A 57,671-nucleotide genomic window follows, 5' to 3' on the forward strand; every position below is an offset into this window, starting at 1 on the left:
CGCGCACGCCGCGTCGAAAGCGTACGTGCTCTCGTTCACACAGGCGCTCTGGGCGGAAATGCAGCACGCGAACGTTCGCGTGGTCGCGGTCAGTCCCGGCCCGACTCAGACTCCGATGAACCCATCGGTCGGCGGGGGAAGCGACAGCCGGCTGATGTCGCCGAGACTGTTCTCGCGGCGATCGACGGGTCTGGCCCGACGGTCGTCGACGGTCTGCGGAACAGGATGACAGCAGCTGTGATCCGTCTCCTCCCGGCACACAACCGCGTTCGACCCAGTCGAGCTCACGCTTGCTCTCGACGTCATCTCTCCGGAACTCGTTGGGGCTATCGCACGGTTCGCGGTGAAGCGCAGATACTTAGATCGCTTCCCCACAGAGGGAGGCCACGAGGCGGTTGTGATGCACGCGGAGAAGATGAAGCTCGACGCCGAGATGAAGGAAGATCTCGCGCGCGCGATCACGACCGCCGTCAAGGCCGATACTCGACAAGACACGACGCGGGAGTACTACGGCCGCGTAGCTACCGACCCGGCGCTCACGCTCATCACTCTCTGTGACTTGGCGCACTTCATCATCGACGATCCAGATCGACTTCTCGACGGCACCTTCACGGTCCTGGGCAAAGTCATCGCGCCCGTCGAGATGGATGTGCCCACGTTCTCCCGGAACAAGATTCTTCGCAACCTGGCCCCAGGTGCGCTCGATGGCGGCATCCAAAAGCTAGCCGAGCTGATGGAGGAGGTCCCACAGGTAGGCGAGAAGCCCCTCTCGGAATACATCGACCTAAAGATGGCCTCACGCGTAGAGGGAGCTTCGATGCGAGTCATGCCCCTCGCCATCTACTCCTGAGCCCGGGACCCTCACCACCCGGAGCCCAGCTGGGCCTCAACGGTCGGCCACCCTGACCACCGCACCCGAGCCCACCGGGGCCGGCTGCGGGCGCATGAATCGCAGCAGGCGGCGCGCGCTGGCCACGACGGCTGCGCTGGCGCCGATCACCCTGGTCGTCGTGGCGTGCTCGGGTCAGGGCTCGGTCGAAGCACCCGACGTTCGCACCGCCGCCACCGCGTTCGTCCGCACAGCCTCCGCCGACCCGGGTTCCGCCTGCGCGCTGCTGGCGCCGGTCACCGCCCGCGAGGTCGCCGACGACGCGCCGTGCGCCGCCGGGCTGGCCGACGCCGGGCTACCGCCAGCAGGTGAGATACGCAGCGTGCAGGTGACCGTACGGGTACGGGGTCGAGCGGGTGATCATCTCCTCGACCCGGGTCGATCGGGTGCTGGTCTCTAGAGTCCGGCCGGTCCTGCCCGTCCTGGAGCTCGCCGGGACGCGCCACGACACCGATCGGCTCGCCCAGGAGGCTCGGGCAGCGAGCCGACGATGGCGGGAGCAGATCGGTCGCGCCGCAGGAATCAACCACCAGTCCACCGAGTGCTGGAACCAATGAGTCGGGGCGGTCCGCGACTCGGCTCAGTGACCCCTTGGGCCGACGTTTTCGGACAGTCCGGGAGGTTGGCAGCTCGATGCCAACCCGTGCGGCGGTGGCTACTGCGCACGGTTTCTGTTGCTGACCTGCGTGAATCCTGCGGGTCAGGGCACTGACGGTGCTGGTGCGGTGTGCTGGGTGGTGCTGGTGCGCCAGATGGTGAGCAGCCCGGCGATGGTGACCGCGGCCAGGACGAGGAGGACTGCGCCGTGCAGGCCTTGGAACAGGGCTCCGGCGACGATGGGTCCGAGGATCCACCCGACGTCGGAGGCGAGCCCGAACCAGCCGAAGGCGGTCCCCTCGTTGCCTTCGGTGAGCTGGGTGACGGAGGTGCGTAGCGCGACGTACACGACGGGTTGGACTGCCATGACGATAAAGAAGGCGGCGACGAAGACGCCGGTCATGCCGGCGGCGGCACCGCCGAGCAGGGCCAGGGTCTGCACGATGAATGCTGCGGCAGCACTGTTGCGGGCGCCCCAGCGTTCGACCAGGGTGCCGGCGAAGAAGGAGCCGATGGCGAAGATGCCGAGCCCGCAGAAGAACGTGACCTCGATGGTGGTCTGGCTGGCGTGCAGGATCTCCTTCAGGTGCAGGGGGTAGATCGGTTCGAGGGCGGCATAGATGAAGTTGTTGAACAGGTCGGCCGCGCCAAGCATTAGCGCGGCCACCAGCAGCTGGCGGCTGCTCAGACCGGCGTTGCGGGCGAGTTCCTCACCTCCGGTCGCGGCGGACCCCGTATCGGTGTGGGTGCCGGCGAGGTCAGCGCGTTCGGTCAGGATCAGCGCAGCGCTGAGATAGGTCATGGCGGCGCCGATGATGAACGCCGTCCTGAAGGTGATGGTGCCGGAGAACGCGGCGACCAGGCCCGGTCCGGCGGTCATGCCGATGACCGCGGCGGCACCAAACCGGCCGAGGGCCTTGGCGCGGCCGATGGAGGAGCGTTGCCCGAGCTGGCTGGTCAGCTGATACAGGCCGGGCATGGCGAACCCTTCACCGACGCCCCACAGGACACGAAAGGCCACGATCGAGGTGGCGTTGGTGGAGGTGGCCAACGCCAGGGTGGCGGTGGCCGCGACGCAGAGGCCACCGAACGCCACCGGCAGGCCGCCCCAGCGGTCGACCAAGCGGCCGCCGAAGGGTTGGACCACGGCCTTGGCGGCGGCGAACCCGCCGAACGCGATCCCGATCTGCAGCGGGCTCATGTCGAACCGGTCGGCCAGTAGCGGCACGAACGGGACGAGCACGGTGTAGGCCATGTTCGCCAGGGCCACCGCGAACAGCAGCCGGGGTAGGGCGGTGCGGCGCACCCGGGTCCGGGTGGCTGGCTGTGCGCTCACGCCGGCTGACCGAGCATCTGCGCGATGGTGGTGTCCATCTTCACCAGCTCACTCTCGATGCGAGGGTCTTCGGCGGTAACGAAGACGGGCGTCCACTGGTCGGTGGCGGTGAAGCCGCGACGTTGCTTGAAGGTGACGTTGCCGCGGCCGAAGTCCAGCACGGTGATCGCTGATCCGCAGATCGACTGGATCGTCTCGTGCAGCAAGAAGGTGTAGGCGTGGTGCTCCTCCATGCCATGCTGCTCGACACCGGCCGCCCACAGCACCATCACGTTGTCGTGGACGAACGCCAGGGTGCCGGCCAGGACCTCACCGCCGGACTCAGCGGTGAGGAGCGCAGCCATCGGTGTGCGGGCCATCGTCAGCAGTGACGCGGTGTCGTACAGCGCCGGGATGCCGTGCCGGGTCGCGGACTGGGTGGTGAGGTCGGCGAACCGGTGGATCTTCGCCTCCAGCTGTTCCTCGTCGTGGCGGTAGCGGTGGAAGGTGACGCCGGCTTCTTGGGCGCGCCGGTGCTCGCGGCGCATGCCGCTGCGGCCGGACTTGGACAGGCCGGCCAGGTAGTCCTCGATGCTGGCGGGTACCTGTAGCCGGCTGATGACGTCCAGGCGCATGAGGAGCGCGTTCTGCGCGGCGCGGGCGACCTGGACCAGGTCGGGGCGTTCCAGGCCGGGGATCACCAGCGCCTGAGCCTGCCAGGTTCGTGTCTGCTCCAGGGCGGCTGCGACCACGTGAGTGAACTGCTCGATCGTCAGTGTGTTCAGCGGACTGGTGCTGGCGTACAGGGTGCCGAGGTAGGCGACGTTGCCTGACCAGATGGCAGGGGCGTCACCGTCGGCCTCATACCCGGTCCAGAACGGGCTGTCAGAGATCAGCCGGAGCCGCTGCCCGTCGGCAACGGCATGGCCGTTGCCGACGGGCAGCGAGGTCTCCGCCAGGCAGGACTCGATAGAGGTGGCAGACCAGGCGTTCTGCCACTGCCGCTGGTTGAACAGCGCCCCGCAGTCGGTGACCAACTGTGCCCCTGCGCTCACCTGGGTACCTTCCCGTTGGTGTGGAGCGGGCACTGCTCCAGCAGCCGGGTGTTCTGGTCCGGTAGCGCGTACTGGCGCCACTCCCGCATCGTCGGATCACCGTAGGCCAGATCGACCAGCTGCGGGTGGGGCGGCACGGCGTCCCAGTCCTCGACCCGGGCGTAGATGTCCTCACGGATGCGTTCACCGCCGGGGTCGCCACGGTCGACGCCGAAGAAGATCCGGCGCGGCTGGAAGCACATCAGGAAGTGCTCTCCCATCCGGCGGCTGCGGCGGTGCTGGTAGGCGGGGATGCAGGGGAAGGCGAACATTGGGTCGCCGGCGCGCTGGAGCGCCTCGAGCTGCATGGCGGCGTCTTGCTCAAGGGTGCTCACTCGCGCGTATCCCCACTGGGTCACGACCGCCGCCCTTCACCAAATGTTCGAAAGTACCGAAACTGACCGGTTGAACTCGCCACCGTTTACGCACCCTGAGATGGCGATCATGCGTGGCTGACTGTGCGACGCTTCGCCTTTTCTCTAGTTCCGCACCCGCGCATTGAGCACCATCGACGGCTGTTGTTCTTGCTGTGGTCGAGGTAGAACCATCCGCACAACTCGGCGGCGCACAGGCGTGTGCGTGCCATGAGCCTTGGGTCGGTGAGAAGGCTCGCCGCTTCAAGCGCAACGTGGTAGCGCACGTTCTCTAAGCAGGGGCGGTCCCATGCCCAAGTCAACGACGGCGGGCCCCCGATGAGCCTGCGATGGGTACACGCTTCGACGCATGTATCGGAAACGACCTGCATCGCCATGTAGGAAGGCGCATGACCATTGTCGAAGGCAACCAAGATCGCGTGAACACTCTCGCGCAGGTGCACAACACGCCCGAGTTCATCGCGCGGCGAACCCAAGGGTGACTCGGGCGAGACATCCTCGATGCCGACGCGCCGCGCCCAGCGATACAGGTCATCAGGCGTTCGCAGCGTGTCGTCGGGGTGGTGTCCTGTGCGGTCTTCGATGGTGTTCACGAAGTCCAGGGCCACGTGGTCGCCGAGCAGCGCCAGGGCCTCCACATCGAGCATTCACTCACGCTACCTCACACCGATCCCCCAAAACATGTTTTGCTGGGCAGACTCACCACCAAAACGAGTTATGCCGGTGCAACCGGCGAGATCGGGGTACAGGCATGACTGACAACGCCAGCCGAGACAGCGCAGCCAGCGGCCGGTGGCGGCGCGACTTCCGCTTCGTGTGGGCGGCCGAGAGCGCATCACTACTCGGCTCTCAGGTGCTCCAGCTCGCGCTACCGCTCACCGCCGTCGTCACCCTTGACGCGAACGCCAAGCAACTAGGCTTCCTCGGCGCAGCCAGCTACGCCCCCTACTTGCTTTTTGCTATCCCCGCCGGCCTCTTGGTTGACCGGTGGCAACGACGCGGAGTCCTGATTGCATCCAACGCGCTTCAGGCCGTAGCAATCGGGACTATCCCTGTCCTTGCTGCCACACATCGGTTGACCTTCGCATGGCTGCTGGCCATGGCCGGCGTTGCGGGGATCGGCAAGGTTTTCTTCAACATCGCTCATCGTTCGTACCTACCGGCGATCGTTCCGACCGAGCACCTCACGGGTGCGAACTCGCGCCTGACAGCGAGTGAGTCAGTCGCCGAAGTCGGTGGGCCAGGTCTTGCCGGTTTGCTTGTTCAGGTGATCGGTGCACCGTTTGCGCTGCTCGTTGATGCCGTGAGCTACCTCGCTTCAGCCGTGGGTGTTGCGGCAGTACGAACCCGCGAAAAGGCCGCCCTTGTGGACCGCAGTACGCCGCTACGGACCCAGATGGGACAGGGATTCCGCCTCATTTTTCGCAACCCCTACCTGCGGGCGTTTCTTGGGGAGGCGGCCAGCTACAACTTGTGCTGGCAAGTGGTGCAGACAGTCTTGGTGATCTTCGCCGTTCGTACCCTTGGCATGTCGCCGGGCACCCTGGGTTTGATGATGTCGATCGGCGCGATCGGCGCGCTGCTCGGAGCCACTGTGACTGGGCGTGCGGCCGCACGATTTGGCCTGGGAAAAACACTCGTAGCCGCCGCCGTGCTCGGAGACCTGGCTCCTCTCATCCTCCCAGCCACTCAGCGAGGGATGTGGGCAGCGCCGATCCTTGCCACAGCCTTCTTCGTGCAAGGTTTCGGCATCACGGCGTGCAACGTCCACGGCATGAGCGTGCGGCAAACCGTCACACCCGATCACTTACTCGGACGCACCAACGCCGCGTACTCGTTCGTCGCGCAAGGAGTCCAAATGCTCGGTGCGCTACTTGGCGGGTGGCTCGGCGCGGCAACCGGCACCCGAGGCGCGCTACTCATCGGAACGCTCGGCCTGCTCAGCACAAGCCTGTTCCTCATCCTCTCCCCACTACGACATGTCCGCACCCTGAAGGACGTGGCTGAACCAGATTCGCGGCTTTGCCAGGCGTAGCAATAACGAAACCGTTTCTGCTACAAGGGTTTTTGCCCCACCGCGAAAGAGCCAAGAGCCAGACCTAGTCCTGAGTCTTCGACGTCTCTGGCTTGTAGTAGTCCTGCATGAGTTCGCTCGCCCACTGGGGCTGGTGCACGTCACCGCGGCCCCATGACGCAGCTCCTCATCGGCCAAACCGACGGCTTGGCTCTCGTCGCTGACGCGGGGCGGCGGACGCAGGCGACGGGAGAGTCGGTGAGGACGCCAACGTCGCGGATGCCGTAGTCGTCGACTTGGAAGCACGGCAGCCAGGGGTGGATGTTCATCTGGGCGGTCTGGGCGTGCCCGCCGTAGCTGAGCAGCCTGCCGCAGCCAGGCGGTGAAAGGGGTCATCGCTGGAGGGGCCCAGCAGACGCTCCAGCGGTACGGACGGCGCCCTGGGGACTGCGACTGCGATCGGCACGGTTGGCCCGATCGCAGTCGGGCCCACGTCGCGGGTCATCGGCATCTCCCCATGTCTTTACCGAGCAACGAATCCAGCGACATTCACTTGATTTCCAACCGCAATTTGTCTCTCCTGCTATAGTCTTAGCATGAACGAGGATCCCGCGGCCCGCAGCCACTTGGAGGAGGTCATCCGCCACGCCCGCACGGAAGGCCCCCTCGACGACCTGTGCGCGCTGATCGAGAAGGTGCACGAGACCAACCGGAAGCGGCACGAACCCAAACTGGGTGACGATGCCCTCTCTTTCGGGATCCAGTGCCACCGCAACATCCTTCAACTCGCCCCCGCGCACATCGGGAACATGCAGGAGGTCGAGGTCAGCGGCTCCCAGACCCTGGAGATCAGCTTCGCCAGCAAGGTCTGGCACCTGAGCAAGGTCACCTCACGCACGGCCACATGGAGTCCGCACCAGATCAGCTGGGACAGCAGCGAAGTGCGTCTGCGCGCTGCCCGGGCGAACACCAGGCTCTACTGGCCCAGCGAGGAGACGCTCTTCGCGTCCCTCCCGCCAGATGACCTTTCGCTCTACAACACCAAGCCACAGGCGCTGCATTACCTCCACCTGGCCTGGCAGGGGCTGGACGAGGACGGGATCCGCATCTTCGCCGGCTTCCCGCGGGTGGGCTCCTCGCCGTGGCTCGCGGTGGTCGAGCTCACCACCGGCCGCGGCGGCACCGGTGGTCTACCCCTGCCCGGCGACGTCTCGCCTACGAGCTCGCCCGATCACGACGCCATGGCCGAGCCCACGGTGGCGGTCAAGCGCCGTCGACCCGCCGGGCAGGAGGAAGCGCCGCACTCAGGCGCTGGGTCATGACCGAGATGCTGGACTTCGACGCCGGCCGCCAGCGTGCGGCGCGGCGCCGAGCGCAAGGAGTCATCAGCGACTTCGACCCTAGCCGCCTGGCCCTGGCTCGCCGCCTCGCCGGGCAGCGCCGCACGGTGCTGGCCCAGGCAGCCGGGGTGACTCCGGCGGCGATTACGCAGTACGAGAAAGGTCAGTCGCGACCGACCCTGCCCGTCGTGGAAGCCATGGCCGACGCGCTGAGCGTCGTCCCGGACTTCTTCCGGGCCGGGCACCCGGTAGCCGCACTTGACACCTCAGGGGCGCACTTCCGCAGCCTGCGCTCCACCAGCGCGCTGGAGCGGGACAAGGCATTGGCCTTCGCAGAGCTCACCTTGGCCGTCCTCGAGGCGGTTGAGCGCTACGTGGAGCTACCGCCGGTGGCTTTGCCGGACCTTGCGGTGTCTCCGGAGCTGCGGCTGGCCGAGGTGGCTGAGCTGGCCCGGCAAGCGAGAACGGCACTGGGAGTTGGCGCGGGCCCGGTTTCTCACGTCGTTCGTCTGCTGGAATCCCACGGGGTCGTCGTCGTACAGCTCGATGACGCCACCCGACGGGTAGATGCCTTCTCCCACCAGCAGGGGACACGCCCTCTCGTCCTGCTCAACCCCCACAAGGGCGACAAGGCCCGCAGCCGGTTCGACGCCGCGCATGAACTGGGCCATCTGCTGATGCACCACGACACCGAGCCCGGCTCCCGGGTGGTGGAGGAGCAGGCCCACGCCTTCGCCGCGGAGTTCCTGGCTCCCGCTGACCAGATCACCGACGAGCTGCCACGACGGCTGGACTGGACGACGCTGCATGCACTCAAGAAGCGGTGGGGTCTGAGCCTGAAGGCGCTGCTCGTGCGGGGACACCACCTGGACGTCTTCGGCGAGAGCACCTACAAGCGGGGGCTGCGTCAGCTCAGCTCCTGGGGCCTGCCCGAGCCGGGCCCCTTGGGGCCACCTGAGGGTCCAATCCTGCTGCCACGGGCGGTGGCGCTGCTGGAGGAGGACGAGGACGCGATCGGCCGGCTCGCCGCCGAGACAGGGCTGCCCGCGGCCACAGTAATGCGGGTGCTCGACGCCGCTGGCAGCGAGACGGAACGACCTGTTCTCAGTCTGCGCCGGTAGGTCCGGCGGGCCGCGAGGGTCCTCGCAAGCACTCCCGGGCAATGTTCATGCGGCCCCAATGGGGAACGCGGGCAGCATCTGACGCGAACAGCGCCGCCAAACACCAGGACGAGCGCCTACGGTCGAGCCTAATCGCGCGCCTTCTATTACATGGGATAATGCATGGAATCCCGTGTAATAAGCCGTAGGGTGACCTCATGGCCACGCCGACCGACCCACCCGGAACAACGCCCTCGACGCACTCGGTCGCGGGGACGGTCGCACGGGTGTCAGCGACCACAGATGCGGTACAGCTGCTCGACGACGTACCGCTCACCGAAGCCGAGACCGAGTACGTCGAGGCCGCCCGGGCGGCGAACACACTGCGCGGGTACCGCTCGGACTGGACCGAATTCACCACCTGGTGCGTCCAGCACGACCGAGACCCGTTGCCGGCGGCCGCCTCGACGATCACCGGGTACCTGTCCGACCTGGCCAAAGCCGGCGCGAAGGTCGGCACGATGAGCCGGCGCCTGTCCGCGTTGAAATTCGTCCACCAGTTGCAGGACCTACCCGACCCCACCAGCAACGCCCGGGTGGTCGCGGTCTGGGAAGGGATCCGCCGCACCCACGGCGCACCACCAGATCAAGCCACCCCGTTGATGCCCCCCGAACTGTTCGACGTTCTCGCCGCCTGCCCCACCACCAGGATCTGGAAGACCAAGAACCGGGCACCCGAACCAGACCTGGCCGGGCACCGCGACCGGGCGCTGCTGCTCGTCGGGTTCGTCGGCGCCCTGCGCCGCAGCGAACTCGCCGCCCTCCAGGTCGAGCACGTCGACGAGCACCCCAACGGGCTCGTCCTGACGCTGCCCCGGTCCAAGACCAACCAGCACGGCACCGAAGCCGAACTCGTAGTCCTCCCCCGCTCCGGCAACCCCGACCGGTGTCCCGTCACCGCACTGCGCGCCTGGCTCGAGCTCGCCCAGATCACCACCGGCCCCGTCTTCCAAGGAGTGACCAAGGGAAACAAGGCCACCGGCCGGTCACTGCACCCCGAGTCGATCAACACCCTCGTCCAGCACGCGATCGGCCGCGCCGGGATCGACCCACTCCCCTACTCCGCGCACTCCCTGCGCGCGGGGTTCATCACCTACGCACACCTGCGCGGGGCGACCGACCGCGCGATCGCCCACCAGTCCCGGCACCGGTCCCTGACTACCCTCGGCGGCTACGTCCGCATCCACAACGCCTGGACCGACAACGCCGCCACCAGCCTCGGCCTCTGAGTAGGAACATCGGGGGTGATCGGAGCCCACGTGACAGTTTCCGCGACCCCCCGCCCCCGCAAAGGGCGGTCGGCGACCGGCAGCTGAGATCATGTCAGGTTATTGAATACTCAGAGTATTATATATACTGAGTTCTTGATATGCAGGTTGGTACCCTTGTTGCATGAGCACCCCCCGCTACCGGCAGATCGCCGACGACCTCCGGGCTCGCATCGCCGCCGGCGACTACGTCGTGGGCGACAAGCTGCCCTCGCTGCTCGCGCTGCAGCGTGAGTACGACGTGTCGGGCATCAACACGGTCCGGCACGCACTACAGGTGCTGGCCTCACAGGGCTTGGTCCGCACCGACCGCGGCCGTGGCACGTTCGTCACCGCCACCGACTATCCAGGGGCTGGCCGAGAGGACCTCCTCGCCGCACTTCGCCAAGCGCGCGACGCGGTCGACCAAGCCATCGCCTATGTGCAGGCAGACGAACCACCGCATGTCGACGATCAGGTCGCACCGGAAGCGGTCACATCATCGTCGCGCACCAGCACCCTTAGCACCTCGGCGCAGAGAACACTGTTCGACACCATCGTGGAGGCCATCGGCGCGACCGCTCCCCCAGACCACTGGCCAGACACCGTCGAAGCGCTAGCCACCCACCGCAACCGTGCCGCAGCACTAGTCCGTCGTGGCCTGCACGATGTCGAAGTCTCCCTCATGCGTCGCGGCCGCCGACGCGACGACGGCTACAAAACCGACGCAGTCCAGACCTATTCCGCCGGTGACGCCGCGGCCGCTGTGCGGGACATACGCCGATACCTGACTCCAAGATAGCCCGGACCACCGAATCCTGTTACATATCAAAGGAAATGACGCCAGCCTTGTCGGCACCATGGTCTCCAATTGGAGGATCCGGCGGAGTAGCTCGATAGGTTCTGGGACGCGCTTCAGCGACACGGACCACGCTGCAGTCCCCTTCCTCAGTCGTTTCCGTGCAGGTCGAGGTACAGCAGTTCTCCGAGGAGGGTGAGCATCGACTGTTCGATGGAGCCCTTGTTGTTGAACAGTTCCGCCATGCGTGACTGGGCAGCGTCCGTTGATGCGACCGCGATGAGCAGGTTGTCCTTCAACGTCTTCGACGACAAAAACTGGTCCTGACTGTTCACGACCGCTTGGGCTTTCAGGACCGGGTCGGTCTTCATCTCCTCGATCAACGACAACACCCACGACTGCACCTGGTGCGTGCCGAAGTCCTCCCCCGCGAACTGCTCGTTCAGCTTCGCGATCAGCTCCTGCAGCAGCACCAGTTTCGGGTCGTGCTTCTTCGCCGACCCCGCCGCGGTGACCGGGTTCAGCTTCACCGACTCCCCCGTGGTCAGGTCAAGCTTCTGGGTGGCGTGCTCCTTCTGCTTGATGTTCGCCAGGGTCACCTCGGACAGGTCGATGTGGGTGGACGTTTGCCGGCCCCGGATGTGCGGTGCCAGCAACCGGAAGAAGATCGCGTGCTTCTCCACGTCGGTATCGCCGAAATCGACGATCTGAGACAGAAAGTCGTGCAGCTTCACGAACGTCGACACGTCCTTACGGAACATGTCCAACTCGTCCTGGGTGACCTTGTCCCCGGACTGCACCGCCTGGTTGTACGCGGTGACGAACCGGTGCTTCACCGGCTGCAACGCCCCAGCGATCTTGTTGTTGCCCGCTGTGGTCACGTACGCCGTAACCACAGCGTCGATCTCCTCGAACGTGAAGATCCCCGACTGATCCAGTCTCCCCTGTAGGTCGTGCAGCAGGTTCGGGTCCGTCGTCGCAACGATCTCCGCTTCCTCGTAGTACGGCTTGAACGCCGCCAGGATGTCGTCGGCGTCGTTCACGAAGTCCAGGATCATCGTCGCGTCTTTGCCCGGGTAGGCACGGTTCAACCGGGACAACGTTTGTACCGCGGTCACCCCAGACAGTTGCCGGTCCACGTACATCGCGCACAGCAACGGTTCGTCGAACCCGGTCTGGAACTTGTTCGCGACGATCATCACCCGGTACTCCGGCTTCTTGAACGCTGTCCGCAGATCGCCGGCACTGGGGTTCATCGACGCTTCGGTGAACTTGCCGTCGGTGTTCGTCAGCTTCGACCCGGCCGCCGTTTCCTGGTCATCCACGTCACCGGAGAACGCGACCAGGCTCGTGTAGTCCGTGTACCCCTGCTTGGCGATGTAGGCGTCCATCGCGGTCTTGTACCGGACCGCCGCCACCCTGGAATCGGTGACGACCATCGCTTTCGCGCGGCCGCCGAGCAGACCCTTCACGTTCGCTTCGAAGTGTTCGACGATGATCTGCACCTTCTGGGCAATGTTCGTCGGGTGCAGCTTCACCCACCGCATCAGCCCCTTCGTCGCAGCCGACTCATCGACCAACTCCCCCGCCGCGTCCCGGGTGCTGATCGTCACCTGACCCTTGCCGGCCTTCGTCGCCAGTTCCCACGCCGTCGAATAGGTCGTGTACGACCGCAGCACATCCAGGATGAACCCCTCCTCGATGGCCTGCGCCATCGTGTACAGGTGGAACGGGCGCGGTAACCCGTCCCCGTCCGGGGTGCCGAACATCTCCAACGTCTTCGGTTTCGGGGTCGCAGTGAACGCGACGAACGTGATGTTGCGGGTGTCCGCCTTCGCCTTCGCCTCCGCCGCCAAGATCGCCTCGACGTCGACCCCTCCCCCGTCATCCAACGCTGCGGCTTCCTGGGCGGTGAGGACCTGCTTCAGCTTCGTCGCCGTCTGCCCCGTCTGGGAGGAGTGCGCCTCGTCCGCGATGACCGCGAACCGGCGGCCCTTCAGCGACTGGTTCTCCTGCAACGCCTCCAACACGAACGGGAACGTCTGGATCGTGACCACGATGATTAACTGCCCAGACTCCAGGGTTTTCGCCAGGTACGCCGACTTCGACCCGAACGATGCTTTCGCGGCCTCGTTCGGGGAGATCGTCGCCACCACACCGGACGTGGACTCGATCTGTTTCACAGCCTCCTGCAACTGCGCGTCCAACACGTTCCGGTCCGTCACCACAATGACGGAGTCGAACACCTTGCCGTTGTCGGCGTCGTGCAGGGTGGCGAGCCGGTGCGCCGTCCACGCGATCGACCTCGTTTTCCCCGACCCGGCGGAGTGCTGGATCAGGTACCGCTGACCGGCACCGTTCACTTTCGCGTCGGCGACGATCTTCGTGACGGCATCCAACTGGTGAAACCTGGGGAAGATCAGCGTGTGACTGATCGTCACCTTCTTCGTGGCCGGGTCGGTCCGTTTCGATTCCTCGTAGTGCATGAACTTGCCGAGGATGTCCAGGAACTGGTCGCGGTCGAGCACGTCCCGCCACAGGTACGTGGCCGGTGACCCACCATCCTCATCAGGACCGTTCCCGCGATGCCCGGCATCGCCCCGGTTGAACGGCAGGAACACCGTGTCGTCACCGGCGAGCTTGGTCGTCATCCACACTTCGTCGTTCGACACCGCGAAATGCACTAACGCGCGCGTCCCGAACCCCAGCAACGGTTCACCCGCCGGCGCCCGGTCCTTCATGTACTGCTTCTTCGCATCCCCCACGTTCTGGGTGAAGTCCGTCTTCAACTCGATCGTCGCGACCGGGATCCCGTTGACGAACAACACCAGATCGATGCTGTTCTGGTTCTTGGCCGAGTAGTGCACCTGCCGCATCACCCGCAACCGGTTCGCGGCGTACCGGGCGTTCACGGTCGGGTTGATCGCCTGCTCGGGACGTTTCTGCATCATCTGGTACGACGCCGGCACATCCTTGAACCCGGTCCGCAGCACCTGCAACGACCCACCAGCACCCGCCTGCCCCTTATCCAGCACCGCCGAGAGCCTCGTTAGGATCCCCTCCCGCGCCTTCGCCTGCGCGGTCTCGGACGTCGACGGTTTCACCTTCTTGGCGAGCTCGCCCGGTTGTGTCTCCTCCAACCAGGCGAACACGTCCTCGGGGAACAACGCCCGCTGCCGGTCATACCCGGCATCGTTCAGCGAGTACAACCAGCCATGCGCTGCCAAGTAGGCGCACAGTTCGTCCTCGAACGCCTTCTCCAACACCTGACTCATGCGGCACCCCCGTGCTCGTTCACGTCGATCTGACCGGTCACCGCTGCGGTGATCAGCGCGGACCTGCGCTCCTTGGAGAGCTCGATCATCCGCTCCGTCTTCCCAATCAACTCATCAATCCTCGCCATCTCATGGTCGATGGTGTTCGTGATCCGCTCTTGATCGGCCGCGCTCGGCAACGGAACACGGAAGGCTCGCACCTGCGAGTCACTTAGGTGTGGGACGGAAACCCCTGTGAACTCCGGCGTTGCGTACTCAACGAACGCCCGCGATGCGAGGACCAACTGAAGGAACCTGCTAGTCAACCCCACGCGTGGGCGAAATCGCACGACTCGTTGGAGGAGTAGCGCCGGGAGATCGGCATCTGCGATCGCTGCAACCCTCGTCCCTCCGGACACGAATGGTCGGTCCAGACCAAGTACGACATCGCCTTCACAGAGCCTGTACCTCTCGTATGGCGTCACGTCATCCAAGGCCCAATCGACTCGTTCTGACCAGTCGGTGCAGCCCGGTTTGACGTTAATTCCACGGAGAAGCCGAACGCCTTCCCCTCCTGGTTCGAACCGATCACTTGCGAACGCATTTCCGGGTAGCGCGTCGAGGTAGTACCCGAACTTGACCGGCTCCGCTTCCGTCAGCATGCAGGTTTCGATGACGGCTTGCCGTCGTTCGTGGAGGCGGGTGATCAGTTCGGTTTGCTTCTTGATGAGCGCGTCGATCTTGCCCGTCTCCCGATCCAAGAAATCCGCAATCCCCCGCTGCTCAGCCAACGGTGGCAGGACGACAGGCATCCGCCGAACGTCGTCGTACTTCAGTGACTGCCTCAGCCCTCCACCCATCCCGTAGAAGACCTTGCTGACGTCGTACGCCCGCATGAGGTACTCGAAGAACCGCGATGAGACCTTCGTCGGAGTGAACGCCATGTACGCCGATGTGATGATTCCTCGTTGGTCAACGCGGGCTGACCTGAGGCTGCGTTTGTCGTTCTGCAGGTCAGTGAACCGGAACACGATGTCACCAACAGAGACGATCTGGTACGTCTCGAACGACTCTGGGAGCAGCCCCTCCGATGTGTTGATGTCTTTTGCGACGATCCGGCCATAGCTCAACGACAGCAGGTTCTGCTCCCTGAGACCAACATTCTTGACTTTCGTCTCCCGCCCAACAGAGAACAATGGTTTGGTCGTCCAGCCGTCGGGCAGCCTCCACTGCCAGGGTGCTGTTGCCTCACTCATCCTTCGACCGCCTGGAGGATGTCGATTATCTCTTTCGCGAGGACGTTGAGCTCGGCGTCGATCTCTTCGAGCGGTCGCGGTGGCACGTACTTGTAGAACAGGCGGGTGAACGGGATCTCGTACCCGATCTTCGTCTTGGTGTGGTCGATCCAGGCGTCGGGGACGTGAGGGGTGACTTCGCGGGTGAAGTAGTCGTCGATGGTGTCGCGGAACGGGACCAACTCGGTGTCGCGCAGGTCGGTGTTCGGTTCGATGTTGCCTTTGGTGTCTTTGCAGATGTCGGCGGTGTCGTCGTGTTCCCCGATCGCCTGCCAGATCGCCTTCACGACCGGTGTCGCGACGGTGGTGCCGGCGTGCTTGATCGCGAGCCGCAGCTGCTTGGTGAACTCGTCCCGGTTGCTCCACGACTGCCCGGTCAGCGACTCGAGCCCGGCCCGGACCTTGGTCTGCTCGTCGACGCCCAACTTCTGCACCGACTTCGTCGCCAGCGCTGCGTTGATCGTGTCGGGGGTGATGTCGAACCTGAGCCGCAGTGGCTGTTCGACGGTGATCTCCCAGTACCCGAAGTCGGCGGGTTCGAGGATCTTCGACTCATCGGTGTCGGTGAACTCGTCGTACAGCTTCACGATCAAGTCACGGTCGGTGTCGCTGATCTCGCGGTTCTTCGAACCCAGCTTCTTCCGTAGCTTCGTCCATCGGTTCGTAGCGTCGATCAACTGAATCTTGCCGCGCCGCTCCTTGGGCTTGTGGTTGTCGAGGATCCACATGTAGGTGGCTATATCGGTGTTGTAGAACATGCTCGTCGGGAGGGCGACGATCGCGTCGATCAGGTCGGATTCGATGAGCCACCGGCGGATCTCTGACTCGCCTGACCCAGCGCCGCCGGTGAACAGGGGTGACCCGTTGAGGACAATCCCGGCCCGGCCACCGGAGTTCGAGACGCTGGCGGTGGCGGGGCGCATCTTGGAGACGAGGTGTTGCAGGAACAGCATCTGCCCGTCGCTGATGCGGGGCAGGCCCGCGTCGAAACGGCCACCCTTCGCCTGGTGTTCCTTGCGGACGACCGGTTCGGCTGCCTTCCAGTCGCCACCGTAAGGCGGGTTGGACAGGCAGTAGTCGTAGGTGGTGCCGGCGTGCCGATCATCCCGGAGCGTGTCGCCGAGCCGGATCGCATCGACCGCTTGACCCTTGCCGATCATGTCGGACTTGCAGATCGCGTACGACTCCGGGTTGAGTTCCTGCCCGGCCAAGGTGATCGAGGCGTCCGGGTTCATCGTCAGGATCGCGTCCTCGGCCACGGACAGCATCCCGCCGGTGCCGGCGGTCGGGTCGTAGATGGATCGGACGACACCGGGTGAGGCGAGCAGGTCGTCGTCGGCGTTCAAGACCAGGTCGACCAGCAACCGGATGGCGTCGCGGGGCGTGAAATGCTCACCGGCGGTTTCATTGGAGGCGGTGGAGAACTTGAAGATGAGGTGCTCGAACACCTCGCCCATGTCCGCGTTCGACACTGCGGTCGGGTGCAGGTCGATGCCGGCGAACGCCTGTGTGACCAGCAGGAGCCGGTCGTGTTCGTCGAGCCGCCCGATCGTCTTGCTGAACTCGAACCGTTCGAAGATGTCCCGCACGTTCGCGGAGAACCCGGCGGTGTAATCGATGAGGTTGTCGGCAAGGTTCTCCGGGTCGCCCAGCAGCTTCTTCAACGTGTAGTCGGTGCGGTTCCAGAAGTGCACGTCGAACTTCTTGCGGAGCATTGCGGCCAGAACGTCGTCGTTGAGATGCTTCGCGACGAGGGCGTCGATCTCGTCGCGGTGCTCGTCCAGGACGCATTCCATGCGGCGCAGGATCAGGAACGGGAGGGTCGCGGTCCCGTACTGCGCTGGCTTGTACACGCCGCGGAGCTGATCCGCGATCCCCCAGATGAAGTTACCCAGTACCGACACTGCTGCCTGCTCTCCCTCGACCTAACGCGCACCGCTTGATGGCGGCGCAACCCGCCCTGCACAAGGTATATGGGCGGGATCCAGAGCCAGCGACGTCGCGCCCCGGGTGGCAGTTGTGAGGCCATCGAGTGTCTGATTGGGGTGTACCCCAGATGCATGCACTGGCTGAGGCTGCCCCCTAGATGGAAGCGGGTCCCACGGCGCGACCCGCCGAATGGGGGCGGCGCGGCGGGCCAGCCACCGTCTTGGATGGGGAGTAATGGCCACAGTGGCCTCGGCGAGGTGAGACCCTTGCGCAACACTTTCAGAAAGTGCGTCCGTGTTTGACAGGAATCGATGAGGGATGGGGGTGCCTGGTGATCGACTACACCGAGCCGCGCTTCACGACGCCGATCTGTACCATCCACGACGTTGCTGAGATCGTTCAGATGCCGCTGGAGACGGTCAAAACGTGGGCAGGTCAACGCCACTCCCGGCGGCAGATGATCACCCGACTCCCTCAAGAACACCGCGGGTGGCCCTCGATCCCTCTGGTGGGTCTCGCTGAAGCCAACACCCTGCGTGCCCTTCGAGGCGTTCTGCCGCCGGCCGAGGTAGAGGCCGCAGCCGTGTGGATCCGTGAGCAGTACACGACCCCGTACGCGCTGGCCAACCGTCGGCTCGTGACCGACGGTGCGTTCGCCTACGTGCAGGAGAACGCCCACGAGCTCTACCGCGTCACCACTGACCAGCACGCGTTTGTTGAGGTGCTCAAAGCGCACCTGCGGCCTCTCGTCTTTGACAGCGACGACTACCCCGTCGCATTCGAAGTTCGAGTGCCGGGCGTCGTGATCGATCCTCGGTTCAACGCTGGGCGGATGTCCTTCGAACGCAACCGGGTACCCCTGTTTGCTGTCGTGGGGAGCCTGCAGGGCGGCGATTCCGTGGATGAGGTCATGCAGCAGTACGGGCTGACGTTGCAGGAGGTGGCTGCAGTCGATGAGCATCGCGCCTGGGCGGCCGCGGCCGCGTAAGACCGACCTGGTCGTCCTGGTCGACCGCTGCCTGCCCCCGGAGGTGGCCTACGAGCTCACCAAAATGGAGAACTTCTACGGCATTGCCCTGAAAGACCACTACGGCGACGATATCGCCCAGAACCTCCCGGACGTGACGTTCCTTGAAGAGGCGGGGCAACGGCAGTGGGGTGTACTGACCCAGAACCCGCGCATGTGGCAAGTGCCTGCCGAGCGTGACTGCATCGTCGCCAACGGAACCCGTGTCTTTTCCTTGGACAACCCCAACGCGAACAGGACGTTGAAGGGCATGGTGCTCGGCCGTCATCTGGTCAGGATCCGTCGGCGCATGCGCCGCGAAGATCCATGTTTCTGGCGATTGCGGCTGCAGGACGTTCGCAAAGAACTCGCTTAGCCAACGCCAACGCCAGCTGCCCGATATCTCCTCACCTGGTTCTCCACGATGTCGCACTGCCGCTGGACGTAACTCTCACAGAGTTCGTCTTGGAGGAAACCGACAACTTGGTCCCACGGCGCCGACGCACCCTGCTGCAGGACGTCAATGACCATGCGATGACCCCGTCCAAGGATCCCGACCGCACCGGGTGGATGACGTCGTCAACATCCCGACAGGAAGCTCGCGGGCCGTGGGCGACTCAGGCCACCGCCCTCGTGGTGAACATCGCCTCGAGGCCGCTGTTGGCGAACTGTGCCGTTTTAAGGTGAGTCGCATGTCCGTGGTCGAGGAGCAGGTCGTTGGCTTCGGAGGTTTCGTTCGACACCACTTGTAGGCGAGTTCTGACACCGAGGAGACGTGATCTGGGCCGGCGATGGTGGTCTCGGTCGACACCGCTTCTCGCACATGGCGGCGGTCAGGTCGTGCGCTGTTTTGCGGCTTGGGCCAGACGGTAGGAGTCGGTGCCGGTCTCGAGGATGGTGCCGCCGAAGGTGAGTCGGTCGACGATGGCAGCGCACAGCCTGGGGTCGGTAAAGGTCTTGGTCCAGCCGCCGAAGGACTCGTTGGACGCGATCGCGACAGAGGCCTTCTCCTCGCGCTCGGTGAGGACCTGGAACAACAGCTCGGCCCCGCGCCGGTCGAGTTGCATGTATCCGAGTTCGTCGATGCAGAGCAGGTCGACGCGTCCGTAGCGGGCGATGGTCTTGGCGAGTGTCATCTCGTCGGCGGCCTCGACGAGCTCGTTGGCGAGATGGGTGGCCAGGGTGTACTTGACCCGGTAGCCGGCCATGGCGGCCTCTGTGCCGAGCGCGATGAGCAGGTGAGATTTGCCGGTGCCGGAGTCGCCGATCAGACACAGCGGTTGCCCCTTCTGGACCCATTCGCACTTGGCGAGGGTGTGGATCACGGCGGGGTCGATGTTGGGGTTGGCGTCGAAGTCGAAGGCCCGCAGGGACTTCTCGCGGGGGAACTTGGCGGCCTTGATCCGACGCTCGGACCGGCGTCGTGCACGGTCGTCACACTCGGCGAGCAGTAGTTCGGCGAGGTATCCGCGGTAGGACATCTGCTCGTGCCCGGCCCGGTCGGCGTAGTCGGTGAAGGAGCTGCGGATGGTGGGCATCCTCAGCATCCGGCACGCCTGGTCGATCGCGGCGTCGGCTGCTTCCTCGGTCATCCCTCGGCGCTTGGTGGTCACGGTGCGGCTCCTTCGTTCGGCGGGTCACGGCGGCAGGCCAGCAGCTGGTCGTACTTGTCCACGCTCGGCAGCGGCCGAGTGTCGGTCGGGATGTGGGCGCGAAGCCGGCGCTCGGTCAGCGATCGCACGGCAGGGGTCTCGCCTTCACCGCGTGCCCTGTCGCCGCCCAAGTGGGTCGGGTGGTGACCTGTCTTGTCGTCGGCTCCGCCATCTTCCGTCTCGTTGTGCTTGCGCGCTTCAAGTGCGACAGCGTCCGCGGTGAGCGCGCCTGCGCGCAGCGCTGTCGCGAGCCCGGCGACGACGTGTTCGTGGGGAAGGTGCCGGTGCAGCATCAGGACCTCGATCAGCGCCCGGGTGCCGTCGGCGTCACCGTGGGCCTTGCAGGCCGCGGCCCACCAGGCGTCGTGAACGGGAGTGAACCTCCCCGATGCCCTGGCCTGTTCCAGCGCTGTCGCGCCGGGTAGCGCGCCGGGTTTGCGGAGGAGGACCTCGAGGTAGTGGTCCAGGTCGACCCGGGTCGAGCCCTTGGTCATTAGGCGCTCGTGGCGGGCGATTTCGGTCTTGCCGTCGAACACGACCAGGTCGCTGGCGTTGAGCAGCACTCGGGCTTGACGGCCGACCATGCGGGCGGGGACGGAGTATTTGTTCATCCGAACGGCGATCTGGGCGTACCTGTCGACGCGTGGGGTGAACCAGCGGCCGGTCTCGAACGACTCGTTGGGCAGTGGCGCGAGCAGAGGCTGCTCGGTGGCGAAGTGTTCCCCGACCGTGCGGGCGCGGGATCCGATCCGCCGGCTGTCGTCGGCTTCGTCCCAGACGTCGACCATGGCGTTGAGCTCGGCGACGGAGTGGACTTCTGGGATGGGGACCAGGTGGTTGCGTCGGAACCAGCCGATCTGCCCCTCGACGCCGCCCTTCTCGTGAGCGCCTTGGATGCCGGGCTGGCAGTAGAAGGCCTCGATGCCGTAGTGGGAGCGGAACGCGGTCCACCGGTCGGCCTCGACCCGCTGGCGGGAGAACCCGATCACGCTCGCGACGGCGGCCTTGAGGTTGTCGTAGCGGATCTTCCCGGTCGGGACGCCCCCGAGGGCTCGGAACGCGTGCGTGTGGCCCTCGAAGAAGGCTTCCTGCCCGGCGGACGCACTGATCCGGTGCACGGCCTTGCCGGAGTATGAGAGTCGCAGGCTGAACAACGTGCAGGTGACCAGTTCGCCGCGCAGCCGGATCGCGACCTCGCCGAAGTCGACCTCGGCCTCGCGGCCTGGCAGGTGCTCCTGCGGAATGTACGTGTTCGCGGGTTCCCGGCCCGCTTCGATCCGGATCTCGCGGCGTCTCGTGGCGACATACTCGCGCACCATCCAGTAGGACACGTCGGTGGTGTGGTGCTCATCCTGGAGCCGGTCGAAGATCCGCTTCGCGGTGTGCCGCTGCTTGCGAGGCGCGTCCAGGTCCGCCCGCAGCCAGTCATCGATGACGCCTCGGTACTGGTCCAGACGTGACCCGCGCTTCGGAGGTGGCTTCCGCTCCTTCGGCCAGGCCGACTCCAGTGCGGCGACCACGGTCCGGTAGCCGACGCCGTGCTGGCGTTGCAGCGCACGATTCGAAACCCCCGCGCGGGCGTCGCGCCGAATCGCCGCATACAACTCGACTCGATTCACTGCCGGCATCCGCGATGGCGGCTTCAGTGGGTGCTGGCCGAAATTGTCGCGAGAAGCCGCTGCATCGTCGCTACGGTCCGCGTCGTGACCGGCACGGACAGCAGTTGCTCGAGGCACCCGGTGACGTTGCCTGCGGTCTGGCGCGGCTTCCAGCAGACGCTGTGGGCGCAGTCGGGCCCCATGGCGCGGATCTCTACGAGGCCATCTGGGCTTCGGAACGGTAAGCGGACAGTCGGGAACTGGCGCACGTCAAAGAACGAGATCATCGAGCGATAGACACCTTCCCCGGGATCTACCGGAGGCACATCCTCTACCGCGCGCCGAATTTGCTCCAGCGCCCGGATGACAACAGTTGGCTGATACCCGGTGGCCCGCAATCTGATGATCGCCGCGGCCGAGGCATTCTCCGGATCCATGGCCTCGAAAACGACCGTGCCGTTGCTTTGGAAGCTGCGGGCGACCGCCGGGCCGCCGAACGCCTCGACGAGTTCATCACCAGTGGGACTGCCTGGGTGGCCGAGGTTGACGTTGCGGAACAAGGCGACGGTGATCATGATGTGGCCAGCTCCATGGTGACGCACGCTGTCTCCGCCGGGTGGGTGATCATCGGCCAGTGGCCGGCGTCGAGCGTGCGGTAGCTCCATCCGAGCTTCTCCGCTGACACCTCGGCGACTGGAGGACTGGTCCGGAGGCAGCGAACGTACGCTACGGGCACGCCGGCTGCGCTCAGTGGCTCGTTGATCGCAGGTTGCGTGTAGGTGCCGATCGGCTGCGCGGTCAGATGCTGCTGCATCCACGCGAAGTCGGCGTCACCGATCCCGTTGTCCGGGTAGAGCTGGTCGAGCTGATCCCGGGAGAACCACGGGATCGCCCCGTCGTTGGCCAGGCTCGTCATGAACCCGGCGACCTCGGCCCCCATCACGTCGAACCACGACCTGCCCGGCTGCGGCAGAACGGCATCGATGAAGATGAGTCGGCGGATGCTCTGTGGTCGTCTTTCGAGCACTCCTGCCGCGACGTAGCCGGCGAATGAGTGAGCGACGAGAGTGGCATCCGCTTGGTCGCTGAGGGCTTCGTCGATGTCCTCGATCCAGTTATCCAGACTGACGGCGTTCGCGGGCGTCGCGTCATCGCCCGTCGTGCGTAGTTGCGGCGTGATGGTGTGGAATCCGTGGTCGTGCAGGATCGGTCTGACGCGTTCCCAGGCCCAAGGACCAAGGCCGCTACCTCCGATGAGGACGATGGGGCTGCTTGCGGTCATGTGTCTGCTCCTATGCGGTTCATGAAGTCGGTCAGGTCGTCGACGAGCTCGGCGGGCGAATCGAGTGAGGCGACGTGGCCACCGCTGTCGTGTGAGTACCAGGCCACGAGGTTGTTCGCTCGGGACGACACCGAGCGGGCGGCGAAGTCTCCATGACCGAAAACGCTCACTGCGGTCGGCACGCCCCCGGCCGCGGCATCCACGTCCGGAGCGTCCATCGAATAGATCCGCATGCTGGTGCCGGCACTCGCTGTCAGCCAGTAGAGAGTCGCGTTGGCCACGATGAAGTCGGTTCCTAGGCCGAAGTCGTCCCCCAGTGGGGCCTGCCAAAGCTGGTACTTGTCAAGCTGCCAGGCGAGCAGCCCTACGGGAGAGTCCGACAACGCGAATGCCAGCGAGTCCGGTCGGCGACTCTGCAGCTGAAGGTATCCGCCGCCGTCGACGGCGAACCTCTGCAGCCTGCTCCAAGCAGGCTCGTCGTCCGCGCTCTCGGCCATGAAGCCTCGTAGCCCTGCGCTCACGTGGACACCGATAACCCGCTCGGGTTCGACTGCGGCGATGGCTCGAGCGACGACGGACCCCCAGTCCTGTCCATGGACGAGGAACCGGTGGTGGCCCATCGCCCGCATGGCATCAGCCAGTGCGCGCGCTGAGTCGGTGATCGACCAGGAACCTGGTGGCAAAGTCGAGGTGCCGAACCCGGGAAGGGAAGCAAGCACGATCTCGGAGGCGAGAGTCCGGAGAGGCTCGATCACACGGTGGAAGGCGAGGAAAGAGGTGGGCCAGCCGTGCAGAAGCAACATTGGCACGCACCCTGATCCGCGGACCCTGACGGCATGGACGCGGGTGCCCGCGATCCTGAAGTCGACGTGCTCACCCAATCCGTCGTGGCTCTTCTGCTGAAGCCAGTGGTCCCACTCAGTCGCATAGTGCTCCACGATCGACGGCGCAAGACCGCGCGCCCCCTCGCCCAACGATGGCAGCACCGGCCACCGCGTCTGACTCAAGCGGCTACGGAGCGACTCGAAACCCGCATCGGCCCCGAGTGCACCCACGAGAAGTTGGTAGCATGCTGTCACATTGCCAAACCCTAGGCACATGACAGTCTGCTGTCAAAGGAGAGTTGCGTGAACCCCGACGCCGACGCGGCACTGCATGCCATCTTCGAGGTCAATCGGCTCCTGCGCGACGCCGGGGAGCGAGTGTCCGCGGCGGCAAGTCAAACACATTCCCGGCGCATGGTCCTCCAAGCCGGCGATCGCGCCACCGTCCCGGACATCGCCCGCCGGCTCGGGCTCCAGCGGCAGAGCGTTCAGCGCGTCGCCGACGAACTCGTAGCAGACGGTCTTGCGCGCTACGAGGACAACCCACGCCACCAGCGGTCCCGACTCCTCGTCACGACGGCAGCCGGAAAGAGCGCACTCGCGGCGATCCAGAGCGCTCACCGCGCGTGGGTCGCGGAAGTGGTAGCCACAGTCGGCGAGCTCGACTGGGAACGCCTCAACGGTGACCTTGGCCGCATCGCGCAGGCCGTTGGGCACCACGCACGGCAGCCTGGCTAAGTCACGGCATGCACGGCCAAGCATCTGTGCTGGCGTCTGGTGGTGTCGACTCTCGCCAACATGCTGACCCGATGGATCCTCGTCGGTGCTCGAACTCGCCTACAACTGGTGTCGAACGGAACCTCCCAAGCCAGGTCGTGATCGTGCACGCGCTGATCGGCCGTGTGATGAGCCAGGCCGACCACGCGCCGCGAGGCACGAACATCGCGCTGCGGTGTTGGGAGATCCGCAACGAGCTCGAGGCCTTCGGCGCCGGCGACGACCCGGACGTGCTTGCGAATAAGCACGACGACCGCCCGATGGGCGAGCTACTCGAGGCTTCCGTGGCCGGGCTCGGCACCGGTCGAGGGCCCGACGCCCAGGCATTGGAGGGGTTCATCCGTGGTGAGCACGTCACCGAAACGTTCAGTGACCAGGTGCGGACTGTGGTCGGTTGGGAGCAGATCGCGGTCAGTGCCCGGTTGCTGATGAGCACCCTGTCGCGGCCGTATCCGGTCGAGGCCGCCGCTGCCGGGCAGCGTGGCCGGTGGGTGCCCCTGCCTGCGGACTCGCCGCCGGCCCAGGCCCTCCTCGATTCGACTGCGGCCGCTCACCGTGCGTCGGGCGAGATGGTCGCGATGGTCCGGGCTCGGGACATGCATGCTCACAACTTCCCGAACACGCGAGCCTTCGGACAGGGCACCTCAACCGACGCATCGGCTATGCCGACTGTCCTCGGCATGGAGGCCGCGCGCGAACCTGGTCATGGGCTTAGCCGCTGACGGAGCGGTCCCCCGTCGCCGCACGGCTGGACGTCCCCCGGTACAGAAGTTGGATGGGATGGCGCTGCCGTTGGCAGAGCGGATTCGGGTGGCAGCGGATCTACGGCCAGCCGCGCAAGTGTTCGCCGCGTTGGGCAACGTCGTCAGGTTGGAAATCGTGAAGGTGCTGTCCGAGCAAGGCCCGATGACCGCCGCCGAGCTGCGGGTCGCGATGTCAGCCGGCGACATCAGCCCACACCTGAGGCTGCTGATCGAGGCGGGGATCATCGAGCGGGCCGGCCACCGGAAAGGCTCCGGGGCACCGATCATCTTCGCCCTGGTCGACGATGCCCTCAATGCGATCATCTTCCTGCTGCGCTGAGGTCCGTGCGTACGCCGTTGCGAACTGGGCGCGACCACGCCGCCCTCGCATTCGTGCTGTCCACTCTCGGCCACCCCACCCGCCTCGAGGTCGTGCAGTGGCTCCTGTTGCGTGGCCCGTTGTCGGTCCGCGGCCTGCGCGAGTTCATGACTGGTGACATCACTGGGGCTCCAGCGTGACCGGTCACCGGCCTACAGCGGCAACGTCATGAACACGCTATTGGGATCCGCCGCATAGGAACCGAACGGTGCACAGTCAGTGAACCCCGCCTTGCGATAGAACGCCCGCGCGGGAGCGAAGAACTCCATGCTCCCCGTCTCCAACGACACCCTGCCGACGCCGCGCGATCGAGCATTTCGCAAAGCGTGGTCCAACAACTGCGAGGCGATGCCCTCGCCCCGACGCGCTGGCGCGGTCCGCATGCTCTTCAACTCTTCATGCCCCACAGTCAACTCAGCCAGAGCGACTGTTCCCACCACTGCACCCGAGTCACGAGCAACCCACAACCGCACACCCGGTCCCTGAAGTGAACTGAGGTCGAGTGCGTGCCGACTCTCCACAGGAGCAGTCGGAGCCAGGTCATCCAGGTGCTCCTGCAGGAACATCACAAGCTGCTCATCCTCGAAATCAGGCTCCGCGATATCGATCATGTCCCAATCAAACCGGGTCCAAGTCAAACCGTCACACCGGGGCCGAACCCAGTTGACATAGCCAGAACCGGTGGGGCGAGAGAAGCGCACGGGTGGACCGATGGTCAACGCACTACTGCCCGGGGTGATCGACAAGGTGGCATCCCTCCTGTCCGCCAGCCCGACCGGCCAGTAGACCCGGTTGCGACCCGGCGCGTTCTGACCGGGCGCAGTAGCTTCGCCCCTTGAGAGTGAGGGTGTGTTGTTGGCGAGTTGGGAATCACCCTTTGGGGCGTATCTCCCGTTCTCCCTGGCCTCTTGGACCGAACAGCGACAGTCGGAGGTGTGGAGAATGACCCACCCTCGCGGTTAGAGTCCGTATTGCCTCCCCTTCTCCAGGGCCACCTATGACCTAGCGCGGTGACGCCGGGCCACAAGGCTCGGGCCGCGTGATGGAGAAAGGTAGGTACGAAGATGGTTGAGAGACCAGATTCGGGCGATGCCCCTGAGGAGACGAAGGCGGCGGAGCAGAGCAACGAAAAGGGACCCTCCACCTCGGTAAAGGTCGGGTCCCTAGTCGTGAACACTGCCGCCGCGGCGGCATCGCATGAGGTGGGGTCGTGGCTAGGCCATGAACTCATCTCGTGGGTGATCCAGCTTTTTAGCTGAGCCACCCGGCGGGGCGTCCCTCTGGCCAGGGGCGTCCCGTCTGTTTGTGCGGAGCTGATGCTTGCGCGTCAACTCGTAGCCCACACCGTAGCACCCAGATTCCTGGGTCAATAACCCGTTCTGAGACGAAATTTTTCACGGTATCCCCCGGCCCGGGGCGCTGTTCGGGTCGCTGCACCCCTCTCCGATCTTGGCCTGACTCGAACTATGGGGCGCCAGTGCCGATGGGCGGGAAGGTGTCGTTCTCGGTGAACGTCACGTCGATCACGAGGCGCGGCTTGTGTTGGCAGACGCAGTGCCGCAGCGGGTATTCCCGCTGAGCTACGTGGTCGATGCAGTCTTCGGGCTGGTGTGGTTCCTGGCAGGGCTGACAGATCATGCCGGTGGTTCCTTTCGGTTGGTGAGTGGTACCCCATGTATGTCTCGTATGGCGTGTATGTCGCGTATGCGTTCTAGATGCTGAGGTCTCCCCCGTTGCGGCTCGATGCTGCGTTAATGGCGTGCATGACGGCATGAGTGACGAAGGTGCCGCGCCCCTCGCGATGGCCGGTGAGTTCATCGGCTCGCATCGCGTCCTCGAGCGCGATCCGCGCCCCTTCGGGCAGCCGGAACTTCCGCGGCCGTGAGGCGCCCGCGGTCGCCGGCGGCAACGTCAGGCTCTTTCGCTCCTGAGCTCGCCGGCTCGGTGACAACCGTGCCCACATTTGGACGGCCACGGCGACCCACCCGTTGAAGGAGGTGGGCGTGGACTTCGCGTCGTGCACGCGGTCGACCAGGTGCGCGGCCTTGGCCCGGTTCATCGTCTCGTCACTCCAGCGGGTACTGAAGTCCAGGCCGACCGCTGCGGCCGACGTCGCCCGTCGAGCCGCCGCCCCAGAACGGGTGCGCGGGGTGGTTGCGGTGTTCGATGCCGTGGGCTCGATGTCGTCGTCGAGGCCGCTGTGCTTGACGTCCGCGAAGGGGCGGGGTTGGCGGCGGTTCATGAGTTTGCTCCTGCTCGGATGATGGTGCCGATGGCTTCGATGTAGTCCTGACTGGCCCGCGTTGTGGGTGCGTGGATCGTCACCGGCCGGCCTGGGCGTCGGGGTGACCGGTACGCCTCGCGGACTTTCACGTCTTCCCGGATGGGTGTGGTGAGACGGTCGCCGTAGGTCTGTTGCAGCTCCTCGAGGATCTCCCGGGCCATCACTCCCCCGGTACGAAAACGTGTCGGGACAACCCAGTCGATGCGGGCGCCGGGTCGCATCCGTCGGCCGACCTTGGTCCGCAGGACTTCCTCCAGACGGTTGAGCTGCTCCAGGGCCTCGCGCTCCATGCTCACCGGTGCGATCACGATGTCGGCTGCGACGAGGGCTGTGATGGTGACACCGGCCAGGGATGGCGGAGTGTCGATCACGACATCGCTCCACGGTTCGGTTCCGCCGCGTAGGTAGTCCCGTAGACCGGTGGCCAGGTCGGGGACGTCCTGGACGGTGAGGTCGCTGAGCTTGTGTGTGCCGACGATGATGCTGGTGCCTGGGATGGTGGGCGAGTCGGTGGCGGCGTCCTGCAAGGTCGCTTCACCCTCCAACAGCTCCGCCGTGTGCCCGTAGATCGTGGTTTCGTCGACGACGCCGGCCCAGCTGGTGAAGTTGCCCTGCTGGTCTAAGTCCAGGCCGATCGGCTTACGGCCGGCGCGGGCCAGGCCCGCCAGGAGTTCGCCGGCCACGCTCGACTTGCCCACTCCCCCCTTGCCGCCAGCCACCGTGTAGATCGTCATGAGGTCGCCTCGCCTGATCGTTCAGCCATGGTGCCCTCTCCTTTGGTTGGTCATTGCCGATGTATGTAGTGTATGGCATGTATTTGGTGTATGTCATCATTTTGCCTAGGTCGTGTCGATCCAGCTCGACCGTTGGCCGCGCAAGGCCGCCTTCTAGACTTGGGGCACCCTTTTGGTTTGGTACCCCGAAGGTGTCGCGGCCCCGGGTCTTCGGACCCGGGGCCGCTCTCACTTCCTCATCCTCAGGTGGTCCCGGAGCGCACTTCCTGGAAGCCGGTCTGGCCGCGGGTGAGTCCGCAGCTGGGGCACCGCCGAACCGCGTCTGCTTCCTTGATGCTCAGGTGGGGGCTGGTCCAGCCGCACCACTCACAGATCGCGTTCCGCCCCGTGCTGTGGGTGGTGATCAGGACTGCGTATCCGTTGACCCGGACCGTGTTGGGGCTCATGATTGCTTCCCCTGGGCGCCGCGGTGGTCGGTGACTTTGTGCCAGGGGCATCGGTCGGTCCAGCTGTACTCGGTCTCGACCGTGACCGTCTTGGGGTTCGCGCGTACGACGGTGCGCCAGATGCCGGAGATCATGACCTGATCGCCGGCCTTGACGGTGGCCGGGCTGTAGTCGCCAGCTTCCCCCTCGGCCAGTTGCTGGCTGCTGACGCCCTGCCAAAACTCGAGCTCGTTCGACAAGTGCGCGATGGCTTCGGTAAGGCGCAGCCCTGCACCCTGCTCTACTCCTCCCCCGCTGGCACGATGAAGGGCGAGGCTGCGCTGATGTTTGCGCAAGTCGGCAGCCAGTCGCTCGACGCGGTTACCGACCGTAATCGGGTTGTTGCGTCCTTCGGTAGCCGCGGCGGCCTGGCTTGCTTGTCGGGCGAGCTCTGCAGCCCTCTCCCCTTCGCTGATGGCCTTGCCCATGCCGCAGTGGATCCGCTCCTGGTCGCGCTCAGCTTTCGCTTGAGAGTGATGGCCGAGAAGGATGGGCTGACCCAGCGGGATCCGGTCGGTGATGGCCTGCACGCCCTCCCAGGCATTCGTGGCGGCTTGTTCGTGGGTGGCCGCTCGAGCGGTCAGTTCGGCGGCGCGTTCCTCGCTGCGTGCTTGGCGGTCACGCTCGGCGTCACCCTCGGAGCGCGGAGCCGCGTCTACGGCGACTTCCACATCGAAACCCTCGGCGACCAACGCCGCGGCAGTTCGCTCGATGACCCACCGCTTGGGTGCGCGGTCGCGGCTGTACGGCACAAACCAAGCACTGATGCTGCGGCCCCACCGCCAGCCATTGCTTTTGAGGATGGCCGCGGTGCCGTCGCCTCGCTCGGTGCCGTCGATGAGAGTGCCCTCGGCGGATGTATGGGTGATGATCAGGTCGACCATGACAGGCCTTTCGGTTGGTGGTGGGTGGTACCCCGTGTGTTGATGTATTAAGTGTATGGCATGTATGGCATGTATTGAAGTGTTTTGCCTGATTTGTTTGGGACTTCTCACATGGTGGACAGGAGTTTGAGCGGCCAGAAATCGGCCGGACCCCCTCCTCAAAGCTCTTGAGCGCGGCCGAAGGCCGCTCCGTCGTCAGTCGGGTCGGGCAAACAGGGCGCGGAGCTTGCGGAGCGCACGCCCGACCCTCGACTGACAGGGCACCGGGTCGGCGCAGCCGACGCCGCTAAACGGCTGCGCAGCAGCCGCCGGCCCGCCCCGGGACGCTTTTCCCCGGGGCGGGCCGGCGCCGATGTAGCCCCGGGCCTGCGGGTGGCAGACCCGGGGCGTATGGCGTGTATGGGCCTAGAAGCTCAGTCCGAGGGAGATTGCTCGGCTTGCGAGGGCGGCGAGGCTGTAGGTGGGGTCGTCCGCGTGAGCGGCGCTGAGAGCGGTTTGGGTGATCGCGGCCGGCACGGTGTTGCCGCTGCTGTGGGCGATGATCCCGGCCATCGTCCAAAAGACTGCTCGGTGCCCTGGGGCCATGCGTGCTCCGGCTTTGCGGAGCTCGTCGACGATCACGGGGTAGCCGACCTGGCCCGCGACCTCGACCAGCGTGGACGACAGGGACGCGAACCCTTTGCCCGACTCGGCCAGGAGCGTGTCGCGCAGCGTCTTGTCCTGCAACGCGGTGGCGAGTTCGGCGAGTTCGACATCGGCGGCGTTCTTGCCCGCGATGAGCAGCAGGAAGGTTGCGACGGCGTCGACTCGGTTGGCCGACTCGGCCGGGGTGATCGAGCCGTGGCCGGTCCAAGCGGCGCGCAGTTCATCCGGGGTGACGGGTGCGCCGGTCTGCACGCGGGCGCGCACCACGAACGGGTCGTCGGTGCCGGGAAGTTGCCCGGTCTTGCCCGTGGCGCAGTCTCGCAGCTCGTTGCCGGTGACGATGAATGCTCCGGTGTCGACGCCGGTCGTCAGGGCCGCTTCGCGCATGGCTTCGGCCTGGGCGTCGCTATCCCCCGCCGCATTCCACACGGTGACGATGAGTCGGTGAATGTCGGCGCGAGTGCGGAACACGTCGATGGTCGACAGGGTCATCTCGGCCAGCTGGTCGATGCCGTCCAGCTTGGCCAGGTCGAGGCGGGCGGTCCCGACCAGGACGTTCCCGCCCTCGACTCCGGCCAGGGTGACGACGTTCTCGAGAGTGACGCCGAACATCGCGGGCTGGGCTGCGATCAGCGATGCGGCTGCCACGGTCAGAACGTTGGGCTTGTTGTCGGTCATTGGTGTGCCTTTCGGTTGGTGTGGGTGGTACCCCGTTGTGTTGATGTATTAAGTGTATGGCATGTATGGCATGTATTGAAGTGTTTTGCCCGATTTGTTTGGGACTTCTCACATGGTGGACAGGAGTTTGAGCGGCCAGAAATCGGCCGGACCCCCTCCTCAAAGCTCTTGAGCGCGGCCGAAGGCCGCTCCGTCGTCAGTCGGGTCGGGCAAACAGGGCGCGGAGCTTGCGGAGCGCACGCCCGACCCTCGACTGACAGGGCACCGGGTCGGCGCAGCCGACGCCGCTAAACGGCTGCGCAGCAGCCGCCGGCCCGTCCGGGACGCTTTACCCCGGACGGGCCGGCGCGGCGACTAGGCCGCCTGGAGTAGGTCGGCGGCAATCTCCGCGACGGGCTCTCCGGCCTTGGCGCGCTTCCAGGCTTCGCCCTTGGGCTCGAGTCCAGCCGCGCGCAGCTGCTCGGCCAACGCCTTGTTGTCGGCCTTCGCGTCGGCCCGGTCGGCCTTGGGGGAGCGGGCAACGGTGACGTTCTCGGCTCCGAGGGCGACGGCTGCGACAGCGTCCAGGACGTGGCACGAGCGTTCATAGGCGACGGCGACCCGCTGAGCGCTGCGTGCCCATTCGGCCATGTAGCGGGCAGCGCTTCGGGCGTGCTGCCCCTGGCCGAACGCGACGAGCAGACCATAGGCGACGGCTTCGGCTTCGGCCTCCATGTCGCCGCGGTGCTCTCCGGCGTAGGGGCGGTCATCGTCCGCGCCGTGCAGGAGCGCGTGGGCGATTTCGTGGGCCAGGGTCTCGACGGCCGCCCATTCGGTCAGGCCCCCGTGAACGACAATCTGCCGGGTGGCGTGGATGGTGTAGCCACCCTCGACCATCTCGGTGCCGCTGCGGTCCACGGTCCAGCCCTGGCCGGTGATCCACGCGGCGAGCCGATCGAAGATTTCGCGGGCCTCACCTTCGGGAAGCTCGGGGGCGGTGAACTCGGCCTCTCCGGTCTGCCCCTGGTCGTTGACCACATCGGCCGCGCAGTAGGTCCGCTCGACCCGGAAGACGCGGCGCTGCCGCGCTCCGGGGGTGCCCTGGGGGACCTTCTCGCCGGTCGCAGGGTCCAGCCACAGCATCAGCGGGCGGGACCAGATCGCCAGCGGTGCGCCGGTCGGGGCGTATCCGCGCCGCGCCCAGACGTACCGGGGCGCGATTTCCTGCGACGCGGCGTGCATCGCGGCCGCGAACGCCTCCCGGGAACTGCGCCCGTCGCGGGCGAAACGGCCCACGAGCTGAGCGAGGATCAACGCCTGGTTGGTGGGGGAGTAGGCCGGGTGTCCGCTGCGCAACCGCAGCGCACGGGCAGCCATCGCCGCAGGCCAGCCCGTCGGGTTCTCGATGAACGCGTTCACCTGGTCGACCAGTTCGGCGCGGTTCGCCTGGTGGTCGATTTGCTGCTTGGTCATGACAGGCCTTTCGGTTGGTGGTGGGTGGTACCCCGTTGTGTTGATGTATTAAGTGTATGGCATGTATGGCATGTATTGAAGTGTTTTGCCTGATTTGTTTGGGACTTCTCACATGGTGGACAGGAGTTTGAGCGGCCAGAAATCGGCCGGACCCCCTCCTCAAAGCTCTTGAGCGCGGCCGAAGGCCGCTCCGTCGTCAGTCGGGTCGGGCAAACAGGGCGCGGAGCTTGCGGAGCGCACGCCCGACCCTCGACTGACAGGGCACCGGGTCGGCGCAGCCGACGCCGCTAAACGGCTGCGCAGCAGCCGCCGGCCCGCCCCGGGACGCTTTTCCCCGGGGCGGGCCGGCGCCGATGTAGCCCCGGGCCTGCGGGTGGCAGACCCGGGGCGTATGGCGTGTATGGGCCTACTGGCTGTCCTGCTGCTTCTTGCTGCGCTTGGCCGGTTTGACCCCGGCGGCGCGTTCCTCAACGGGGGAGAGGGTGTATCCCTGGTCGGCGAGGAAGGTGAGGTACCGGGCGGTGTGCTTGCTGACCTCGCGCCAGGAGTGGGTTCCAGTCGCGGATTCGGCGGCGGCGAGGGCGTAGCCGAGGGCGAGGACGGTGGCGCGGCCTTCGGTCGCCTTGTCGGCTGCGGCCTGCGCTCCGTCGTCGGCGTAGCCGCCTCGGTGGCCGATGAAGGACTCGACGATCGACCGGTCGACCTGGTTCAGGCCGTACGAGTCGTAGAACATCGCAGTCGCGATGAACGCGGCGGCGCCCTTGGGCGCGGTCTTGCGGGTCAGGAACTTGGTCACCCATTCCCGGCGTACGACCTCGGCGGACCTCCACGCCTTGTTCGACTCGATCACGTCGCGGCGTTCGGCCTTGGCAGCTTCCCGCTCGGTCTCGGTCATCTCAGCGGCGGGCTTCTTAGTGGAACTGCTTCCGTAGCGATCCTGGTGGCCATGCTTGCGCCAGTCGGTGCATACGTAGACCGGCTCGACCAGGTCGTCCCCGTAGGCGCGGACGATGTAGGCGGCGTGCCCCTCGCAGGCGGCGTGCTCCTCGGTGCCCATGCCGCCCTTGTCGGTTCCTTTCAGGTGGCTCAGCTGGGCGGGCTTGCGGTCGTCGTACTCGGGGCGGTCGATCACGGTCACCTGCTGGGCGGTGAGCGCGTCGATGAGCAGGGCGCGGGCCTGCGCTTCGGCGCGTTCATCGAGGATGCGCTGCAGGGTGTGGTCGAACTGGCCCTGGGGGAGCGCGTCGAGCAGGCGCTTCACGGCGGCGGGGTCGTCTTCGACCTGCGCCAGCCCTGCGGCCTGGTCGAGCGTGAGGGCCGTGTGGGCGCTGAGCGCTTCACGAGCCGGTTCGGACGCGGACGCGGCCAGACCTGCATCGACCTGGGCGCGCTTGTGGCCGGTGCGCTTGGCGATCTGCGCCGCCGACAGTCCGAACGCCGACAACTGCTCGAACGCGGCCGCGTGCTCCCCAGCGGTCAAACCGGCGCGGTGGTCATTGGCCGCGAGCTGGTCGATGATGCGGTCGGCATCCTCCGGGGTGGGGGAGACGTACGCGGGAATGGTGCTGAGGCCGAGTTCAGCGGCGGCGAGAGTGCGGCGCTGCCCGTCAACGGCAACGATCGCGCCGTCTGCGTCCCGGTACGCCCGGATGGGCAGCAGGACGCCGCGGTCCCGGATCGAGGCGATGAACGCCCGGTCCAGCCGCGCATCGAGACGGACGTTCGTGCCGATGTTGATGCTGCGCGGGTCGACCTCGACCAGCGCAGTGGCCGCGTTCGGTTCGGTGGTCGATCCGGTGGTCGGTTCGGTGGTCTGCTGGTTGGTCATGGTGTGCCTTTCGGTTGGTGTGGGTGGTACCCCGTTGTGTTGATGTATTAAGTGTATGGCATGTATGGCATGTATTGAAGTGTTTTGGCTGCTTTGTTTGGGACTTCTCACATGGTGGACGGGAGATTTGAGCGGCCCGGAAATGGGCCGGACCCCCTCCTTGAGGCAGCGGCCGCGTAGCGGCCTCCTGCTCTACCGCCGGGCGATCCGACGGCGGCCCGCGTGGGGCGACCCTGCCAGACACCGGGAGGGTGGGCTGTCAAGGCCGGCCGCAGGCCGTCGCGCAAGCGATCGGAGCGCAGCGGAGAGCCTTGACAGGTCGGGTTCCCGCGGTGTCTGGCTGGGAGAGCCCTGCGCGTGCCATACCCGACCACGCTGGAAGCCGACTCCGGGCGGGTCGGCCGATCAGAGGCCGAAGGCCGCGGCCGACCCGCTGAACACAGTCACGCCCCCGAAGGGCGTGTCCGGGCCTGCGGTCTGTCGGTCGGATTCGCTACTGGAGCAGATCGATCAGTGTGCTGGCTGCTGCGATCGCCTTCGCGATCGCAGCAGCAGTGGTGATGGCGCGACCGGCCTTCACCGCTCGTCGTCGCCACCGGCGCGACCGGCCCTGCACCTCGACGTTGCGTTCGTCGGCCTGGTGCGCGTCGTGGGAGTCGCGCTGGCATTGGCGGCAGTCGCGTGCGTCATCGTTGTTCGGATCAGCTTGCTTGGTCACGGCCTTGGGCCCCTTTCGTGTCGTCCTTCTACGAGGGACAGGTGCGCCGGCGGCCGCGAATGTGACCTTTGGCCGCCGACTTTTCCTGTCTCACTTCTTCGGTCGTGGCGACGTGGCCCCTGACAGGAAGGCGAAGAAATTAGAACGTGTGTTCGATACTGTGGGGTTGGTGGGGCAGTCTCGATCCGAACGAACGTGGCGGACTCCGGCCTCGACTCGGCACGTGTGGGTCGCCGGCGGTAAGGGGCACTTCGGCCCGGCGGCGCATCCGCTCGAGCCGCCCGTGCAGGGGTTACTCGCGTGCTGGCGCCGGCGCAGCTATCAGTGGGAAGCGCTGGTGATCGTGGCCATCGAGCCACCCACTGCTGCCGGGTCGGGACCGGCCTCGGCCAAGGAGGAGGCCGTGATCATGCAGCGGTGGGTGCCCGCGGCGGACCTCCGACCTGTGCCCGCCGATCCGAACAGAGCCTTCGGCGCCCGCTGACACATCACCGGGTGGGCGGCAGGTACAAACGGCCCGGGATTCGAGCCGGGGCGCGAGTCGTCGACGAGGACCCGGGACAGGATGGGGGTTCAGCTGAGCCGGCGGACGTGCTCGGCCGCGGCCCAGACCGCGGCCTCGTCCGCGGTGAGGTCTGGCGGCGCGGCCGCCAGCAGTGCCCGGCCCCAGTCCGGCAAGGCCCGTAGCCGCGCGTGGGCCTGGTCGACGGTGAGCGGAGTGAACGATCGACTGACTCGGAAGCCGCGCAGACGCGCGTCGAGTTCGGCTGCAACCGCGGCCGGCATCACGGCGGACCGCCCCTGGGCTTGCGCAGGATCGTCATCCTGGTCGTCGTGGTGGGGGGACCGGGCGCAAGCCGGCCCACCGATGCAGCGGGTTACCGCGTGGCGGCCGTGCTCGTCGACGACGTTCACCCACCCGCGGTCGCACTCGTGCGGCGGGATCGCCGCCGCGGCGTCATGCTGGGCCCTGCGCTGGTCGATCTCAAGCTCAACGAGGCGGGGGTGGTCGGCGTCGACGTCGAGGTCACGCAGGAGCCCGGCGAGCACGACTGCGGGGCGGGTGTGGATCTGGTGCGGGTCGAGGTCGAGCAGACGTTGACCGCGGCGCAGGCCCTGGTCTGTGAGTGCCGCGATCACGTCAGCGGCCGTCCAGGCCACGTTCGCGGTAGCGAACCTCATCAAGCATGGGGTGAGCCTTGAAACGGCTTCTCCGTCCAGCCAGGGCAGCTGGAGGGCCATCTGAGCGGCCAGAGTGGCCGCTGCGGCGTTCCGCCGCGGATCACACGCCTTTTTGGGGGACCGGCGCGGCGAAGCCGCGTCCGTTCTTCGGCCACTTGTGGCCGGTCTTTGACTGTGAAGGTTCAGAAGTTGAAGGTTGGTTACTCGAAAAGCTGCCCCTAAGGGGGAAGGTGGACGAAGCCCTAGCGAGTCAGCGCTGTCGACGAGCTGGGGGCCGAGGTAGATGACCCAGCGGCCGGCGTGCTGGCGGGTGAGACGGGTGAACCGGCGGCTGATCAGCGGCGGGATGTAGGCCAGCTGCCACACCGAGGGGATCCCGCGCTGAGGGTGACGACCAAACTCGGCTGCGAGAGCCATGCGCTCGTCTCGTCCGAGTTCGCGGCCGCGGTACAGCTCCATCGCGATGCCGAACTCGGCGGCGATTGCCAGAGCTCGCTGGACGGTCTTGGCTTCGCGGGTGCAGTCGGCCGCCACGATCGCCTTTTCTGCCCGTAGCTCACCGGTGCGGCCGTCCGCATGCATCGCAGCTGACGTCATCACTGCGCACCAGGTGGTCACCGCGATCTCGTGCCGGCGGCACGCCTCCCTGACCTCGCTGGTGGCAGCAAGAGCCTGCACCAGGTCGATGTACGCGCGGCGGCTTGCCCACACCGGCAGCCGACGTCGGGCGCGTCGAGGCAGCGACCCAGCGCCAATCCCAGAGACCGGGGGAGCGGCAGGGCGTCGCGCCCGGTCCGCGATCGCAGCGACGGTCGACGCGCGAGCGGCCGGCAGCAACGGCTTCGGCACGCGAGCCCCAACCCGCTGGCGGGGAAGCTGGACGCGAAAATGGGTAGGAGGTATCGTGGGCAGCAGAAGGCCACCTTTCGGGCTTCGTGGATCCGGAACCCGCGCCAACGGGGGATCCGAAAACTTCAGATACTCAACGCTTTACCGAGAAAGCCGCCGCGCCAACGGCGGCTTTCGGCATTTCAGGGCCCTGCCCTGAACCGGCTATCCGACCAAGGGAAGCCTCGGCTGAGGGGAGTCGGGCACGTCGGGAAGCGGCACCGCGTCAGGCAGGCCGACGTCGGTGGCCATCAGCGCCGAGACGTACTGCGACAGAGATACGCCACGCTCGGCTGCCCGTGCGCGTGCGGCATCAGCAACTCGCTTCGGAGGGCGGGCAGCGATGAAGTCTCGCTCACCCATGTGTTGGCGTCCCATAGGGCACACCTTCCCATCGAAACTGTTTCTTGTCGCCGCGACGCGCCGATTGCCTGTACCGTACAGGTGTACCTTTCAAAAATGAAGAGCGGGCCACCCTCGCCTGCGAAGAGACGATGCGGTGGCCCGGTCGGACACGCGGGGGGGACTAACACATGGTGCAGCGACCAGCCTCGACAGATCCCGAAGGACCACTACTTGCTGCCACCGGTGCCACGACCGCAACCGCGAGCATGAGTGTGGCCAGAACCTTCTTCATGGCACTCACCTCCCGAATCGATTACATGGCGGATTCAGCCACGATCTTAGCCGCTCCATGTTGACCATGACTAGGGTCGAGGGCGTGACCATCGGCCCGAGCGAGCAGCTTCAACAACGATTCCGCGCCCTTTCCGACCCGACCCGGCTGCAAATCGTGGAGGCCCTGCGATTCCGCACCAGGCTCACAACAGCGGAGCTGATAAAGGTAACGGGGAACCGCTCCCTCGCGCATCACTTACGCACGCTTGAGGCCGCGCAGATCATTCGGGTGGTGGGTGAACCGGACCGCACCCGAACCGTCTGGGAAGAGGTGCCGATCGGGCACCGCCCGCAGGCGGAGTGGGACGAGAGCATGGCCACGGATCCCGAGATGACGGCTGCGATCCGGGCTCTGGAGCGCGCCACCACCTACCGCCGCATCTCGCGCATGCGCGAGTTCGATGACCAGGTGCGCGACGGAGAGTGGGGAGACGACTGGGCCGATGCAGCGATTGGCCGCGACTACCAGCTGCAGCTGACTGCGCAGGAGCTGGAGCAGCTCGACGAGCAGCTGGCCGAACTGCTCGAGCGATGGAAGAAGATCTCACAGGCTGGTGGTGCTGACCGGGCGGAGACGGAGCACATTTACGTCACTCTGGCGGGATTCCCAGTGAATCTCGGGTCTCCTCGTTGAGCACCGGAGAGAACCCTCGGGTGTGGCATCAGCGACCGGGGGTGCGCCCGTACGTCGCCGCATTTGTGATCGACACCGCTGCCTCCGCGATGTTCTTCGTGGCACTGGCGTGGGTCATCGTGCACTCGACCGACAGTGCGTGGGTAACAGCGGCCCTGCTCGGGCTTGAGAGCGTTCCTCGAGCGCTACTGCTGATCGCCGGCGGGCTAGTGGGCGACCGGCTTGGTCTATTGAGGACCGCTCGGTGGACCCTGGCCGTGCGCATTCTGCTGGCGGCCGGCTTCGGCGGCGTTCTGCTGCTGGATGCGAACGTCCGCCTGATCCCATTGATTGCAGTAACGCTCATCTTCGGCTTGGTCGACGCGCTACATATGCCGTCGATTGACGGTCTGCGCGGCCTGGTAGTGACCGATGAAGAGGACCAGGAGCAACTAACGGCCACAATCGGGTGGACGACTCAGGTCATCGAGGTAGCAGCAGCCCCGGTGGCGGGCGCCCTCGTTGTCCTTACCGGTGGCGTGGTCGGGTGGACGATGCTTGCGCTGCTGCTGCTCGCGCGTGCGCTGCTGGGTTTGGTAGTGAGGTCGGGTTCCGTTGAGTCGATCCGCGGCGAGACCGTTGATGTGCTGACACATCATCCAAGAGCATTCACTCAGCAGCTGGCCCAGGGGCTCCAGGTCGTGAGAGGCGATCGCACCGTCGGTGCACTTCTCCTGATCTTCATGTTGGGGAACATGGCGAGCACAGCACCGCTGATCGCGGGTATTCCCCTGAAGGCCAAGGAGTTTGGTTGGTCTGGCGCGGTCTTTGGGGTAGCCACTCTGGGATTCTCGCTGGGTGCCGCCGCGGGTGCGTTCGCCTACTCTCACGCTGCTCGACGGGTACGCGACCGGCTGCGCTCGGGTGTGCTGGCGATGCTCGGGGCATCGATCGCCTTCGCCGCCTTGGCGGTTTCGACTGCTCCTTGGCAGGTGACGTCTGCGGCGATCGGGGGAGGCATTGCACTATCTTTCGCGGCCCAGACGTTCATCGCCCACATCACGACCGCAACGCCGACTGCGCATCTGGGCTTCGTGACATCCCTTCGCCAGGCCGCGATCTTCGGAGGCATTCCGATAGGTTTCGCGATCTACGGCACCTTGGCAGCAGCCCTGGACGTGCCCCGAGCTGGGCTCGTGATGACGTGCGGGCTGGCGCTGGTCAGCGTCGTCGCTCTGGTGACGATCCCAGCTCGTGCCCCCGACGCGCGTCCCTCTCAAAGATGAGTCGCTGAAGTTCCTCCGAGAACACGGCCTCGTCGAAGAACACGCGGACGTCAATCGCCAGCGTGGTCGCGATCGCTAGAAGCACGAATCCGGACGGGTTCTGAGTAACCCCCGCACGCAGGTTGGATAGCTGGCTGCGCGAAAGATGGAAGCCTGCCTGTTCCATCGCAGCTTTCAAGGGCAGCAGCCCCCAGGGCCGCGGGGTCCCAGTCGACAAGTCCTCGCTGGCGGCAAGGAGTGCGTTGTAACGGTCCGTGAAGGCGGGCAATAGCACAACCTCCACAGTAGCCAGCTATCCAAAAAAGTGGATAGTAAAGCTTTGTCCAACTAACTCGGCCAACCCTTCCACGAGGCCACTGCGCGGGGTTTGATGGCGGTGTCCATCAACGGACAAACCCAGGAGTAGAAGGGGACTCGCCAATGGGTAGCGACTACGGCACGGCCGAGCTAGTGGCGGTTTCCACCGAGCGCGTCGACGAGGCACCGGTACCCCCTCAGACCCGCGAAGACCTGGCACGGGCAGGGATCGTCGGCGTCAACCCGGACCTGGCAGAGCGCCTGCTGCGCTTTGGTTACGCCTCATCGGCCGCGTAGTCGGCCGGGGAGCCCGACTCGCGACGAGTGACCAACCGTTCGATCTCAGCTTTGATCCGCTCGGTGTCTCTCCAGAAGTAGCGGGGGTCCAACCCCACAGCATCGGATAGAGCGAACAGCAGCCTGGCCGGGGGTGCCTTGCGCCGCCCCGACGCATAGTGCCGGATCGCCGCAGGCGAGATTTCCACCCCATGCGCGGCGCACGCCTGCGCTAGCGCGGCGTAGGTCCAGCGACTGCCTGAGGGGTCAGGCAGCCAGTCCATGACCCACTGCAAGTTCTCAGCGAGGCCAGGGAGGTCCTGAGCGCCGGCACGATTGCTCATCTCAGAGGTAGTCACTTTCAGAGTTCGAGGATCCAACCCTCTTCCGTGCGCCTGAGCGTACGCCTACTCAACAGTCAACTACCCGCAAGTTCGACGAGCCCCAGTGAAAACGGGGTACCAACGCCCCCAGATAGAGCCGTACAGGTGTACCTTGGGATGCATGAGGAGTACACCTGTACGCCTCAAGGTTTTCAACATCGCGGCACCACTGAGGAGTTCGTCCAATGACCCTGCCCGACCTTGCCGCCCGACCGTCCGCGGACGAGGGGCTACCGCGCGAGGCACTGGCTGCGTGGGTGCAGCTGCCGGCGATCACGCTCGGCGCGTGCGCGTCCGAGGCATATGCGTGGGCCCTGATCCTGGGGAACCGATACCCCGGAGGATGTATCGCGGCCACGCTGCCGTCGGACGCGTCTCTGCGGATGTTGCGCGAACAAGCCGCTCGCTACTTGGAGTTGACGTCGCGGCTACCTCGCCTGCGGGCATTGCACAGCGTTGTCATTCCTCCGGGTAGTGCCGATCCGGTGATGTGCGATGTGCGGGCGGTTCTGGCATGAGTGCTCGGTACCGCTTCTTGGGGGCGGCGTATGGCCGCGGACCCCTCCTTTTCCACCCTGTCGGGCTTGGGGGTCTCCCCCAAAAAAAGTCCTTTCCCCTCTCCTCGGCCCGGCAGGGTGCTCAACGTTGGTTGGTGATGGGGCGATGAAGCGCCGCGCCGCGATGAAGAACGTGGAGAGCACGGCCGGTTCAGCGCCGGCGGTGCCGTTGTATCCGGTGCTGTCGGCGGAGGTCGACGACCAGGGGCAGGCGTGGTTCCAGGGCCGCCGGGTGGAGCTCGAGAACGGTGAGGAGCCACCGGCCGCGGTGATGCGGGTCGCTGCACAGGCGGCGGCTGCGAGGGAGGGCGCGGTGAAGGCCGTCCGAGTGCGGGCGGCGATGGGTGGCCAGGAGTGGCCGTTGATCGTTGATGCGACAGGTCAAGTGTGGGACGCACCGGTTGTGACGCGGTCGGCTGTGTCGCGACGCCAGAAGGCCGGTTTGGTCGCTCTCCTGACTGGTGTGTTGGCCATTCCCGTGGGTGGGGCCGCGTCGATCGTGGGGTCGCGGATGTCTGACTCGGAGCCGTCGACGAGGACGGTGCGAACGGTGACGGTTGCTGCACCGTCTGCTACGGCGACCCAGCTGCCCGTGCTGTCTCCTTCGGGGGAGCAGATGGTCGCCATGTGGTCCTCGGATGCTTTGGGCAACAGTGGGGCTGGATCACTGGGTGCGTCGTCGACGTCGTCGCCGGCTGTCGCCCTGGGTTCGTGTGTCGCGACGGTGATGCGTTCCGGGCGCGATAGCGCGGTGCGGTGTTTGCGGGCCGATAACGGCGCTCAGGTGTGGTCGGTCCGTGTTGATGCTTCGGGGACCTCGTTGTGGCCGTCTGGTGATGGGGTCGTGGTCACCTCGTCGTCGCAGGTTCGCGTCTTGGATGCTCGAGGTCGTACGCGGGCCTCGCGCACGCTGGGAAATGGTGAACGACCGCTGTTGCTGGGTTCGGGTGTGGCGGTCCAGGTATCGAGAACGACGGTCCTGATTGACCAGGCTGGCCGGTGGGTGCCGCGTGTTGTTCCGGTTGGAGCGTCCGTGGTGGGCACGCACGGTGAGGCTGCGGTGGTGGCTGACCGGTCGGGTCAGGTGTGGTCGGTGACTGATGGGCGGGTGGCTCCGGCCGCGGCCCGGTTGGCGGCTCCCGTCCAGGGCGCGAAGCCGGCGGGTGTGCTTGGTCTGACGCCGGATGGTTTCTTGTACGGCTGGGAGTCGCCGGCTAGGGAGCTGGTGGTGCAGCGGTTCCGTGTGAGTGCGCCGACCCGGCCGGTGATGACGGCTCGTGTTCCTGGGGGAACTGGGGTGGGGTCTGGGTGGTCAGCCTCGACGGTGTCGGGGAAGGCAGTGGTGTCACCGGGGGGCCGGTTGGCGGTCATCGAGGACTATCTGGTGGATCTTTTCTCGGGTCAGGCGCGGGTGTTGCCGAAGGGGTGGCTCACGACTCGCGTTCTTGATGAGCAGGTCTTCGGGCAGGCCAGTGGCTCTTCGGTCGTGGTGGATGCGCAGGGGCGCACCTTGTGGAGTGTGGATGCTCCGTCCGGGGTCGACGTGGGTGTTCCTGCGGCCCAGATTTCCGGTGTCTCGTTCATTCCCGCCTCGGTGGGGTCCGAGACCCGTTTGTACGCGACGCGCACTGTCCTTCCTGGTGGTGCTGGTAGTGCGTCGTCGCCTTCGTCTGTGCCGTCGTCGACGGCCACCTCCTCCTCCCTCCCCTCTGGGCGGTCGGCGACGGCACAGACCCCCTCTTCTTCGGTTCGACCGTCCTCGACGGCTTCGAAGGGCGGTGGTGCGAAGTGAGCAACGCAGTTCGTCGGATTCACCGATGCGTTCCGGGGCTCCTGGTCGGCGCGGTCGCCTGGGCGTGCCTGACCGGGTGCGGCGACGACACGGCCCCGTCCGGTGAGACCCGGACGGTGACGGTGACGGCGTCAAGTCCGGTGTCGGTTCCGACTCCCTCGACCGCGACCACTCACGCAGGGGAGCTGAACTCGTCGTCTTCTTCTCCGGCTTCGTCGTCGTTGTCGTCGTCGAGTGCTGTTTCTCGTGATGAGGAGGGTGAGTGGCAGACGACTCCGCCGGCCACCCACGGGCCGGGTTCGCTGCCTGCCGACAGTGAGCGGGCCTTGCGGGCGGCCGCGAAACGGTTTGTCGAGCTGTGGGCTCGTCCCACGGTGGGGGAGAAGGCGTGGCGGGGCGCGTTGAACCCGTTGATGACGCCGCGGGGACGGTCACTGATCCAGTGGACGGACCCGGCGAATGTGCCGGCGTTGCGGATCTCGGGTGAGCCACAACGGGTGCCTGAGGGGTCGACCACGGGGGCGTTTCCGGTGATGGTGCCGACCGCGCAGGGGAATGTCGTGGTCAACCTGGTGCCTGCTGCTGCTGGTGGCCCGAGCACGTCCTGGCTGGTGGAGGGCTTCACCTTGCCGCAGGGGATGCATTGATGAACAAGATCGTGGTCGGTGTCGTGGCCGGTTTCCTTGGCTTGGTGCTGTTGATCGCGGTCCTTGTGGCGCCTGGCGTTGACGAGGACGAGACGTCAGCGGTGTGCGACCCCGCCCTCGCGGCCTGGGGTGGCACCGCAACGGGTCCGGTGCGGCTGCCGATGGTGGGCCCTGGCGTGGTGACGAGCAATTTCGGGATGCGAGTGAACCCGGGCGGGATCCTCAAGGGCACGTACATGCTGCACGCCGGGATCGATATCGACGGCAACGGGACGCAGATCGTGGCCGCGATGGCAGGCCGGGTGGTGACGGTCCGCAACGACCGCTACTCGGGGCATCAGGTTCAGGTCGACGTCGGATCGGGAACCCGGATGGATTACAACCACCTGGTGACCGGGTCGGCCAAGGTCAAGGTCGGTGACACCGTGTGGCCCGGCCGGTTGATCGGCACCGAGGGTGCAACGGGCAACGTCAACGGTGTTCACCTGCATTTCGGGATCTTCGTGGGCGGGAAGGCGACTGATCCGCGGCCGTGGATGGCTCAGCACGGGGTGACTCTGCCTGCGGTGGGTGGCCGCGTGACCGGTGCGCCGGCGGCCGCGGCACCCCCGGCCCAATCGGGCCCGGGCGGGTCGACGCAGTACGTCGGGCTGGGGAAGGTTCAGCCACAGACGGTGTCGGTGGCGAACCGGGTCGGGCCGATGTTCAACATCAAGACGGTTGGCGGGTACCGCCCGCCGCCGACGTCGGGCCCGAACTATGACCCGCAGGGTCATCAGGCCGGGCTGGCTTTGGATTTCATGACCAACGACATCCCGAACGGGAAGGCCACCGGCGACAAAGTTGCCAAGTACCTGCAGGACAACGCCGGGGCGCTGGGGGTGCGCTACATCATCTGGTATCAGCGCGTCTGGCGCGCTGAGCGTCCCGGTTCGGGATGGACCCCGATGGCTGACCGGGGATCGGTCACTCAGAACCACAAGGACCACGTGCACGTTTCGCTGCACGGCGCCCAGGGCGCGGTTCGCCCGGTGAGCCTGGAGGGTGCCGGGGGGCAGCTAACGAAGCAGGGTCAGGGCACCGCGGCCTGGGCGTCGTGGATGCCGAAGTCGGTGGGTCCCTATGGGCGTGAGCAGGTCGCGAACGCGGCCCAGATCATCAAGGCCGGCTTGGACATGCGCCTGGACGCCAAGGCGATCACCATCGCGGTGATGACGGCGATGGGCGAGTCGTCGCTCCAGGTGCTCGACCGCGGGGACGCGGCTGGTCCGGACTCCAGGGGCCTGTTCCAGCAGCGAGACAACGGTGCGTGGGGCAGTTACGCGGACCGGATGACCCCGTACATCTCCGCGCAGAACTTCTTGAAGGTGCTGCGGACGTTCGACTACGCCTCGATGCCGCCGACGCTGGCGGCGAATCGGGTGCAGCGCAACGCCGACGCGAACTATCACGGCGCGTTCTGGGCGGATGCGGTGCAGATGGTGGCCGCGTTGACCGCGAACCCGGAGTTGTTGCGGCAGCTGCCGGTGTCGGGTGGCAGCGGGCTGGCCGGTCCGTGCCCCGAAGGCCCGTCCAGTGACCCAGCGGGCGACACCAAGGTTGCGGCGGGTCAGAACCCACCGCGCTTCATCGCAGGAATCGAGGCTCACCGCTGGGCGCGTGAGCAGAGGGGAGTGAAGGCATGAAGTTGTTGAAGGCGACTCCGGAATCCGAGCACCGGGGGAAGCGGCCGGCTCAACTGGTGAGCAACCCGTTCATCCGGGCCGAGGTCGAAATGGAGAGCGAAGCGCTGCAGCCGTTCGCTGAGCCCGACCCGCTGATTCTGGGTGATCGGGTTGTCGAGCCCGGGCCGCGGGCACCGCTGCACGCGAACCAGTCAGCGGCACCGCTGACGACCGGGCCGTTGCAGGTCTGGGGTTTGCATGGGGGAGCGGGTGCGTCGACGCTGACGACCTTGCTCTCCGAAGCGGGCTGCGATGTGGTCGACGCGGGCCGGTGGGATCCGTCGACGGCGATCGAAGGCCCGTGCGTGGTGGTGGCCACCACCCGTGGCGCGGGCCTGGCAGCGGTCAAGGCGTTCGCGCATGCCTGGCACACCGGCCAGTTGCCCGCCGCAACGGTGCTGGGTGTCGTGCTGGTCGACGACGCCCCACAACAGCCAAAGGCCATGAAGAAGGCCGCTCCCGGCGCGTCAGGGGTGCTGCCGAGGTTGTGGCGGATCCCGTGGTCCGAAGACCTCCGGATGGCCACGTCCCCCTCACCAGATCTTCCGCTGTCGTGGCGAACTCGCCTGTCCATCAAAAGCATTCACCGCACATACACCTCTTTGTAAGGAGAACATCATGGAAGTTCCTGACGCAGTCGCAATCCCCGGTATCGACCGGTTCATGACCTACCTCGGGTGGGGTCTCTACACCGCTGGAATGGCGGTGATGCTCGGCGTGATCTGTGGCGTGATCTGGATGATCGTCGGCGCCTTCCGTCGAGGCGCGTTCGAGGGCGGAAAGCTGATCTTCATCGGCTTCGTCGCGGGCGCGATCATCTCCAGCGCCGCGGTCCTGGTCGGTCAATTCCTGCAAGGCGTCCCTTCGATCACCCCGCAGGAGCCGCCGTGGCTGAACGCGGTCAACACCCTCATCGGCTGGGCCCTGTTCGGCGGTGGGCTCGCCGCGCTGGGTGCAGTCATCGCGGGCGCGGTGTGGCTGATCATCGGCGCCGTCCGGCACGGCGTGTACGAGGGCATGAAGGCGATCGGTATCGCTCTGGTCGGTGCCGCTCTGCTCGGAACGATCAGCACCTGGTTCGGCTCGGTCCTCGCGTTCTGAAAAACCCTGCACCGCAACCTGTTTGGTGACCGAGGAGGTCAAACATGTTCAACAAGAAGAACGCGGATAGCGGACCGCGGGTGGACGATCCGCGACCGTGGGGGATGCGTGGTGCCGGGTGGCCACTGTTCGCGGTTCCGGTGATGTTCCTGGTCGTGGTGGCGATGATCGCGGTCTTTGTGTTCGGTCGCGGCGGAGACGACACGGCCTCGAGCGAGGCGACCGTCACCGTGACCCCCTCGGCACCACCAAACACAGCGGCACCCTCGACGCAGGCCCCGACCACCGCGACCAGCGAACCCGCTCCGGGGGGGACATGCCCGACACCGAAGGAAGACACGGTGCCGGCGGACACCGTCGCGTGGAAGACGACCTGGGAGATCGCCGGCCAGGCGATTGCGCCGTTGACCGAGTCCGGTCCGAAGGTGAAGCAACCCGACGGGGTTCGGCGCTGCTTTGACCGCTCCCCACGCGGCGCGGTCGCGTTCGCTGCAAACGTCTACTTGGGTTTCACCCAGAGTCCGGAGGTTGCGCGGCAGGTCCACTTGCAGCAGATGACTCCCGGTGCGCACCGCGAACGGGGTCTGCAGAGCCCAGGGTGGTCGGATACCTCGGTTCAGTTCAGCATCGCCGGCTACCGAGTCTTGGCGTGGAGCCCGGACGCGGCACAGATCGAGCTGGCAGTGGCGGTGAGTTCACAGCCGGGGCAATGGTCGCTGGTCTCGCCGCGGATTGTGTGGAAGGACGGAGATTGGAAGGTTGACGGGACCAATGCCGGCCCTGCGCCGACGGTCCTGGACTCGCTGGCGACCATGACCCGATGGGGCCCGGGGGAGTCCTCATGAACCCGGTGGGTACGGCCGCAGTGCCAGGCGTCGACTTCGGCTGCATCATCAACCTCCCGGTGTGCGCCGCTGGGAAGCTAGGCGGCAAGGCCATCGACAAGGTCACCGATGGTGCTTGGGAGAAGATCGTTAAGGGCTTCCTTGAGGGCATGGTGATGCTCCTGGAGAAGCTGTCGACGTTCTGGATGAAGTTCCCGGATCCGCAGATCACGGATGTGACCAAGCCTGAGGGCGCGATGATCGGGCCGATGCAGCTGCTGTCCGATCAGCTGTCGGGGTGGGTGGCAGTCTGCAGCCTGGTTTCAGTGGTCGTGTGCTGTGTGCGAGCGATCCGGCAGGTCTCGGCCCGACCGTTCAGCGAGGCCGCCATGTCAGTGCTGATGGTGGTGGCGGTGCAGCTCGGGCTTGCTGGAGCGGTCCAGGCCGGACTGGCCGCGACTTCGGCCCTGTCGGAGTCGCTGCTGGCCACCACGGGGAAGAACAAATCCTTGTCGGGGCTGGTCAGCGTGAACGACGCGATGTCTTCGAATCAGTCACTTGCGGTGTGGTTCATCCTGGCGTTGCTGGCCATCCTCTCCTCGCTGATGCAGTTGATGTTCATGCTGATGCGGGGGCCGCTGATCATGTTGCTGGTGCTGTGGATGCACTTCGCGGCCGCGACCGCAGCCAGTGATGAGGGGCGTGTCCGCGCCAAGAAGGTGATCGGTTTGTTGATCTCCTTCTTGATCTACAAGCCGGCGGCGGCGGCGATTTACGCGCTGGGGTTCATGTTGATCTACGGCAACGGCACCGACGGTGCACCGTCCAAAGACGCGTTCATGAACACGATGTACGGGTTCATGACCGTGCTGATGGCGGCGATCGCGCTGCCGGCCGTGATCCGGTTCATCGTCCCGTTAGCTGCTGCCACGACCTCGAACGCGTTCTCCGGGGGCGCGGCCGCGGGAGCGGCTATCGCTGCCGGGTCGGCGGTCGTGACGATGGGCAAGGCGGGTGCGGCCACAGGTGGTTCGTCGAGGGCCGCGCAGGGCTCGGCGGTGAAGTCGACCACGGGCCGGATGTCACAGACGGGCACCAGCACCGGACAAACCGGCGACGGTGGAAACCAAAGCCAGAGCGTTGGAATGAGATCCGCACCGGGCAGCCGGCAGGCCGCAGCTCTCATGGGTGGCGGCTCGAGTGGCGGCCTCGCTGGTGGTGCTCAGGGTCTGAGCGATCCGGGGCTGTCGAAGGGGGCGCCGAACGCGATCCCGTCCGACTCCGGGACGGCGCCAAACGCGATCCCGTCCGACTCCGGGACGGGCGGGTGGGGATCGGTCGGCGGTCCGGTCACGAAGACGACCGGGGCGAACACAGGCACGAATGTGTCGACGCCGCAGTCGTCCTCACCGATCCCAGCTGCACCGGCTGCTATGGCAACGGGTGGGCACGGTCAGAGCGCACCCAAGAGCCAGCCCGGTGCGACGAACGGTTCGACGAGCACCGTTCGCTCCGGTGCTGAGGCGAGCAGCGGGGGAGGACGCGCGGCCGGGTTCGGTTCTGCGCCTGCTGGGGTGCGGAGTGCGTACTCGGTCCCCGGGGGCGTCAGCAAGGGCGGCGGGACGAACCCGGCACCGGCTGCGCCAACGCCACCGGCTGCGCCACCGCGGCCGTCACTGCAAGCACAGTCCGGCGGAACGGCGTCCGAGTCGTCGTGGCGACCGTCCGGGTCGCCGGCCTACGGCCAGGGCAGGGGTGGAACGACCCGTCCGATACCGACCCGCCCAGGCGGGCAGGTGCCGCCGTCGCGGCGGGACCAGATGGCTTTGCCGTCGTGGGCGCGCGGGGCTGGTGAGGCGGGACGACGCATGTCGTCCTCGGACCAATTGATCCCTCCCGGCCACTGACACACAAACCAAACCCGGCCCCCCCTTTTCGAACTTCAAGGAGTAGATGATGACGACCGCTGATGAAGTGACCGGGACCAAGGAGCGGATCCGGTACGGCAACTTCCGCAAGCCTGGCTGGCCTGGATTGTTCAAGACCTCACCGGGTGAGAGCGCCGTCGTGGGTTTGTCGACGTTCCTGCTGGTGCCGTTGATGTTCTTCAAACTGTGGTGGCCGATGCTGGCACTGGCGGCGTTCGTGTTGCTGGTCGAGATCCCGTTGGTGTGGCCCTCACGCAAGGGCTCACGGGCCCACCGGCTCGCGCGACGTAGGGCGTTCAGCGCCGCGCGGCGTCGTGGGGAGACCGCGTTGGTGCAGGGCCCTACGGGTCGCACCCCGGATGGTCGGACCCGGCTGCCGGGTATGGCTGCACAGACGGTGCTGCACGAGTGGGAGACGAACCTGGGCGACCCGGTCGGGGTGATCGAGTGGCCCAAGTCGAAGCTGTGGACGGTCGCGGTGCGGTGCATGCCTCCGGGTCGTGCCGGGCGTGATCAGGAAACGATCGACCGCCTGGTCGCGTCGTGGGGTGGCTTCCTGGCCTCCCTGGGCCTGGAGCGGGTCGCGGGTGCGTCGGTGATCGTGGAGACCGTGCCCGGCGCGGGTCGGCGTCAGCGGGCCAGCGCCACCCGTGGCCTGGTCGAGGGTGCACCGGAGTTTTCCCGGATCGCGTTGGAGCAGGCTCTCGCGGGGGAGGACGACTGGGAACCGATGACCCGTGTGTGGGTCACGATCACCTTCGATGCGCGTCGCACGTTGGGTTCCAGGCCGCGCACCGAGGAACAGATGCGCACGTACCTGTCCGGTCGACTGCCGTTCATCCTGGGTGACATTCGGACCACGGGGGCCGGCGAAACGGCTCGGTTCTGCGACGCGCAGGAACTCATCGACACCGTGCACGGGATGGTCAACCCCTCAGCCGAGGCCGCGATCGACGAGGCCCGTCAGACTCGACGCGGGACCGGGCTGGACTGGCGTGACGCCGGCCCCATGCTCGCGCTGGAGCATTACGACCGGTGGGAGCACGACGGCGCGGTGTCGCGGTCGTGGGTGATGCTCAGCCCGGCGCGTGGTGAGCAGACAGATGAGGCGTTGGACCCGCTACTTGCTCCGCACGCGGAGGTTCAGCGCAAGCGGGTCGCGGTCCTGTTCCGTCCGGAGGAAGCAGTGAAGTCCGCGCAGTCCGCCGAAGCTCAGGTGAAGTCGGCCTCGTTCGGTGCCTCCAAGAACGAGCGTCTGACGTCCCGGCAGCGCGACGAGCTGACGGCTGCGCGGAAGACCGAGGACGAGGAATCAGCCGGTGCCCTGCTGCAGCGGTTCTCGATGATCGTCACCGCAACGGCCTTCTCCGATGAAGAGCTGGAGTTCTCCAGCAACACCATCGAAGGGTTGCTGGATCGTCGCCGGCTGCGTCACCGCATCGCGTACGGGTCACAGACCGTCGCGGCGATGGCCTCGACGCCCATCGGCCTGGTGGTCGCCCGCGAAACCAAGCTGCCCGACGTCGTCCGCGACGCCCTGTAAACGAGACGAACTGTTGAGGAGCCAGTGATGACTGACCTTCTGGAACCAGACCAGCACGAGGCAGCACGGGTCACCGTGGGGCGATGGGCCGGGGTGGGCCCGACCCGCCAAGAACTCGACAAGCGCGAGCGTGCGCAGCGGCGCAAGCAGCAGACCAAGATGTTGTTGAACCCGTGGGACGCGGCCGGGTCCGAACCGGGAGAGCGAGGCTGGACCGGCCCCGGGGGTGGCCGCACGTTCTGGCGGGAACCGCCGCCGGAGATCCGTGGAACCTCGGTGCAGGTGAACGGTGCGTTTTACCCGTTCGGGATCAGTGGCGGTCTGCCCAGTGTCGGTGTCCCGATCGGCCGCACGCTCACCCTGGCCGCCGAACGGGTCAGCTGCGACCCGATCAGTTGGTTCCTGGCCAACCGGTTGCTGTCACCGATCATGTTCGTGCTGGGCCTGCCTGCACTGGGCAAGACGTCCCTGATTCGTCAGATGGTGTCGATCATGCCCAACTGGGGCATCACCCCGATCATCATGAGCGACATCCGCCCGGGCACCGACTTCGGCCCGGTCATCGACTCAATCGGCGGGTACCGCATCGAGGTGGGCCCAGGAGCGGGCACCATCAACCCGCTCGACCCCGGACCGATGGCCCGGTACATCGGAAACTTGCCGGACAAAGAACTGCTGGAATGCCTGGCGATGATCCGCAACTCCCGGATCAACCTCACGCAGGGACTCCTGGAGATCGTGCGTGGGAAACCGTTGGCAGACACCGAAAAGACGCTGCTCGCGGCCGGGATCGACGTCCTGGACCAAGAGCATGACGGGATTCCGGTCCTGGAAGACCTGGTCGCCGTGGTGGCCGCACGGCACCCGCGCCTTCGCCAGGTCGCCTATGACCGCGGCGACGACAACCGATACGACGACCTGTCCGAAGGGCTGCTGCGGTCGCTGGCAGCCCTGGGCGGTGATGGGCCGTTCGGCTCAACGTTCGCCGGGCAGTCCAGTTTCGACCTGGACCTGACCCGTCCGGTCGACATGGACCTGTCCTCCATCCCGCAGGGAGCAGACGAGCTGATGGGCGCGGCACAGTTGGCGACCTGGTCGCTGCTGTCGTCGACCGTCGCGGCCGCGAAGTACCTGGCCGAGGCCGGTGTCATCGAGGACCGCACCTATCTACTGGTCGGAGACGAACTACACCGACCATTGAAGGCGTTGCCGGTGATCGCGAAGTACCTCGACGTGATGATCCGGTTGATCCGCACGTTGAAGCTCGGGGCGATCTTCTGCACGCACACAATGGAAGACCTGCGCCTGCCGGACCCGCAGCTGACGACGCTTGCGTGGGGGTTCGTGGAGAAATCGCCCCTGGTCGTGATGGGCGGGTTGTCGCGTAAGGAAATGGGCAACCTGGTGACCGTCTTCGACATGTCGAAGACGGAGCAGGACCAGCTCGTGGGATGGACCGACCAGCCGGCGGTGGACCCGGACACCAGCCAGGAAGGTGAGCCGCCCGGGCGAGGGAAGTTCTTGCTGAAGGTGGGCCGGTCACCCGGTGTCGCGTTCCGGGCGAACCTGTCCCCGGTGGTCAAAGAGGTCAACGACACCAACAGCTCCTGGGATGAGTTGCGGGCCGCGCGCATGTACGACGAGCGGAGCCTGCGATGAGCGACCCCGACTTGGCGAACGATGCACTGACCCGGGCAGCCCTATCGGCGTGGGAAGAACCGTCCCGGCGGCCTGCGCCCTCACCAGAACGCGACCGCCGGGCCGCGGCCCGGCAGTGGCTCGACCCCGCTGTCGTGGATCGCATGTACGCGATCAACGAGCTGGCGGCGCAATGGTTCGAGTCGCACTACGAGGGTTCGTGGGCGCAAGAGCACCTGACCGGCCGCACCCACGTTGATCTGGCCGGCGACCGCGGAGCGCGGCCGGGGTGCGCACCTGATCGGTGGCGTGGACTGGTGGAGCATCTGCAGTCCGAAGGGGTCAGCGAGGAGGAGATGCTGCAGGTCGGTGTCGCGTTCCGTTCGGGCCGGGGCCGGGTCGTGGACCTGATGCGCGACCGGGTCGTGATGCCGGTGCACGACGACACTGGCCGCATCGCCGGCTTCGTCGGCCGGGAGAACCCTGACAACCCCGGAACAGCGAAGTACATCAACACCAAGCGAACCGAACTGTTCGACAAGGGCGAACTGTTCTGTTCGGCTCTGCCGGTTCGTGGGCAGGTCGCGATCGTGGAAGGGCCGGCGGACGCCCTGGCCATCACGATCGGGTCGGGTGGACGGGTGGTCGGTGCCGGCACCCTCGGAACGGCACTCACTCAAGGGCATGCCGAACGGTTGGCCGAGCTGGCTCAGGAACCGATCGTGTGGCGCGACAACGACGGCCCCGGGTGGGAAGCCGCCGAGCGGGACTTCCGGTTGTTGACGCAGTACGGGGTGGAACCGTTGATGACGACCGGGCCCGAAGGAGCAGACCCGGCCGATGTGCTGAAAACGGACGGTGCGGCCGGGATCCAGACAAGGCTGGATCAGGCGCGCCCTGCCGGTGAGGTGCTCATCAAGTACCACCTCAGCGCCGGCCGCACCAGCGAAGCCGTGAGCGTTGCCGCGGAGCGGGAGCCCTGCTATTGGGCACCGGACGCGGCCCGGATCGCGAACGCAGCCGGAGTCGAGGTGCAAGCCGTGCGGGACGCGCTGGCCGCGCACGTCACCGGAGCCGCGGAAGTCACGCTGCCGCTGGCGACCGGCAACGAGCCCCGTGGGGTGGCTGCCGGCACTGAGCCGGGTGCCGGATTCGAGGCAGTGCAGGCCGCGGACACCGGCCGCGCGTCGGTGCGGGAGCAGCTGCAAACCCTCGCGGCGCAGCAGCGAGCGGGGGTGGTTGAGCGGTCACCAGTAGTGGCCGCACAACCAGCCCACTTCCAACGGAATCTGAGCAGCAGTACCGAGAGTGAACGGGGGATGTGATGCGGCAACCGGAGCGTCAGGACCGGCGCGGCCAGGATGTGGTGTTGGCCGGGTGCGGCTTCGGCGCCGTCGGCATCATCGCCCTGGGTGGGCTGATGGTGTGGGTGGCCGCGGCCGCCGGCGGACACGGCCACGGCTCCCCAGTGGGTTGGATCATGCAGGCCGTGACCGGCGATGCTGCGCTGTGGTCGACGACCGCCACCTCCATCCTGATCCTGGAGGGCATCGTGCTCGTGGCGTGCACGGTGTGGGGTGCTCGAGCGTGGTGGCGCTGGAACAAGTCCCGCGCCCGGATCGACGCCCGCGCTAAGTACATGTCGACCAACCGGGACATCAACCCGCTCACCGAGCAGGCCGGTACGAAGGCCGCTGAGCGGCTTGGCGTCACCGGTGCGGGGCTGCCGGTCGGGACCAGCATCCTGCGCAAGCGGCGGCTGTGGTCTGGGTGGGAATGGTCCCTGCTGATGGTGATGGGAACCCGTGCCGGTAAGTCCTCGTGCGAGGTCGTCCCGCGGATCCTGCGGGCAACCGGCCTACCGGTCGTGACGACCAGCAACAAACCGGACGTGTACTACGACACCCGCGCCGGCCGGGAAGCGGCCGGCACGATCTGGTGTCTTGACCTGCAGAACATCACGGGGCAAGTCGGGGGTCAGGGCAATGACCCGCAGTGGTACTGGAACATGCTCGACTTCGTCGACGGGGTCGAGCGCGCGGACGAGCTGGTGGACATCCTCTCGGCCGCGGTCACCCCGGGCAACGCCCGTACGGACGCCTACTTCACCTCGGCGTCGCGGGCGTTGCTGTCCGGGCTGCTGCTGGCAGCCGCGGTCGGTGAACAGCCCATCACGCAGGTGTATGAGTGGCTGTCCGACCCAAACCAGCGAATGGATCATGCCGACCCGCTGGCCCTGCTGGAACGTCACGGGTACTCCCAGGTGGCCACCGATCTTCGCGAGAAGATGAACCTCACCGAGAAGCAGCGGGACGGTGTGTACGGCGGTGCCCGTGAATGGGTGTCATTCATGCGATCCCCCGCGGTGGTGCGGTGGATCGCACCGTCCGGTGAGGGCGAGACACGGCGCCGGTTCACGGCCGAGCAGTTCGTCACCTCGACCGACACGCTTTACCTGTTGTCGAAAGGCCGGGGCGGAGCCGCCGGCCGTGCCGTGGTGGCTGCGCTGACCCGGGCGGTGATGATCGCCGGCGAACAGCTCGCCTCCCGGCAAGGTGGGCGAGTAGCGAACCCGATCGTGTTCGAGCTCGACGAGGCCGCGAACGTGTGCCGCATCCCCGAACTGCCCGACCTGTTCACCTACTACGGCGGCCTGGGACTGCTGATCTCGGTGTACCTGCAAAACCCTGCCCAAGGCGAAGAGTGCTGGGGGGAGAACGGGTGGCGACAGATGTACTCCAGCGCGAACGCTTTGCTGATCGGGCGCGGGATCCGTGATGAGAAGTTCCTGCCCGGTGTGGTGCAGATGATCGGGGACCGTCACTGGGTCGAACGCACCCGCAGCCGCGGAAAGGGCGGGTCGAGCACGAACGAGACGCACCGCCAGGAGCACATCGTGACGCTGGCCGACCTGACTGCGTTGGAGCAAGGCCGGGCGATCCTGCACGCCTCGGGCTCCCGGCCGATCCTGATCCGGCTCGACCACTGGTCAGCCACCCCCTCCACGAACGAGGCCGTCACCTCCTCGCGTGAGCTGTACCGGCCCGCGCAGGAAGCCAGTGACGTCGACGGTGCACGCCCGATGGCTTGGGCGGCGACAGCCGCCGGCGCAGGAACCGATGCAGGGTTCAAGGGGGCGAGATCGCGGTGGTGAAACGCAACCCCACCGGGGAGAACGAAGCACTCACTGCCAACTCAGGTGGGGTGTCCGGTTCGTTTGGTGGGCAACCCGATTCGGTGCCTACCGACGACGACGCGCAGGAGCCGGTACGGCTGCGGTTCGCGTCGCTACCGTTGTTCGTGGAGTCCTACGTCCTTCCCAACTGGCGACACCCCACCAACGGGATCGCGTGGTGCGGACGGTGGTGGGAGCACGCCGAAGCGATCACCCGCCTGTCAGCGTGCTGGGAAGCGTTCGAGGTGATGCGGCGCGAACCAGCACCGGCGCTGTCGGTGTGGTGGCGCGATCACCTGGACGTGCACATGGCCGCCCTGACCCGTGAGAGCGGACCGTTCAAACAGTGCGACGCGGAACGCGGCATGCACCGGCAACAGCCGATCTGGAGCAACGTCCAGCCGCCGGCTGGGTTGTTCCCGGTCGATGACGACGCAGAGATCGGCGGCCGCCCCGCGGCCCAGACGAAGGAGACACGATGAGTGATGAGATCGGGCAGGAATTCGACCGGGTGCTGCGCACCGCCCTCATGGGACTGGGACAGTTGGGGGAGCGGGTCGCGCGCCGCCAGGCCGAACGGGAACGCGAGCAAGCCACCCGTTTGAACCAGGCGCAGCACGAAGCACGGCAACGCGAGCAGGACGCACGTCAACGACGTCAAGACACCGAACGCGCCCAAGAGCGGATCGGGCGCGAACAGCAGCGGCACCTGCAGACCGCTGACCGGGTCTGGTTGGACGAGCGAGACGCGGCCCGGATGGTGTACCGGCCCTTCACCCAACCGGCGACGCTCGAGCGGGCAACACCGGAGCAGGCCTCGAAAGCGTGGGAGCAGGCACGTTTCTGGTCAGAGCAGGACCCGTTCGCTCGTGAGTCCGCACGGGTTATCAGGGAGGCGATCTTGGCCAAGCACGGTCAGGAACCCTCGAAGATCCTGACCCGGGCAGCCGCCGCACACGCTGCGGGCCCAACCTCCTCTTCAGCTGTCGCTGAGGTGACCGACGAGCGAGTGCACCGTGCGGTGGAATGGGCTGAAAGAGACGCCCCGCTGTACTACACCCGTCACGTTGACGATCGGCTCCTCGCGGCCGATGGGACGCTGAACCTCGCCGTCGCCGGCCAACTGGTTAACGATCATGATGAGTGGGCCCGGGCCGGGGAGCTGAGCCACGAAACAGCGGTTCGTGAGTGGGCTCGGCACCTGGGCCGCGCCGAGTTGGACCCACCCGCCGGGGAACACCCCACCGCCGCGCAACTACGTGAACTCGAAAAGACGTGGAAGATCAAGTCCGCGCCGGTCGCGAAGTTGACCGTGGGTAAGGCTCAAGAATTCGCGGCCGAGCACGCACCGCCGTACTACCGCCGGCACGTCGACGAGCGGCTGCACGGGTCAGACGCAAGAACAGAACTCCTGGCAGACATGACCGCGCTACGCGACCACGGCGCGATCCCCTTGCGCAGCAGACACGAAGAGTGGGCGCGCTGGTCAGGGGAGAACCTGGCCGGCCTCGACGACGCGGAACGGACAGCCCGCCTGGAGGAAGCATGGGCGGCCGGCGTCGACGAACGCGGAGCCCTCGAACTCGAACAACTCCGCCAGGCGCAGGAGATCTCCGGGGTCTCGGAGAGGACCGCGACCATGGACGAACAGCTGCGTGCCGCGTACGCGAAACACCTCGACCCCGAAGTGGCTCGGGAGATCTCGCAAGAGGACTTGGCCCGGTCCTGGCAGGCCGCGAGCATTCCCGCGACCAGCAACCCCGGCGACCAGGCCGCAGCCGAGCAGCTGCATCGCCAGTTCGTTGCACGGTTCGGCACTGACCCCGGCCAGTGGGCCAGTGAGCAACAGAACGCGGCACCCGG

At 66.3% G+C, this 57,671-nt stretch carries 54 protein-coding genes (1 of these 54 running past the window's edge); 29 read left to right on the top strand and 25 right to left on the bottom strand.

Annotation, left to right across the window (positions count from 1 at the left end; genetic code table 11):
• The 3 genes from DFJ65_RS18185 to DFJ65_RS16775 form a co-directional block, all read left to right on the top strand.
• On the top strand, positions 1–229 hold a 229-nt coding region (locus DFJ65_RS18185; protein ID WP_115924455.1), incomplete at its 5' end, for an SDR family NAD(P)-dependent oxidoreductase.
• A 114-nt stretch (positions 230–343) separates the two neighbouring features.
• The gene (locus DFJ65_RS18190; RefSeq protein ID WP_147301444.1) at positions 344–850 is read left to right on the top strand and encodes a hypothetical protein; all 507 of its coding nucleotides are present in this window, start codon (positions 344–346) and stop codon (positions 848–850) included.
• 94 nt (positions 851–944) lie between these two features.
• Complete coding sequence (locus DFJ65_RS16775; RefSeq protein WP_115924459.1) at positions 945–1,289, top strand: hypothetical protein; 345 nt, start codon at positions 945–947, stop codon at positions 1,287–1,289.
• A gap of 300 nt (positions 1,290–1,589) precedes the next feature.
• Here DFJ65_RS16775 and DFJ65_RS16780 read toward each other — a convergent pair whose 3' ends face one another.
• The 4 genes from DFJ65_RS16780 to DFJ65_RS16795 all read right to left on the bottom strand — a co-directional run bounded on the left by DFJ65_RS16780 (position 1,590) and on the right by DFJ65_RS16795 (position 4,916).
• Entirely contained in the window at positions 1,590–2,822 is a 1,233-nt protein-coding gene (locus DFJ65_RS16780) for an MFS transporter (RefSeq protein WP_147301445.1), read from the bottom strand.
• On the bottom strand, positions 2,819–3,856 hold the full coding sequence (locus DFJ65_RS16785; RefSeq protein WP_115924463.1) for a GNAT family N-acetyltransferase: 1,038 nt from the start codon (positions 3,854–3,856) through the stop codon (positions 2,819–2,821). The genes DFJ65_RS16780 and DFJ65_RS16785 overlap by 4 nt, the downstream gene beginning before the upstream one ends.
• Positions 3,853–4,230 (bottom strand): YqcI/YcgG family protein, encoded by a 378-nt coding sequence (locus DFJ65_RS16790; protein WP_147301446.1) that lies wholly within the window; start codon positions 4,228–4,230, stop codon positions 3,853–3,855. Before DFJ65_RS16790 ends, DFJ65_RS16785 begins: the two co-directional genes overlap by 4 nt.
• Positions 4,231–4,337: 107 nt before the next feature.
• The gene (locus tag DFJ65_RS16795) at positions 4,338–4,916 is read right to left on the bottom strand and encodes a CGNR zinc finger domain-containing protein (RefSeq protein WP_115924467.1); all 579 of its coding nucleotides are present in this window, start codon (positions 4,914–4,916) and stop codon (positions 4,338–4,340) included.
• 104 nt (positions 4,917–5,020) lie between these two features.
• Here DFJ65_RS16795 and DFJ65_RS16800 point away from each other — a divergent pair, with 104 nt between their 5' ends.
• From DFJ65_RS16800 to DFJ65_RS16820, 5 genes are all read left to right on the top strand, one after another.
• A complete protein-coding gene (locus DFJ65_RS16800; protein WP_115924469.1) occupies positions 5,021–6,304 on the top strand; it encodes an MFS transporter in 1,284 nt (427 codons plus the stop codon).
• A 575-nt stretch (positions 6,305–6,879) separates the two neighbouring features.
• Complete coding sequence (locus DFJ65_RS16805; protein ID WP_115924471.1) at positions 6,880–7,605, top strand: hypothetical protein; 726 nt, start codon at positions 6,880–6,882, stop codon at positions 7,603–7,605.
• Entirely contained in the window at positions 7,602–8,744 is a 1,143-nt protein-coding gene (locus DFJ65_RS16810; protein WP_245950493.1) for a helix-turn-helix domain-containing protein, read from the top strand. Before DFJ65_RS16805 ends, DFJ65_RS16810 begins: the two co-directional genes overlap by 4 nt.
• A 266-nt stretch (positions 8,745–9,010) precedes the next feature.
• Positions 9,011–10,012: a site-specific integrase gene (locus DFJ65_RS16815; RefSeq protein WP_170144163.1), complete on the top strand. Its 1,002-nt coding sequence runs from the start codon at positions 9,011–9,013 to the stop codon at positions 10,010–10,012.
• Positions 10,013–10,175: 163 nt separating this feature from the next.
• Complete coding sequence (locus DFJ65_RS16820) at positions 10,176–10,832, top strand: winged helix-turn-helix domain-containing protein (RefSeq protein ID WP_115924475.1); 657 nt, start codon at positions 10,176–10,178, stop codon at positions 10,830–10,832.
• A 146-nt stretch (positions 10,833–10,978) separates the two neighbouring features.
• Here DFJ65_RS16820 and DFJ65_RS16825 read toward each other — a convergent pair whose 3' ends face one another.
• The 3 genes from DFJ65_RS16825 to DFJ65_RS16835 are packed head-to-tail and all read right to left on the bottom strand — an operon-like array spanning position 10,979 to position 17,282.
• Positions 10,979–14,104: a type I restriction endonuclease subunit R gene (locus tag DFJ65_RS16825; protein ID WP_115924477.1), complete on the bottom strand. Its 3,126-nt coding sequence runs from the start codon at positions 14,102–14,104 to the stop codon at positions 10,979–10,981.
• Complete coding sequence (locus tag DFJ65_RS16830) at positions 14,101–15,339, bottom strand: restriction endonuclease subunit S (protein ID WP_115924479.1); 1,239 nt, start codon at positions 15,337–15,339, stop codon at positions 14,101–14,103. The genes DFJ65_RS16825 and DFJ65_RS16830 overlap by 4 nt, the downstream gene beginning before the upstream one ends.
• Complete coding sequence (locus tag DFJ65_RS16835) at positions 15,336–17,282, bottom strand: type I restriction-modification system subunit M (RefSeq protein ID WP_115924481.1); 1,947 nt, start codon at positions 17,280–17,282, stop codon at positions 15,336–15,338. Before DFJ65_RS16835 ends, DFJ65_RS16830 begins: the two co-directional genes overlap by 4 nt.
• A 356-nt stretch (positions 17,283–17,638) precedes the next feature.
• Between DFJ65_RS16835 and DFJ65_RS16840 the strand changes: the two genes are divergently transcribed.
• Complete coding sequence (locus DFJ65_RS16840; RefSeq protein WP_115924483.1) at positions 17,639–18,295, top strand: DUF433 domain-containing protein; 657 nt, start codon at positions 17,639–17,641, stop codon at positions 18,293–18,295.
• Entirely contained in the window at positions 18,261–18,689 is a 429-nt protein-coding gene (locus DFJ65_RS16845) for a PIN-like domain-containing protein (protein WP_115924485.1), read from the top strand. Before DFJ65_RS16840 ends, DFJ65_RS16845 begins: the two co-directional genes overlap by 35 nt.
• A gap of 241 nt (positions 18,690–18,930) precedes the next feature.
• On the opposite strand, the gene DFJ65_RS18300 is transcribed toward DFJ65_RS16845, so the two are convergent.
• From DFJ65_RS18300 to DFJ65_RS16870, 6 genes are all read right to left on the bottom strand, one after another.
• Complete coding sequence (locus DFJ65_RS18300; protein WP_281269897.1) at positions 18,931–19,056, bottom strand: hypothetical protein; 126 nt, start codon at positions 19,054–19,056, stop codon at positions 18,931–18,933.
• Positions 19,057–19,146: 90 nt separating this feature from the next.
• Complete coding sequence (gene istB, locus DFJ65_RS16850; RefSeq protein WP_202945577.1) at positions 19,147–19,905, bottom strand: IS21-like element helper ATPase IstB; 759 nt, start codon at positions 19,903–19,905, stop codon at positions 19,147–19,149.
• Positions 19,906–19,922: 17 nt separating this feature from the next.
• On the bottom strand, positions 19,923–21,584 hold the full coding sequence (gene istA / locus DFJ65_RS16855; protein ID WP_245950199.1) for an IS21 family transposase: 1,662 nt from the start codon (positions 21,582–21,584) through the stop codon (positions 19,923–19,925).
• Between the two features lie 23 nt (positions 21,585–21,607).
• On the bottom strand, positions 21,608–22,138 hold the full coding sequence (locus DFJ65_RS16860) for a DUF1697 domain-containing protein (protein WP_115923186.1): 531 nt from the start codon (positions 22,136–22,138) through the stop codon (positions 21,608–21,610).
• Positions 22,135–22,845, bottom strand: coding sequence for an alpha/beta fold hydrolase (locus DFJ65_RS16865; protein ID WP_115923187.1), 711 nt, complete (start codon positions 22,843–22,845; stop codon positions 22,135–22,137). Before DFJ65_RS16865 ends, DFJ65_RS16860 begins: the two co-directional genes overlap by 4 nt.
• Positions 22,842–23,945 (bottom strand): alpha/beta fold hydrolase, encoded by a 1,104-nt coding sequence (locus DFJ65_RS16870; protein ID WP_115924487.1) that lies wholly within the window; start codon positions 23,943–23,945, stop codon positions 22,842–22,844. The genes DFJ65_RS16865 and DFJ65_RS16870 overlap by 4 nt, the downstream gene beginning before the upstream one ends.
• Positions 23,946–24,083: 138 nt before the next feature.
• Here DFJ65_RS16870 and DFJ65_RS18525 point away from each other — a divergent pair, with 138 nt between their 5' ends.
• The 4 genes from DFJ65_RS18525 (at position 24,084) to DFJ65_RS17610 (ending at position 25,708) form a co-directional block, all read left to right on the top strand.
• Complete coding sequence (locus tag DFJ65_RS18525) at positions 24,084–24,407, top strand: MarR family winged helix-turn-helix transcriptional regulator (RefSeq protein WP_230083028.1); 324 nt, start codon at positions 24,084–24,086, stop codon at positions 24,405–24,407.
• Between the two features lie 143 nt (positions 24,408–24,550).
• Complete coding sequence (locus DFJ65_RS16880; RefSeq protein ID WP_147301447.1) at positions 24,551–25,168, top strand: hypothetical protein; 618 nt, start codon at positions 24,551–24,553, stop codon at positions 25,166–25,168.
• Positions 25,169–25,226: 58 nt separating this feature from the next.
• Entirely contained in the window at positions 25,227–25,529 is a 303-nt protein-coding gene (locus tag DFJ65_RS16885) for an ArsR/SmtB family transcription factor (RefSeq protein WP_115924491.1), read from the top strand.
• A gap of 5 nt (positions 25,530–25,534) precedes the next feature.
• Positions 25,535–25,708, top strand: a complete 174-nt coding sequence (locus tag DFJ65_RS17610; RefSeq protein ID WP_170144165.1) for a hypothetical protein — start codon at positions 25,535–25,537, stop codon at positions 25,706–25,708.
• 12 nt (positions 25,709–25,720) lie between these two features.
• Here DFJ65_RS17610 and DFJ65_RS16890 read toward each other — a convergent pair whose 3' ends face one another.
• The 10 genes from DFJ65_RS16890 to DFJ65_RS16935 form a co-directional block, all read right to left on the bottom strand.
• Positions 25,721–26,179, bottom strand: coding sequence for a GNAT family N-acetyltransferase (locus DFJ65_RS16890; RefSeq protein ID WP_115924493.1), 459 nt, complete (start codon positions 26,177–26,179; stop codon positions 25,721–25,723).
• A gap of 1,100 nt (positions 26,180–27,279) precedes the next feature.
• Positions 27,280–27,810, bottom strand: a complete 531-nt coding sequence (locus tag DFJ65_RS16895) for a hypothetical protein (RefSeq protein ID WP_115924495.1) — start codon at positions 27,808–27,810, stop codon at positions 27,280–27,282.
• Positions 27,807–28,586 (bottom strand): ParA family protein, encoded by a 780-nt coding sequence (locus DFJ65_RS16900; protein WP_115924497.1) that lies wholly within the window; start codon positions 28,584–28,586, stop codon positions 27,807–27,809. Before DFJ65_RS16900 ends, DFJ65_RS16895 begins: the two co-directional genes overlap by 4 nt.
• 242 nt (positions 28,587–28,828) lie before the next feature.
• The gene (locus DFJ65_RS17240) at positions 28,829–29,032 is read right to left on the bottom strand and encodes a hypothetical protein (RefSeq protein ID WP_147301448.1); all 204 of its coding nucleotides are present in this window, start codon (positions 29,030–29,032) and stop codon (positions 28,829–28,831) included.
• Positions 29,029–29,955, bottom strand: coding sequence for a DUF3560 domain-containing protein (locus tag DFJ65_RS16905; protein WP_115924499.1), 927 nt, complete (start codon positions 29,953–29,955; stop codon positions 29,029–29,031). The genes DFJ65_RS17240 and DFJ65_RS16905 overlap by 4 nt, the downstream gene beginning before the upstream one ends.
• 405 nt (positions 29,956–30,360) lie before the next feature.
• A complete protein-coding gene (locus tag DFJ65_RS16910) occupies positions 30,361–31,278 on the bottom strand; it encodes a DUF4192 family protein (protein ID WP_115924501.1) in 918 nt (305 codons plus the stop codon).
• Between the two features lie 354 nt (positions 31,279–31,632).
• On the bottom strand, positions 31,633–32,730 hold the full coding sequence (locus tag DFJ65_RS16915) for an ImmA/IrrE family metallo-endopeptidase (RefSeq protein ID WP_115924503.1): 1,098 nt from the start codon (positions 32,728–32,730) through the stop codon (positions 31,633–31,635).
• Positions 32,731–33,136: 406 nt separating this feature from the next.
• Positions 33,137–34,558 (bottom strand): ParB/RepB/Spo0J family partition protein, encoded by a 1,422-nt coding sequence (locus DFJ65_RS16920; protein WP_115924505.1) that lies wholly within the window; start codon positions 34,556–34,558, stop codon positions 33,137–33,139.
• Positions 34,559–35,051: 493 nt separating this feature from the next.
• Complete coding sequence (locus DFJ65_RS16925) at positions 35,052–35,276, bottom strand: hypothetical protein (protein WP_115924507.1); 225 nt, start codon at positions 35,274–35,276, stop codon at positions 35,052–35,054.
• Between the two features lie 573 nt (positions 35,277–35,849).
• Positions 35,850–37,169 carry a hypothetical protein gene (locus DFJ65_RS16935; RefSeq protein ID WP_115924513.1) on the bottom strand — a complete coding sequence of 440 codons (1,320 nt, stop codon included), beginning with the start codon at positions 37,167–37,169 and terminating at the stop codon, positions 35,850–35,852.
• An 898-nt stretch (positions 37,170–38,067) separates the two neighbouring features.
• Here DFJ65_RS16935 and DFJ65_RS16940 point away from each other — a divergent pair.
• The 4 genes from DFJ65_RS16940 (at position 38,068) to DFJ65_RS16955 (ending at position 41,397) form a co-directional block, all read left to right on the top strand.
• Positions 38,068–38,658, top strand: a complete 591-nt coding sequence (locus tag DFJ65_RS16940; protein WP_170144166.1) for a helix-turn-helix domain-containing protein — start codon at positions 38,068–38,070, stop codon at positions 38,656–38,658.
• Positions 38,659–38,699: 41 nt separating this feature from the next.
• Positions 38,700–39,923 carry an MFS transporter gene (locus tag DFJ65_RS16945; RefSeq protein ID WP_147301449.1) on the top strand — a complete coding sequence of 408 codons (1,224 nt, stop codon included), beginning with the start codon at positions 38,700–38,702 and terminating at the stop codon, positions 39,921–39,923.
• Between the two features lie 420 nt (positions 39,924–40,343).
• On the top strand, positions 40,344–40,517 hold the full coding sequence (locus DFJ65_RS17615) for a hypothetical protein (RefSeq protein ID WP_170144167.1): 174 nt from the start codon (positions 40,344–40,346) through the stop codon (positions 40,515–40,517).
• Between the two features lie 547 nt (positions 40,518–41,064).
• Positions 41,065–41,397, top strand: coding sequence for a hypothetical protein (locus DFJ65_RS16955; RefSeq protein WP_115924521.1), 333 nt, complete (start codon positions 41,065–41,067; stop codon positions 41,395–41,397).
• Positions 41,398–42,837: 1,440 nt separating this feature from the next.
• Here DFJ65_RS16955 and DFJ65_RS17245 read toward each other — a convergent pair.
• Both DFJ65_RS17245 and DFJ65_RS16965 read right to left on the bottom strand, forming a co-directional pair.
• Positions 42,838–43,251, bottom strand: a complete 414-nt coding sequence (locus DFJ65_RS17245) for a hypothetical protein (RefSeq protein ID WP_147301450.1) — start codon at positions 43,249–43,251, stop codon at positions 42,838–42,840.
• 149 nt (positions 43,252–43,400) lie between these two features.
• Positions 43,401–43,853: a hypothetical protein gene (locus DFJ65_RS16965; protein WP_147301451.1), complete on the bottom strand. Its 453-nt coding sequence runs from the start codon at positions 43,851–43,853 to the stop codon at positions 43,401–43,403.
• A gap of 21 nt (positions 43,854–43,874) precedes the next feature.
• Between DFJ65_RS16965 and DFJ65_RS16970 the strand changes: the two genes are divergently transcribed.
• The 11 genes from DFJ65_RS16970 to DFJ65_RS17020 all read left to right on the top strand — a co-directional run.
• Complete coding sequence (locus tag DFJ65_RS16970) at positions 43,875–45,560, top strand: M23 family metallopeptidase (RefSeq protein WP_115924527.1); 1,686 nt, start codon at positions 43,875–43,877, stop codon at positions 45,558–45,560.
• A gap of 56 nt (positions 45,561–45,616) precedes the next feature.
• Positions 45,617–46,207, top strand: coding sequence for a DUF6668 family protein (locus tag DFJ65_RS16975; protein ID WP_147301452.1), 591 nt, complete (start codon positions 45,617–45,619; stop codon positions 46,205–46,207).
• A gap of 10 nt (positions 46,208–46,217) precedes the next feature.
• Positions 46,218–46,700, top strand: a complete 483-nt coding sequence (locus DFJ65_RS16980) for a hypothetical protein (RefSeq protein ID WP_147301453.1) — start codon at positions 46,218–46,220, stop codon at positions 46,698–46,700.
• Positions 46,701–46,744: 44 nt separating this feature from the next.
• Positions 46,745–47,545: a DUF8175 domain-containg protein gene (locus tag DFJ65_RS16985; RefSeq protein WP_147301454.1), complete on the top strand. Its 801-nt coding sequence runs from the start codon at positions 46,745–46,747 to the stop codon at positions 47,543–47,545.
• Entirely contained in the window at positions 47,542–49,431 is a 1,890-nt protein-coding gene (locus DFJ65_RS16990; protein ID WP_115924536.1) for a hypothetical protein, read from the top strand. The genes DFJ65_RS16985 and DFJ65_RS16990 overlap by 4 nt, the downstream gene beginning before the upstream one ends.
• A gap of 49 nt (positions 49,432–49,480) precedes the next feature.
• Complete coding sequence (locus DFJ65_RS16995; protein ID WP_147301455.1) at positions 49,481–50,995, top strand: SCO6880 family protein; 1,515 nt, start codon at positions 49,481–49,483, stop codon at positions 50,993–50,995.
• Positions 50,996–51,022: 27 nt separating this feature from the next.
• Positions 51,023–52,654, top strand: coding sequence for a hypothetical protein (locus DFJ65_RS17000; RefSeq protein WP_115924540.1), 1,632 nt, complete (start codon positions 51,023–51,025; stop codon positions 52,652–52,654).
• Between the two features lie 143 nt (positions 52,655–52,797).
• Positions 52,798–53,958 carry a toprim domain-containing protein gene (locus DFJ65_RS17005; RefSeq protein WP_245950503.1) on the top strand — a complete coding sequence of 387 codons (1,161 nt, stop codon included), beginning with the start codon at positions 52,798–52,800 and terminating at the stop codon, positions 53,956–53,958.
• Positions 53,958–55,787, top strand: coding sequence for a type IV secretory system conjugative DNA transfer family protein (locus tag DFJ65_RS17010; protein WP_115924544.1), 1,830 nt, complete (start codon positions 53,958–53,960; stop codon positions 55,785–55,787). Before DFJ65_RS17005 ends, DFJ65_RS17010 begins: the two co-directional genes overlap by 1 nt.
• Positions 55,788–55,870: 83 nt before the next feature.
• Positions 55,871–56,290, top strand: coding sequence for a DUF4913 domain-containing protein (locus DFJ65_RS17015; RefSeq protein WP_170144169.1), 420 nt, complete (start codon positions 55,871–55,873; stop codon positions 56,288–56,290).
• Positions 56,287–57,671: the 5' portion of a hypothetical protein gene (locus DFJ65_RS17020; protein WP_115924549.1), read on the top strand. Its footprint extends 472 nt past the window's final position; 1,385 of the gene's 1,857 nt are visible here — the first part of the coding sequence; the start codon lies at positions 56,287–56,289; its stop codon lies beyond the right edge, outside the window. The genes DFJ65_RS17015 and DFJ65_RS17020 overlap by 4 nt, the downstream gene beginning before the upstream one ends.

The sequence above is a fragment of the Calidifontibacter indicus genome, assembly GCF_003386865.1.
GTDB lineage: Bacteria > Actinomycetota > Actinomycetes > Actinomycetales > Dermatophilaceae > Yimella > Yimella indica.

Coding starts and splice junctions, on each gene's coding strand:
- DFJ65_RS16895 (WP_115924495.1), bottom strand. CDS start 27,810: ATGAACCGCCGCCAACCCCGCCCCTTCGCGGACGTCAAGCACAGCGGC.
- DFJ65_RS16905 (WP_115924499.1), bottom strand. CDS start 29,955: ATGGTCGACCTGATCATCACCCATACATCCGCCGAGGGCACTCTCATC.
- DFJ65_RS16970 (WP_115924527.1), top strand. CDS start 43,875: ATGAACAAGATCGTGGTCGGTGTCGTGGCCGGTTTCCTTGGCTTGGTG.
- DFJ65_RS17000 (WP_115924540.1), top strand. CDS start 51,023: ATGACTGACCTTCTGGAACCAGACCAGCACGAGGCAGCACGGGTCACC.
- DFJ65_RS16910 (WP_115924501.1), bottom strand. CDS start 31,278: ATGACCGACAACAAGCCCAACGTTCTGACCGTGGCAGCCGCATCGCTG.
- DFJ65_RS16830 (WP_115924479.1), bottom strand. CDS start 15,339: ATGAGTGAGGCAACAGCACCCTGGCAGTGGAGGCTGCCCGACGGCTGG.
- DFJ65_RS16985 (WP_147301454.1), top strand. CDS start 46,745: ATGTTCAACAAGAAGAACGCGGATAGCGGACCGCGGGTGGACGATCCG.
- DFJ65_RS16915 (WP_115924503.1), bottom strand. CDS start 32,730: ATGACCAAGCAGCAAATCGACCACCAGGCGAACCGCGCCGAACTGGTC.
- DFJ65_RS16920 (WP_115924505.1), bottom strand. CDS start 34,558: ATGACCAACCAGCAGACCACCGAACCGACCACCGGATCGACCACCGAA.
- DFJ65_RS16805 (WP_115924471.1), top strand. CDS start 6,880: ATGAACGAGGATCCCGCGGCCCGCAGCCACTTGGAGGAGGTCATCCGC.
- DFJ65_RS16810 (WP_245950493.1), top strand. CDS start 7,602: ATGACCGAGATGCTGGACTTCGACGCCGGCCGCCAGCGTGCGGCGCGG.
- DFJ65_RS16820 (WP_115924475.1), top strand. CDS start 10,176: ATGAGCACCCCCCGCTACCGGCAGATCGCCGACGACCTCCGGGCTCGC.
- DFJ65_RS16980 (WP_147301453.1), top strand. CDS start 46,218: ATGGAAGTTCCTGACGCAGTCGCAATCCCCGGTATCGACCGGTTCATG.
- DFJ65_RS16990 (WP_115924536.1), top strand. CDS start 47,542: ATGAACCCGGTGGGTACGGCCGCAGTGCCAGGCGTCGACTTCGGCTGC.
- DFJ65_RS17240 (WP_147301448.1), bottom strand. CDS start 29,032: ATGAGCCCCAACACGGTCCGGGTCAACGGATACGCAGTCCTGATCACC.
- DFJ65_RS16995 (WP_147301455.1), top strand. CDS start 49,481: ATGACGACCGCTGATGAAGTGACCGGGACCAAGGAGCGGATCCGGTAC.
- DFJ65_RS17615 (WP_170144167.1), top strand. CDS start 40,344: ATGGGTAGCGACTACGGCACGGCCGAGCTAGTGGCGGTTTCCACCGAG.
- DFJ65_RS17005 (WP_245950503.1), top strand. CDS start 52,798: ATGTACGCGATCAACGAGCTGGCGGCGCAATGGTTCGAGTCGCACTAC.
- DFJ65_RS16890 (WP_115924493.1), bottom strand. CDS start 26,179: ATGATCGATATCGCGGAGCCTGATTTCGAGGATGAGCAGCTTGTGATG.
- DFJ65_RS16825 (WP_115924477.1), bottom strand. CDS start 14,104: ATGAGTCAGGTGTTGGAGAAGGCGTTCGAGGACGAACTGTGCGCCTAC.
- DFJ65_RS16870 (WP_115924487.1), bottom strand. CDS start 23,945: ATGTGCCTAGGGTTTGGCAATGTGACAGCATGCTACCAACTTCTCGTG.
- DFJ65_RS16955 (WP_115924521.1), top strand. CDS start 41,065: ATGACCCTGCCCGACCTTGCCGCCCGACCGTCCGCGGACGAGGGGCTA.
- DFJ65_RS17010 (WP_115924544.1), top strand. CDS start 53,958: ATGCGGCAACCGGAGCGTCAGGACCGGCGCGGCCAGGATGTGGTGTTG.
- DFJ65_RS16860 (WP_115923186.1), bottom strand. CDS start 22,138: ATGATCACCGTCGCCTTGTTCCGCAACGTCAACCTCGGCCACCCAGGC.
- DFJ65_RS16775 (WP_115924459.1), top strand. CDS start 945: ATGAATCGCAGCAGGCGGCGCGCGCTGGCCACGACGGCTGCGCTGGCG.
- istB (WP_202945577.1), bottom strand. CDS start 19,905: ATGACCGAGGAAGCAGCCGACGCCGCGATCGACCAGGCGTGCCGGATG.
- DFJ65_RS16845 (WP_115924485.1), top strand. CDS start 18,261: ATGAGCATCGCGCCTGGGCGGCCGCGGCCGCGTAAGACCGACCTGGTC.
- DFJ65_RS18525 (WP_230083028.1), top strand. CDS start 24,084: ATGGTCCTCCAAGCCGGCGATCGCGCCACCGTCCCGGACATCGCCCGC.
- DFJ65_RS16800 (WP_115924469.1), top strand. CDS start 5,021: ATGACTGACAACGCCAGCCGAGACAGCGCAGCCAGCGGCCGGTGGCGG.
- DFJ65_RS16900 (WP_115924497.1), bottom strand. CDS start 28,586: ATGACGATCTACACGGTGGCTGGCGGCAAGGGGGGAGTGGGCAAGTCG.
- DFJ65_RS16795 (WP_115924467.1), bottom strand. CDS start 4,916: ATGCTCGATGTGGAGGCCCTGGCGCTGCTCGGCGACCACGTGGCCCTG.
- DFJ65_RS16865 (WP_115923187.1), bottom strand. CDS start 22,845: ATGACCGCAAGCAGCCCCATCGTCCTCATCGGAGGTAGCGGCCTTGGT.
- DFJ65_RS16885 (WP_115924491.1), top strand. CDS start 25,227: ATGGCGCTGCCGTTGGCAGAGCGGATTCGGGTGGCAGCGGATCTACGG.